This window comes from Sagittula salina, assembly GCF_017813235.1.
Lineage (GTDB): Bacteria > Pseudomonadota > Alphaproteobacteria > Rhodobacterales > Rhodobacteraceae > Sagittula > Sagittula salina.
Genome location: NZ_JAGISH010000015.1, coordinates 1 through 53,833 on the forward strand (window position 1 = coordinate 1; position 53,833 = coordinate 53,833).

65 protein-coding genes and 1 tRNA gene (1 of these 66 cut by a window edge) are annotated in these 53,833 nt (G+C 64.8%); 38 read left to right on the plus strand and 28 right to left on the minus strand.

Annotated features, from left to right (window positions below; genetic code table 11):
* Nucleotides 1–200: 200 nt before the first annotated feature.
* From J5474_RS19235 to J5474_RS19255, 5 genes are all read right to left on the minus strand, one after another.
* A complete protein-coding gene (locus J5474_RS19235; RefSeq protein ID WP_209363121.1) occupies nt 201–956 on the minus strand; it encodes an ABC transporter ATP-binding protein in 756 nt (251 codons plus the stop codon).
* A gap of 87 nt (nt 957–1,043) precedes the next feature.
* The gene (locus J5474_RS19240; RefSeq protein ID WP_209363122.1) at nt 1,044–1,805 is read right to left on the minus strand and encodes an ABC transporter ATP-binding protein; all 762 of its coding nucleotides are present in this window, start codon (nt 1,803–1,805) and stop codon (nt 1,044–1,046) included.
* 12 nt (nt 1,806–1,817) lie between these two features.
* Entirely contained in the window at nt 1,818–3,020 is a 1,203-nt protein-coding gene (locus J5474_RS19245) for a branched-chain amino acid ABC transporter permease (protein ID WP_209363123.1), read from the minus strand.
* A 4-nt stretch (nt 3,021–3,024) separates the two neighbouring features.
* Complete coding sequence (locus tag J5474_RS19250) at nt 3,025–4,032, minus strand: branched-chain amino acid ABC transporter permease (protein WP_209363125.1); 1,008 nt, start codon at nt 4,030–4,032, stop codon at nt 3,025–3,027.
* Nucleotides 4,033–4,173: 141 nt separating this feature from the next.
* On the minus strand, nt 4,174–5,520 hold the full coding sequence (locus tag J5474_RS19255) for a substrate-binding protein (protein WP_209363127.1): 1,347 nt from the start codon (nt 5,518–5,520) through the stop codon (nt 4,174–4,176).
* 234 nt (nt 5,521–5,754) lie between these two features.
* Between J5474_RS19255 and J5474_RS19260 the strand changes: the two genes are divergently transcribed.
* The 5 genes from J5474_RS19260 to J5474_RS19280 all read left to right on the plus strand — a co-directional run bounded on the left by J5474_RS19260 (nt 5,755) and on the right by J5474_RS19280 (nt 11,949).
* Nucleotides 5,755–7,065 carry a helix-turn-helix domain-containing protein gene (locus J5474_RS19260; RefSeq protein ID WP_209363129.1) on the plus strand — a complete coding sequence of 437 codons (1,311 nt, stop codon included), beginning with the start codon at nt 5,755–5,757 and terminating at the stop codon, nt 7,063–7,065.
* A 145-nt stretch (nt 7,066–7,210) separates the two neighbouring features.
* Nucleotides 7,211–7,579: a response regulator transcription factor gene (locus J5474_RS19265; protein ID WP_209363131.1), complete on the plus strand. Its 369-nt coding sequence runs from the start codon at nt 7,211–7,213 to the stop codon at nt 7,577–7,579.
* Nucleotides 7,576–7,911 carry a hypothetical protein gene (locus J5474_RS19270; protein WP_209363133.1) on the plus strand — a complete coding sequence of 112 codons (336 nt, stop codon included), beginning with the start codon at nt 7,576–7,578 and terminating at the stop codon, nt 7,909–7,911. The genes J5474_RS19265 and J5474_RS19270 overlap by 4 nt, the downstream gene beginning before the upstream one ends.
* Nucleotides 7,908–10,589, plus strand: coding sequence for an ATP-binding protein (locus J5474_RS19275; protein WP_209363135.1), 2,682 nt, complete (start codon nt 7,908–7,910; stop codon nt 10,587–10,589). Before J5474_RS19270 ends, J5474_RS19275 begins: the two co-directional genes overlap by 4 nt.
* Nucleotides 10,590–10,743: 154 nt before the next feature.
* Nucleotides 10,744–11,949 carry a FliM/FliN family flagellar motor switch protein gene (locus J5474_RS19280; protein ID WP_245216595.1) on the plus strand — a complete coding sequence of 402 codons (1,206 nt, stop codon included), beginning with the start codon at nt 10,744–10,746 and terminating at the stop codon, nt 11,947–11,949.
* Between the two features lie 423 nt (nt 11,950–12,372).
* Here the strand turns inward: J5474_RS19280 and J5474_RS19285 are convergent, their stop codons facing one another.
* The 4 genes from J5474_RS19285 to J5474_RS19300 all read right to left on the minus strand — a co-directional run bounded on the left by J5474_RS19285 (nt 12,373) and on the right by J5474_RS19300 (nt 14,634).
* Nucleotides 12,373–12,798: a protein tyrosine phosphatase family protein gene (locus J5474_RS19285; RefSeq protein ID WP_209363137.1), complete on the minus strand. Its 426-nt coding sequence runs from the start codon at nt 12,796–12,798 to the stop codon at nt 12,373–12,375.
* Between the two features lie 10 nt (nt 12,799–12,808).
* Nucleotides 12,809–13,246: a DUF6691 family protein gene (locus J5474_RS19290; protein WP_209363139.1), complete on the minus strand. Its 438-nt coding sequence runs from the start codon at nt 13,244–13,246 to the stop codon at nt 12,809–12,811.
* Between the two features lies 1 nt (nt 13,247).
* Nucleotides 13,248–13,673, minus strand: coding sequence for a YeeE/YedE family protein (locus J5474_RS19295; RefSeq protein WP_209363140.1), 426 nt, complete (start codon nt 13,671–13,673; stop codon nt 13,248–13,250).
* A 91-nt stretch (nt 13,674–13,764) separates the two neighbouring features.
* Nucleotides 13,765–14,634, minus strand: coding sequence for an MBL fold metallo-hydrolase (locus tag J5474_RS19300; RefSeq protein ID WP_209363272.1), 870 nt, complete (start codon nt 14,632–14,634; stop codon nt 13,765–13,767).
* A gap of 166 nt (nt 14,635–14,800) precedes the next feature.
* On the opposite strand from J5474_RS19300, the gene J5474_RS19305 reads away from it, so the two are divergent.
* From J5474_RS19305 to J5474_RS23015, 3 genes are all read left to right on the plus strand, one after another.
* Nucleotides 14,801–15,121: a TraR/DksA family transcriptional regulator gene (locus J5474_RS19305; protein ID WP_209363141.1), complete on the plus strand. Its 321-nt coding sequence runs from the start codon at nt 14,801–14,803 to the stop codon at nt 15,119–15,121.
* Nucleotides 15,122–15,176: 55 nt separating this feature from the next.
* On the plus strand, nt 15,177–15,389 hold the full coding sequence (locus tag J5474_RS19310; RefSeq protein ID WP_209363142.1) for a hypothetical protein: 213 nt from the start codon (nt 15,177–15,179) through the stop codon (nt 15,387–15,389).
* A 297-nt stretch (nt 15,390–15,686) separates the two neighbouring features.
* Entirely contained in the window at nt 15,687–17,660 is a 1,974-nt protein-coding gene (locus J5474_RS23015) for an enoyl-CoA hydratase-related protein (RefSeq protein ID WP_209363143.1), read from the plus strand.
* 42 nt (nt 17,661–17,702) lie between these two features.
* Here the strand turns inward: J5474_RS23015 and J5474_RS19320 are convergent, their stop codons facing one another.
* Nucleotides 17,703–17,918: a hypothetical protein gene (locus tag J5474_RS19320; RefSeq protein WP_209363144.1), complete on the minus strand. Its 216-nt coding sequence runs from the start codon at nt 17,916–17,918 to the stop codon at nt 17,703–17,705.
* A gap of 132 nt (nt 17,919–18,050) precedes the next feature.
* Here J5474_RS19320 and J5474_RS19325 point away from each other — a divergent pair, with 132 nt between their 5' ends.
* The 5 genes from J5474_RS19325 to J5474_RS19345 all read left to right on the plus strand — a co-directional run bounded on the left by J5474_RS19325 (nt 18,051) and on the right by J5474_RS19345 (nt 22,596).
* On the plus strand, nt 18,051–18,308 hold the full coding sequence (locus J5474_RS19325) for a DUF2312 domain-containing protein (protein ID WP_209363145.1): 258 nt from the start codon (nt 18,051–18,053) through the stop codon (nt 18,306–18,308).
* A gap of 247 nt (nt 18,309–18,555) precedes the next feature.
* Nucleotides 18,556–19,980, plus strand: coding sequence for a circularly permuted type 2 ATP-grasp protein (locus J5474_RS19330; RefSeq protein WP_209363146.1), 1,425 nt, complete (start codon nt 18,556–18,558; stop codon nt 19,978–19,980).
* Entirely contained in the window at nt 19,980–20,924 is a 945-nt protein-coding gene (locus J5474_RS19335; protein ID WP_209363147.1) for an alpha-E domain-containing protein, read from the plus strand. The genes J5474_RS19330 and J5474_RS19335 overlap by 1 nt, the downstream gene beginning before the upstream one ends.
* 4 nt (nt 20,925–20,928) lie before the next feature.
* Nucleotides 20,929–21,726, plus strand: coding sequence for a transglutaminase family protein (locus tag J5474_RS19340; RefSeq protein ID WP_209363148.1), 798 nt, complete (start codon nt 20,929–20,931; stop codon nt 21,724–21,726).
* A gap of 132 nt (nt 21,727–21,858) precedes the next feature.
* Nucleotides 21,859–22,596, plus strand: coding sequence for a proteasome-type protease (locus J5474_RS19345; protein ID WP_209363150.1), 738 nt, complete (start codon nt 21,859–21,861; stop codon nt 22,594–22,596).
* A gap of 106 nt (nt 22,597–22,702) precedes the next feature.
* Here J5474_RS19345 and J5474_RS19350 read toward each other — a convergent pair whose 3' ends face one another.
* Together J5474_RS19350 and efp are read right to left on the minus strand one after the other, a co-directional pair.
* The gene (locus tag J5474_RS19350; RefSeq protein ID WP_209363152.1) at nt 22,703–23,617 is read right to left on the minus strand and encodes a cation diffusion facilitator family transporter; all 915 of its coding nucleotides are present in this window, start codon (nt 23,615–23,617) and stop codon (nt 22,703–22,705) included.
* 183 nt (nt 23,618–23,800) lie between these two features.
* A complete protein-coding gene (gene efp, locus J5474_RS19355) occupies nt 23,801–24,367 on the minus strand; it encodes an elongation factor P (protein ID WP_209363154.1) in 567 nt (188 codons plus the stop codon).
* A 99-nt stretch (nt 24,368–24,466) separates the two neighbouring features.
* On the opposite strand from efp, the gene epmA reads away from it, so the two are divergent.
* Complete coding sequence (gene epmA, locus J5474_RS19360; protein WP_209363156.1) at nt 24,467–25,495, plus strand: EF-P lysine aminoacylase EpmA; 1,029 nt, start codon at nt 24,467–24,469, stop codon at nt 25,493–25,495.
* Nucleotides 25,496–25,507: 12 nt separating this feature from the next.
* Here the strand turns inward: epmA and J5474_RS19365 are convergent, their stop codons facing one another.
* Nucleotides 25,508–26,389 carry a hypothetical protein gene (locus tag J5474_RS19365; RefSeq protein WP_209363158.1) on the minus strand — a complete coding sequence of 294 codons (882 nt, stop codon included), beginning with the start codon at nt 26,387–26,389 and terminating at the stop codon, nt 25,508–25,510.
* Nucleotides 26,390–26,473: 84 nt separating this feature from the next.
* On the opposite strand from J5474_RS19365, the gene J5474_RS19370 reads away from it, so the two are divergent.
* On the plus strand, nt 26,474–28,120 hold the full coding sequence (locus J5474_RS19370) for an ABC transporter permease (protein ID WP_209363160.1): 1,647 nt from the start codon (nt 26,474–26,476) through the stop codon (nt 28,118–28,120).
* 46 nt (nt 28,121–28,166) lie between these two features.
* Nucleotides 28,167–28,242, plus strand: a tRNA-Thr gene (locus J5474_RS19375).
* A 74-nt stretch (nt 28,243–28,316) separates the two neighbouring features.
* Here J5474_RS19375 and J5474_RS19380 read toward each other — a convergent pair.
* From J5474_RS19380 to J5474_RS19430, 11 genes are all read right to left on the minus strand, one after another.
* Nucleotides 28,317–29,408 (minus strand): tyrosine-type recombinase/integrase, encoded by a 1,092-nt coding sequence (locus J5474_RS19380; RefSeq protein ID WP_209363162.1) that lies wholly within the window; start codon nt 29,406–29,408, stop codon nt 28,317–28,319.
* A complete protein-coding gene (locus tag J5474_RS19385) occupies nt 29,405–29,593 on the minus strand; it encodes a hypothetical protein (RefSeq protein ID WP_209363165.1) in 189 nt (62 codons plus the stop codon). Before J5474_RS19385 ends, J5474_RS19380 begins: the two co-directional genes overlap by 4 nt.
* Nucleotides 29,594–29,623: 30 nt before the next feature.
* Complete coding sequence (locus J5474_RS19390; RefSeq protein WP_209363167.1) at nt 29,624–30,076, minus strand: hypothetical protein; 453 nt, start codon at nt 30,074–30,076, stop codon at nt 29,624–29,626.
* Nucleotides 30,073–30,612: a hypothetical protein gene (locus J5474_RS19395; RefSeq protein ID WP_209363169.1), complete on the minus strand. Its 540-nt coding sequence runs from the start codon at nt 30,610–30,612 to the stop codon at nt 30,073–30,075. The genes J5474_RS19390 and J5474_RS19395 overlap by 4 nt, the downstream gene beginning before the upstream one ends.
* Before the next feature lies 1 nt (nt 30,613).
* Nucleotides 30,614–30,877, minus strand: a complete 264-nt coding sequence (locus tag J5474_RS19400; protein ID WP_209363171.1) for a DUF2312 domain-containing protein — start codon at nt 30,875–30,877, stop codon at nt 30,614–30,616.
* A gap of 1 nt (nt 30,878) precedes the next feature.
* Nucleotides 30,879–31,043, minus strand: a complete 165-nt coding sequence (locus J5474_RS19405) for a hypothetical protein (RefSeq protein ID WP_209363173.1) — start codon at nt 31,041–31,043, stop codon at nt 30,879–30,881.
* A 47-nt stretch (nt 31,044–31,090) separates the two neighbouring features.
* Nucleotides 31,091–32,212, minus strand: coding sequence for a recombinase family protein (locus J5474_RS19410; RefSeq protein WP_209363175.1), 1,122 nt, complete (start codon nt 32,210–32,212; stop codon nt 31,091–31,093).
* Entirely contained in the window at nt 32,209–32,412 is a 204-nt protein-coding gene (locus J5474_RS19415) for a hypothetical protein (protein ID WP_209363177.1), read from the minus strand. Before J5474_RS19415 ends, J5474_RS19410 begins: the two co-directional genes overlap by 4 nt.
* Nucleotides 32,409–33,413, minus strand: coding sequence for a PD-(D/E)XK nuclease-like domain-containing protein (locus tag J5474_RS19420; protein ID WP_209363179.1), 1,005 nt, complete (start codon nt 33,411–33,413; stop codon nt 32,409–32,411). Before J5474_RS19420 ends, J5474_RS19415 begins: the two co-directional genes overlap by 4 nt.
* Entirely contained in the window at nt 33,410–33,661 is a 252-nt protein-coding gene (locus J5474_RS19425; RefSeq protein ID WP_209363181.1) for a hypothetical protein, read from the minus strand. Before J5474_RS19425 ends, J5474_RS19420 begins: the two co-directional genes overlap by 4 nt.
* Nucleotides 33,662–33,896: 235 nt before the next feature.
* Nucleotides 33,897–34,211 (minus strand): helix-turn-helix domain-containing protein, encoded by a 315-nt coding sequence (locus tag J5474_RS19430; protein WP_209363183.1) that lies wholly within the window; start codon nt 34,209–34,211, stop codon nt 33,897–33,899.
* A gap of 194 nt (nt 34,212–34,405) precedes the next feature.
* On the opposite strand from J5474_RS19430, the gene J5474_RS19435 reads away from it, so the two are divergent.
* The 6 genes from J5474_RS19435 to J5474_RS19460 are packed head-to-tail and all read left to right on the plus strand — an operon-like array spanning nt 34,406 to nt 37,284.
* A complete protein-coding gene (locus J5474_RS19435) occupies nt 34,406–34,627 on the plus strand; it encodes a helix-turn-helix domain-containing protein (protein ID WP_209363185.1) in 222 nt (73 codons plus the stop codon).
* Nucleotides 34,611–34,997, plus strand: coding sequence for a DUF1064 domain-containing protein (locus tag J5474_RS19440; RefSeq protein ID WP_209363187.1), 387 nt, complete (start codon nt 34,611–34,613; stop codon nt 34,995–34,997). Before J5474_RS19435 ends, J5474_RS19440 begins: the two co-directional genes overlap by 17 nt.
* A 1-nt stretch (nt 34,998) precedes the next feature.
* Nucleotides 34,999–35,799 carry a DUF1376 domain-containing protein gene (locus J5474_RS19445; RefSeq protein ID WP_209363190.1) on the plus strand — a complete coding sequence of 267 codons (801 nt, stop codon included), beginning with the start codon at nt 34,999–35,001 and terminating at the stop codon, nt 35,797–35,799.
* Nucleotides 35,717–36,280: a hypothetical protein gene (locus J5474_RS19450; RefSeq protein WP_209363192.1), complete on the plus strand. Its 564-nt coding sequence runs from the start codon at nt 35,717–35,719 to the stop codon at nt 36,278–36,280. The genes J5474_RS19445 and J5474_RS19450 overlap by 83 nt, the downstream gene beginning before the upstream one ends.
* Nucleotides 36,277–36,885 carry an MT-A70 family methyltransferase gene (locus tag J5474_RS19455; protein ID WP_209363194.1) on the plus strand — a complete coding sequence of 203 codons (609 nt, stop codon included), beginning with the start codon at nt 36,277–36,279 and terminating at the stop codon, nt 36,883–36,885. Before J5474_RS19450 ends, J5474_RS19455 begins: the two co-directional genes overlap by 4 nt.
* A gap of 9 nt (nt 36,886–36,894) precedes the next feature.
* A complete protein-coding gene (locus J5474_RS19460) occupies nt 36,895–37,284 on the plus strand; it encodes a hypothetical protein (RefSeq protein WP_209363196.1) in 390 nt (129 codons plus the stop codon).
* On the opposite strand, the gene J5474_RS19465 is transcribed toward J5474_RS19460, so the two are convergent.
* From J5474_RS19465 to J5474_RS19480, 4 genes are all read right to left on the minus strand, one after another.
* The gene (locus J5474_RS19465) at nt 37,268–38,086 is read right to left on the minus strand and encodes a hypothetical protein (RefSeq protein ID WP_209363198.1); all 819 of its coding nucleotides are present in this window, start codon (nt 38,084–38,086) and stop codon (nt 37,268–37,270) included. The genes J5474_RS19460 and J5474_RS19465 overlap by 17 nt on opposite strands.
* A 100-nt stretch (nt 38,087–38,186) precedes the next feature.
* Nucleotides 38,187–38,564 carry a hypothetical protein gene (locus tag J5474_RS19470; RefSeq protein ID WP_209363200.1) on the minus strand — a complete coding sequence of 126 codons (378 nt, stop codon included), beginning with the start codon at nt 38,562–38,564 and terminating at the stop codon, nt 38,187–38,189.
* A gap of 55 nt (nt 38,565–38,619) precedes the next feature.
* Entirely contained in the window at nt 38,620–38,871 is a 252-nt protein-coding gene (locus J5474_RS19475; protein WP_209363202.1) for a hypothetical protein, read from the minus strand.
* Nucleotides 38,872–38,882: 11 nt separating this feature from the next.
* The gene (locus J5474_RS19480) at nt 38,883–39,332 is read right to left on the minus strand and encodes a hypothetical protein (RefSeq protein ID WP_209363204.1); all 450 of its coding nucleotides are present in this window, start codon (nt 39,330–39,332) and stop codon (nt 38,883–38,885) included.
* A 401-nt stretch (nt 39,333–39,733) separates the two neighbouring features.
* Between J5474_RS19480 and J5474_RS19485 the strand changes: the two genes are divergently transcribed.
* From J5474_RS19485 to J5474_RS19560, 16 genes are all read left to right on the plus strand, one after another.
* On the plus strand, nt 39,734–40,309 hold the full coding sequence (locus tag J5474_RS19485; RefSeq protein WP_209363206.1) for a terminase small subunit: 576 nt from the start codon (nt 39,734–39,736) through the stop codon (nt 40,307–40,309).
* Entirely contained in the window at nt 40,299–40,808 is a 510-nt protein-coding gene (locus J5474_RS19490) for a hypothetical protein (RefSeq protein ID WP_209363209.1), read from the plus strand. The genes J5474_RS19485 and J5474_RS19490 overlap by 11 nt, the downstream gene beginning before the upstream one ends.
* The gene (locus J5474_RS19495; RefSeq protein ID WP_209363211.1) at nt 40,805–41,059 is read left to right on the plus strand and encodes a hypothetical protein; all 255 of its coding nucleotides are present in this window, start codon (nt 40,805–40,807) and stop codon (nt 41,057–41,059) included. The genes J5474_RS19490 and J5474_RS19495 overlap by 4 nt, the downstream gene beginning before the upstream one ends.
* A gap of 154 nt (nt 41,060–41,213) precedes the next feature.
* Nucleotides 41,214–42,848 carry a terminase large subunit gene (locus J5474_RS19500; protein WP_209363213.1) on the plus strand — a complete coding sequence of 545 codons (1,635 nt, stop codon included), beginning with the start codon at nt 41,214–41,216 and terminating at the stop codon, nt 42,846–42,848.
* Nucleotides 42,845–43,294, plus strand: a complete 450-nt coding sequence (locus tag J5474_RS19505; RefSeq protein ID WP_209363215.1) for a hypothetical protein — start codon at nt 42,845–42,847, stop codon at nt 43,292–43,294. The genes J5474_RS19500 and J5474_RS19505 overlap by 4 nt, the downstream gene beginning before the upstream one ends.
* A complete protein-coding gene (locus tag J5474_RS19510; RefSeq protein ID WP_209363217.1) occupies nt 43,284–45,608 on the plus strand; it encodes a portal protein in 2,325 nt (774 codons plus the stop codon). The genes J5474_RS19505 and J5474_RS19510 overlap by 11 nt, the downstream gene beginning before the upstream one ends.
* Entirely contained in the window at nt 45,592–46,491 is a 900-nt protein-coding gene (locus J5474_RS19515; RefSeq protein ID WP_209363220.1) for a hypothetical protein, read from the plus strand. The genes J5474_RS19510 and J5474_RS19515 overlap by 17 nt, the downstream gene beginning before the upstream one ends.
* A gap of 22 nt (nt 46,492–46,513) precedes the next feature.
* Nucleotides 46,514–46,711 (plus strand): carbon storage regulator, encoded by a 198-nt coding sequence (locus J5474_RS19520; protein WP_209363222.1) that lies wholly within the window; start codon nt 46,514–46,516, stop codon nt 46,709–46,711.
* A 123-nt stretch (nt 46,712–46,834) separates the two neighbouring features.
* A complete protein-coding gene (locus tag J5474_RS19525; RefSeq protein WP_245216597.1) occupies nt 46,835–47,935 on the plus strand; it encodes a N4-gp56 family major capsid protein in 1,101 nt (366 codons plus the stop codon).
* Nucleotides 47,936–48,014: 79 nt separating this feature from the next.
* Entirely contained in the window at nt 48,015–48,458 is a 444-nt protein-coding gene (locus J5474_RS19530) for a hypothetical protein (protein WP_209363224.1), read from the plus strand.
* Nucleotides 48,459–48,510: 52 nt separating this feature from the next.
* Entirely contained in the window at nt 48,511–49,017 is a 507-nt protein-coding gene (locus tag J5474_RS19535; protein WP_209363226.1) for a hypothetical protein, read from the plus strand.
* 38 nt (nt 49,018–49,055) lie between these two features.
* Nucleotides 49,056–49,736, plus strand: a complete 681-nt coding sequence (locus J5474_RS19540) for a phage adaptor protein (RefSeq protein ID WP_209363228.1) — start codon at nt 49,056–49,058, stop codon at nt 49,734–49,736.
* Between the two features lie 7 nt (nt 49,737–49,743).
* Nucleotides 49,744–50,403, plus strand: coding sequence for a hypothetical protein (locus J5474_RS19545; RefSeq protein ID WP_209363230.1), 660 nt, complete (start codon nt 49,744–49,746; stop codon nt 50,401–50,403).
* 11 nt (nt 50,404–50,414) lie between these two features.
* Entirely contained in the window at nt 50,415–52,073 is a 1,659-nt protein-coding gene (locus J5474_RS19550) for a hypothetical protein (RefSeq protein WP_209363232.1), read from the plus strand.
* Nucleotides 52,070–53,752, plus strand: coding sequence for a glycine-rich domain-containing protein (locus J5474_RS19555; protein WP_209363234.1), 1,683 nt, complete (start codon nt 52,070–52,072; stop codon nt 53,750–53,752). The genes J5474_RS19550 and J5474_RS19555 overlap by 4 nt, the downstream gene beginning before the upstream one ends.
* Nucleotides 53,749–53,833, plus strand: partial view of a hypothetical protein gene (locus tag J5474_RS19560; protein ID WP_209363236.1) — the 5' portion only. 464 nt of this gene lie beyond the right edge of the window; 85 of the gene's 549 nt are visible here — the first part of the coding sequence; the start codon lies at nt 53,749–53,751; its stop codon lies beyond the right edge, outside the window. The genes J5474_RS19555 and J5474_RS19560 overlap by 4 nt, the downstream gene beginning before the upstream one ends.

Below are 53,833 nucleotides of genomic sequence, written 5' to 3' on the forward strand. Positions count from 1 at the left end.
AGAAACCCGCCGGATCCGCGATCGACGCCGAATACAGCGCGTCATACTGCGCCGCGTCCACGTGCGCGGTGTTTACCATCTCCTCGGACGGCGCGTAGGTCTTGCTCATGGGTTCTCCTCCAGAAAAACTTGGGGCCAAGGAACGTGCCCTGGCCCCGGAAGACAAGTGGTTCTTTGGTCCCGTGGGCCGTGGGACGCGGTCAGATCGCCAGATATTCTGCCCGAAGGCTTTCATTTTCAAGCACTTCCGCCGCCGAGCCGTCAAAGACGATAGAGCCGGTGTCGAGGATCACGGCCCGGTCGGCCAGTTGCAGCGCACGAACTGCGTTCTGCTCGACGATGACGGTGGTCATGCCCTGTTCCTTGATGTGGCGCAGGGTCTTCTCGATCTCGTCGACGATGACGGGGGCGAGGCCCTCATAGGGTTCGTCCAGAAGCAGCACCTTGATATCCCGCGCCAACGCCCGTGCGATGGCCAGCATTTGTTGTTCGCCCCCCGAAAGCGTCACGCCCTCCTGGCTGCGGCGCTCGCCCAGACGGGGGAAAAGCTCGTAGAGCCGGTCGATGGACCAGCCAATGGGCGGAGCGATCTGCGCCAGTTGCAGGTTCTCCTCCACCGTCAGGCCGGGGATGATGCGGCGATCTTCGGGCACGAGGCCAAGACCGGCCACCGCTGCCTGATGCGACCGCATCAGATGCAACGGTTGGTGATCGAGCCAGATCTCACCCTTGTTCACCTGCGGGTCGTCGAGCCGCGCGATGGAACGCAGGGTCGTGGTCTTGCCCGCGCCATTGCGGCCCAGGAGCGCGAGGATCTCGCCCTCGTGCACGTTGAAGGAGATGCCCTGCACGATGTAGCTCTCGCCGTAGTAGGAATGCATATCCCAGACGGAGAGAAAGGCGGGGGCGGTTTCTGCCTGGTTGGCGTGTTTGGAGAAATCCGGGCGAACGTTCATGTCGGTGTCCTTTCGGAGGCGGTCGGGATGACCCCCGACCTAAGGTATGTCGCAACAGGGTGCAGGGCAGGGATTCCCCGCCCCGCGTCAGGCGTGCGCGGTTTCGCCGAGGTAGGCTTCCTTCACCTTCGGGTGGCCCTTGATGCGCTCCGGCACATCCTCGACCAGCGGGGTGCCCTGCGCCAGCACGGTAATACGGTCCGCGAGGCTGAAAACCACGTGCATGTCATGCTCGATGATGGCGATGGTGATGTCGCGCGAATCCTTGATCTGGCGAAGCAGGTCGATGGTGTTGTTGGTATCGGCCCGCGCCATGCCGGCGGTGGGCTCGTCCAGCAGCAACAGCTTCGGTTCCTGGATCAGGCACATGGCCATTTCCAGCCGCCGCTTGTCACCGCGCGACATCGAGGCCGCGTGCATGTGCCTTTTGTCGGCCATGTTCACGTCCTCGAGCATCTGCAGCGCCCTGCTCACCAGTTCCTTTTCGGAGGCCACCGATTCGTAGGCATGCATCCGGTAGGCCCCGTCGCGGCGGGCAAAGAGCGGGATCATCATGTTTTCGAAGACCGAGAGATCCCCGAAGATTTCCGGCGTCTGGAAAACGCGGGAAATGCCCATCTGGTTGATCTCGTGCGGGCTGCGTCCCAGCACCGACTGGCCGTCGAACATGACGGAGCCGGTGTCCGGGATCAGCTTGCCCACGAGGCAGTTCAGCAGCGTGGACTTGCCCGCGCCATTGGGGCCGATGATGGCGTGGCAGGTGTTCTGTGCCACGCTCAGGTTCACATCGGAGAGCGCCTTCAGCCCGCCGAAGCGTTTGGACACGTCCTTGACTTCAAGAATACCCATCTGTCGCGCTCCTTATTCCGCAGGCTTCGTGGCGGCGGACTCGTCGTCCTTGGCCGCCTTGGTGCGGTTGAAAAGCCGCCCGATCCTCTGACCGCCTTCGACGAGGCCGCCCGGCAGGAAGGTCACAACCAGCATGAAGATCACGCCCAGCGTCAGGTGCCAGCCCGCGCCGACGAAGTGTTCCAGCACCCAGACGAGACCGTTTTCCATCGGGTCGGGCAGGACATCGAACCAGCTGTGCAGGGTGGCTTCGTTGATCTTGGAGAAAATGTTCTCGAAATACTTGATCATGCCTGCGCCCAGTACCGGACCGATCAGCGTGCCGGCGCCGCCAAGGATCGTCATCAGCACCACCTCGCCGGAGGCGGTCCACTGCATCCGCTCCGCGCCTGCCAGCGGGTCCATGCAGGCCAGCAGTCCACCGGCGAGCCCCGCGTACATGCCGGAGATTACGAAGGCCGCCAGCGTGTAGGGCTTTGGGTTCAGGCCGGTGTAGTTCATCCGCGTCTGGTTCGACTTGATCGCGCGCAGCATCATGCCAAAGGGCGAGCGGAAAATGCGGATCGACAGATAGAAGGCCACCAGCATCACCAGCGCGCACAGGTAGTAACCGACCGAGAATGTGAAGGACCATGGCCCGATCACGAGGTCGGTGGCAGCCCGCATTTCCAGCCCGAAGATGTTCGTCACCGGTATGGAGCCGTCGGCGGTGGCGGACATGCCGAGGATACGAGGATCGTCCAGCGTGATCTGCAGGCCTGTTTCGCCGTTGGTGATCGGCGTCAACACCGAGTAGGCCAGCGCGAAGGACATCTGCGCGAAAGCCAGCGTCAGGATGGAGAAGTAGATCCCCGTACGCCGCAGCGAGATGAAGCCGATGAGCCAGGAGAACGCGCCCGCGATGATGACCGACAGGACGAGCGCGGGCAGGACATTCATTGACAGAAGCTTGAACATCCACACGGCGGAGTAGGAGCCGACGCCCAGAAAGGCCGCGTGGCCGAAGCTGAGGTAGCCGGTCAGGCCAAACAGGATGTTGAAGCCGATGGCGAAGATTCCGTAGATCACGAAACGCTGCATCAGGTCCGGGTAGCCCGCGTTGAACTGTGCCAGTGCGCTGTCCGTCGGGAAGGGATTCAGGATGAACGGTGCCAGCATCGTCAGGAGGGCGACGATGATGAGCAGGTTCAGGTCTTTCTTTTCGAGTCCGAACATGGGGTTACTCCATCACGCCCTTGCGACCCATCAGGCCGCGGGGGCGGACCAGAAGGATGACGATGGCGACGAGGTAGATGATGATCTGGTTGATGCCGGGGATCAGGGTGATGATCTCGCGCATGGAGGCGAAACTTTCTAGGATGCCGAGCAGGAACCCCGCCAGCACCGCGCCGGGAAGCGAGCCCATGCCGCCGACGACGACCACGACAAAGCTGAGCACGAGGAAGTCCATCCCCATGTGGTAGTTGGGCGCATTGATCGGCCCGTACATCACGCCAGCAAGCCCCGCCACCGAAGCGGCTATACCGAACATAAGGGTGAAGCGGCGGTCGATGTCGATGCCCAGAAGCCCCACCGTTTCGCGGTCTGCCATGCCGGCGCGGACCACCATGCCGAAGGTGGTGAACTGCAAGAAGGCGAAGACGCCACCGATAATGGCCAGCGAGAAGCAGAAGTAGACCACGCGCCAGGCCGGGTAGACCACGCCGGGCAGGATCTGCATGACGCCGGAGAGGGCGTCGGGGGCAGGGGTCTGGATCGGGTTCGCGCCGTAGTAGTGCTTCACCAGTTCCTGCAGCACGATGGCAAGGCCGAAGGTCACGAGGATCTGGTCGGCATGCGGGCGCTTGTAGAAATGCTTGATGAGGCCGCGTTCCATCACGTAGCCGATGGCCAGCATGATCGGGATGGCGAAGAGGATCGCCAGCGGCACCGACCAGTCGATGATGGTATTGCCCGCGTCGGCCCCGAACCACTCGACGATGTAGGGCGTCTTGATCTTTGACGGGTTGCCGAGGAAGTCGAGTTTCGTCGGGTCTAAGGTCTCATGCGAGAGTGTCAGCAGGCGTTGCAGCGTGACGGAGCAGAAGGCGCCGATCATGAAAAGCGCGCCATGCGCAAAGTTCACCACGCCCAGCGTGCCGAAGATCAGCGTCAGGCCGAGCGCGATCAGCGCATAAGCCGAGCCCTTGTCGAGCCCGTTGAATATTTGAAGCAGGATTGCGTCCATTGCCCCCACCTGTGGGTTGAGTGTGGCGAAGCCCTCCGTCGCAGGCGACGGGGGCGGGAGAAGTCGGTGACAAAGTCGAAGGTCGCGCACGGGCAGGACGCCCGCGAAGGTCGGGGGCGCGTTTCCACGCCCCCACCATGATCACGCGCCCGGGTTGCAGGTGCCCAGGTTTCCGCCAGCGAACATCGGGTGATCGGCCGGATAGGTGACCTGCGCCGCCGGGGTAACTTCGACGACCTCGAGAAGGTCGAACTCCGAAGTCGGGTTCTCCTTGCCCTTCACGACCAGCACGTCCTTGAAGCACTGGTGATCCTCGGCGCGGTAAAGCGTCGGGCCGTTGCCCATCCCGTCGAACTCGAAGCCCTCGAGTGCCGCGACCACGTCGCAGGGGTTGAAGGACTTTGCGCGGGTGACCGCGTCGGCATAGAGCAGCGTCTGCACGTAGCAAGTGTGGGCCGCCTGCGACGGCGGGAAGCCGTACTTCGTACCGAAGGATTTGACAAAGGCCTTGGAGCCCTCGTCCTGCAGCGACCAGTGCCAGTTGGTCGACCCGACGATGCCCTTGATGTTCTCGCCCGCGCCGCGTGCCATGAGGCGCGAGAAGAGCGGAACGACAATCTCGAAGTTCTTGCCGTTCACCTGCTTGTTGCGCAGGCCGAACTGAACCGCGTTCGTCAGCGAGTTCACCATGTTCCCGCCGTAGTGGTTCAGAACCAGCACGTCGGCACCGGAATCCAGAACCGGGGCGATGTAGGACGAGAAGTCGGTCTGAGCCAGCGGCGTCAGCACGTTGTTGACGGTCTCCCAGCCCATAGCCTCGGTTGCGGCTGCGATGGATTCCTGCTGCGTCCAGCCCCAGGTGTAGTCGGCCGTCAGGTGGTAGGCCTTGCGGTCGTCGCCGTAGAGGTTCTTCAGCACCGGCGCGAGCGCTGCAGCCGACATGTAGGCGTTGAAGAAGTGACGGAAACCGTTCGCCTTCTTGTCCTTGCCCGTGGTGTCGTTGGAGTGGGTAAGACCCGCCATGAAGATGACGCCCGCCTCCTGGCAGAGGCCCTGCACGGCGACCGCAACACCGGACGACGAACCGCCGGTGATCATGATGGCGCCGTCCTTCTGGATCATCGACTGCGCCGAGGCCCGCGCGGCGTCGGACTTGGTCTGGGTGTCGCCGGTCACGTATTCGACCTTCTTGCCCAGGATGCCGGTACCGTCGAGCACCTTGGAGGAGAAAGTGTTCAGCATGCCGCCGTCACCGCCCCCGTTGAGGTGTTCGACCGCCAGTTCGTAGGCACGCAGTTCGTCCGCGCCCTCGTCGGCGTAGGGGCCGGACTGCGGCACGTTGAAGCCGAGCGTCACGGTGTTGCCGGTGGGTTCGTTGGTGAAAGCGCCCGCAGAAGACGCGGTAAAGATGGTCGGCAGCGCAACACCTGCGCCAATGCCGGCACCGCTCTTGAGCACGCCGCGGCGGGTGAGGTTGTTCTTGGACATACATATCCTCCCAATGTTGTCTGAAAGGCGTCGCCCTGGCTCCTCAACAAGGGGACGCGCGCACCATTGTGCAAACATACTATGGTTCAGGGTTGGAAAATTGCGCAACAACCGGCTTTTAAACAATGGTTTTTTTGTCAAGTTTTGCAAAGTACACTGTGATAGACTGTAAAGACGTTTATGTCGCGGTGCAGAAAGCCGTTGATATAGCAGGGGAATGGGGGAAGTCGGGGAATGCCACGGGACACATTGACAGGCTCGCGCATCCGCGAAAGGCGCATCGCGCAGGAGATGAAGCAGGCCGACCTTGCCCGCGCGGCCGGAATTTCCGCGTCCTACCTCAACCTGATCGAACACAACAAGCGCAGAATCGGCGGGAAGTTGCTGCTCGATCTCGCGGAGGCGCTGGGGGTCGAACCCACGCATCTGAGCGAAGGTGCGGGCGCGGCCCTGATCGCGGGGCTGAGAGAGGCGGCCTCCGACCTTCCCGAGAGCGGCGCGGAACTGGACCGCACCGACGAATTCGCCGGGCGCTTCCCCGGCTGGGCGGCCGTACTGGTCGCGACGCGGGCGCGGGTAACCCAGCTGGAACGATCGGTTGAGGTGCTGTCAGACCGTATGACCCACGACCCGAACCTGGCGGCCTCTCTCCATGAAATGCTGTCGACCGTAACGGCGATCCGCTCGGCCGCCTCCATCCTTGCGGAGCCGGGAGAGATCGACCCCGACTGGCAGGCGCGTTTTCACCGCAACATCTACGAGGATTCGGCGCGGTTGGCAGAGACCGCGCGCGGGTTGGTCACCTATCTCGAAGCCGACAACGCGCAGGCCACAGAGACAGGCACCCCGCAGGAGGAGATGGACAGCGCGCTGGAGAAGGCGGCTCACCACGTACCTGAACTGGAGACCGAACTTCAGGCGGGGGAGGCGGTCAGCGCCGCCCTGGCTCGGTTGGGGCGGGGGCTTTCTTCGTCGGCGCGCGCGCTCTTGCGCGGCTGGCTGGAGCGCTATGCGCAAGATGCGGCGGCCCTTCCCATGGCCGTCCTCCGCGAAGCCCTCGGGCGCGCCGGACCCGACCCGCTGGCTCTGTCGGGGCTCACCGGAGCGGAACCGGTACGCGTCATGCGCCGCCTCGCCGCCATGCCACCCGAGGTGCTGCCCGACCCGGTGGGGCTGGCAATTTGCGATGGTTCGGGGGTGCTGTCCTATCGCAAGCCGCTGCCGGATTTTCCCATGCCGCGTTTTGGCGCGGCCTGCCCCCTTTGGCCGCTGTACAAGGCTTTGAACCGGCCGCATGTCTATCTCGCGGGCGATCTGGTGCAGTTGGGACGGTCCGGCACCGCGATCCGGGCAGAGGCACAGGCCCTCCCGGTGGGTCCTTTGGTCGCGAATGCGGAACCGCTGTACGAAGCGCATATGCTGGTGCGCCCGGCGCCCGGCCACGGGGCGGACAAGGCCCCGCAGGAGGTCGGCCTGACCTGCAGGGTCTGCCCCCGCGATGCTTGTCCCGGCAGGCGGGAACCGTCGATCCTGTCATCGCGCTGAGGGGGGCGCGCTCCGCGCCGCCGCGAAAGATTGTTGCCGAGGCGTCAAAGGCGTTTTGACACCACCTCTGCAAAGGTCCTACACTCGGCTGGCTTGCGGGGGGAGGAGACCCTGTAATCAGGGGCCGGCAGGTGAGGGGGAGCACATGACGGGACAGGTTCTTCTGATCGAGGACGAACCCAATATCATCGAGGCGATCAAGTTCATCCTGTCGCGCGAAGGCTGGCAGGTGTTTTCGCATTCCAACGGAGATACGGCGGTGCAGACTGTGCGTGAACGCGCACCGGATGTGGTGATCCTTGACGCGATGCTGCCGGGGCGTTCGGGTTACGACATCCTGCGGGAATTGCGCGAAAGCACGGAAACGGCGGCGCTGCCGATCCTGATGCTGACCGCGCGCGGACAGACCAAGGACCGGGAGATGGCCGAACGCGCGGGCGCCAGCCGTTTCATGACGAAGCCTTTCTCGAACGCCGAGGTGCTGGACGCGGTACGCGCCCTCAAGGGCGCATGACCGCGCCCGGACAGGACACGGAAGCGGCGCTCGCCGGGCGTCCCTCGCGGCGCGCGCGCCCGGTCCCACTCCTACCCGAAGAGCAGGACCGCCAGGGTTTCCGCCGCCGCAGGCTGGTGGATGCGGCCTGCGCTATGCCGTTTTTCGGGATGCTCCTGTGGTGGCTGCCGCTGCTCTGGCGTGGCACGGATGCGGGCGGCGAGGGCATCACGACGGCGCAGGCACTGATCTATATCTTTGCCGTCTGGCTGGCGCTGCCGCTGGCGACGGGGCTTCTGATCCGGGCGATCCGCCGCGCCTCCGCTCCCGATCGGCCCGAGGTGCGGCCGTGAATACGCTCAACGCGCTCGCGGCGATCTCGCTGGGGTACGTAGCGCTGCTCTTCGCAGTGGCCTTCTTTGCCGAGCGTGCCGCGCAGCGCGGCCGGGTGAAATGGCTGCGCGCCCCGCTGGTCTACACGCTGTCGCTGTCGATCTACTGCACCGGCTGGACGTTTTACGGCGCAGTGGGCAGCGCGGCGCGCTCGGGCGTCGAATACCTGACGATCTACCTCGGGCCCTCGCTGGTCATGATCGGCTGGTGGTGGATCCTGCGCCGCCTCGTCAGGATCGGGCGGGCGCAGAGGATCACTTCCGTGGCGGATCTGATTTCTTCCCGGTATGGGAAGTCGAACCTGCTGGGAGTCGCGGTCACAATCCTCGCGGTGGTCGGGACCACACCCTATATTGCGTTGCAACTGCAGTCGGTGACGCTCTCGGTGGACGTCTTCGCCAATATCGACTCCGAAGGCGCGGGGGCGAGCAGTACCGCATTCTGGGTGGCGGTTGGACTGGCGGTCTTTACCGTGATCTTCGGGACCCGCACGCTGGACTCGAACGAGCGTCACCATGGCGTGGTCATGGCCATTGCGCTTGAGGCGGTGGTGAAACTCGCCGCGCTGTTGGCGGTGGGCGGTTTCGTCGTCTGGGGACTGGCGGGCGGCGTGATGGAGGTGCTGGCCCGCATCGACGCCTCCCCCATGGCGCGCTGGCAGGTGGATGCCGGACGGTGGACCGGGCTGATGTTGCTGTCGGCGGCGGCCTTTCTCTGCCTCCCGCGCATGTTCCAGGTGCTGGTGGTGGAGAACGACAACGACCGGCAGCTACGCATGGCTGCATGGGCCTTTCCGCTGTACCTGATGCTCATGAGCCTTTTTGTCGTGCCGATCGCTGTGGTCGGCATGGACCTGCTGCCCGAAGGCGCGAACCCCGATCTGTTCGTGCTGACCCTGCCGCTGAGCCAAGGCCGCGAGGGGCTGGCGCTGCTGACGTTCCTCGGTGGATTTTCGTCGGCCACCTCCATGGTGATCGTCGCGGCCATCGCGCTGTCGACCATGGTGTCGAACCATATTGTCATGCCGATCTGGTTGGAACTGCGGCGCGGCGCGGCGTCGGTGTCGGGCGATGTGCGGCAGGTCGTGCTGCTGTCGCGGCGGCTGTCGATTGGCGGCGTTCTGCTGCTGGGCTATCTGTATTACGCGCTATCGGGCGGCGGCGCTGCGCTCGCGGCCATCGGTTTCGTCGCCTTCACCGGCGTGGCCCAGGTGCTGCCGGTGATGCTGGGCGGCATTTTCTGGCGCGGCGCGACACGGGCGGGGGCGTTGGCAGGGCTGACCTTCGGTTTCGTCACATGGCTTTACACGCTTTATATCCCCTCGCTCGGCGGCGGCGCCCTTTTCCCCGAGGTCTGGTTCACACATGGACCGCTGGGCATCGGCTGGCTGCGGCCGGAGGCCCTGTTCGGCGTAACCCGGCTGGACCCTCTGCTGCACGCGGTGTTCTGGTCGCTGACACTGAACACAGTGGGTTTCCTGGCTGTGTCGATGTTCACCTTCCCCTCGCCGCTGGAGCGGTTGCAGGCTGTGCAGTTTACTACCGTTCAGGGGGCGCCGGGAGGGGCACGGTCGTGGCTGCCGGGGGCGGCCCAGACCGAGGACCTGATGATCATGGCGCAGCGAATCCTCGGCGCGCGCGATGCGCAGGCGCTGTTCCGCCGCGAGGCGGAGCGGCAGGGCGGGGAGGATATGATCCCGACGCCGACGCCGGAGTTCCTGCAACGGCTTGAACGGGAGCTTGCAGGTTCCGTCGGGGCGGCAACGGCTCATGCCATGGTCGGGCAAATTGTGGGCGGGCTGACCGTCTCGGTCGAGGATCTGATGGCAGTGGCCGACGAGTCTGCGCAGATGATGGAGTATTCCGCCCGTCTCGAGACGCAATCGCGCGAACTGACTCGCACCGCAGCCGAACTGCGCGCCGCCAACGAAAAGCTCACCCGGCTTTCGGTGCAGAAGGATGCCTTTCTCAGCCAGATCAGTCACGAGTTGCGCACGCCGATGACTTCGATTCGCGCGTTTTCGGAAATCCTTCGCGACACCGACGGGTTGGCGAAGACAGACCGCAACCGCTACGCCTCGATCATCCATGACGAGGCGATCCGCCTGACACGGCTGCTGGACGATCTGCTGGATCTGTCAGTGCTGGAAAGCGGGCAGGTGAGCCTGAACCTCGCGCGCGGAAAACTGTCGGATGTGATAGACCGCGCGGTGGCCGCAGCGCTGGCGGAAGACGGCGACCGTCTGCGCATCCGGCGGCGCAGCCTGAACGAACAGATCTGGCTGCATACCGACCTTGAGCGGCTGAGCCAAGTCTTCATCAACCTGATCGCGAACGCGCGAAAATACTGTGACGCGGCGGAGCCGGAACTGGAAATTCGCGTCCTGACGCAGCGCGACCAGATGCTGATCGACTTCATCGACAATGGGTCCGGCGTCGCGGCAGAGGCGCGGGACGTGATCTTTGAAAAGTTCGCCCGCGTGTCGAGCGACCAGAAGGCTGGCGGCGCCGGGCTGGGTTTGGCGATCTGTCGGCAGATCGTTACCCGGCTGGGCGGCGACATCTCTTACGTGGGCGAACACGGCGGCGCGGCTTTCCGTGTGGTGCTGCCCATCCGGCAGGAAATGGCGGCCCAATAGCGGCCGAGAAGCGGCGGGGCGGCCGTCTTTTGGTGGGGGTTTTCCCCAGCTTTTCGGGTAAGGATTTTACTAAAAGGCGTCTCGTTAAAGCGCTTGGTAACCAAATCCGCCGATAAGGAAAGCCGGAGGCAGTTGGATATGGGCGTGAATCTGCATGGCTGACGGGGCACGAGACGACGTATTGGGCCAAAAGGCGCAAGCGGCTCAGCGTGCCTACGAGGCACGCGGGATGTCGCCTGCGAAGGCGCTCAGGCGGAGTCTGTCCAAGACGGCGGACCTGCTTTGGGGATTGGCGCTGGTCACGCAGAATGTCAGCTCCGAAGGGCTCGACCAGGATGGTGTGGTCGAGGGACTGGTGCCCAGCGACCTCCTGATCCTGCTCGACGGACCCGAGGGCGAAGTGGGGCTGGCCTCCGTCGACCGGCAGGTTTTGACCGGCGTTATCGAGGTTCAGACCATTCTGCAGGTCACCCAGATGCCGGTAGAGGAAGACCGCCCTCTGACCCAGACCGACGCCGCCATGGTTGCGCCCCTGCTGGATGGCGCACTCACCCGCATGGCCGCCGCGCTTGCGGACAGTCCGGTGGGGCAGATGCTTGAGGGCTATCGTTTCGGTGCCATGCTGGAGGATGCCCGCTCCGCCAGCCTGCTGCTGGACGCTGCCTCTTACCGCGTGTTCCGCGCCGATGTTGACCTCGCGCTGGGTCGACGGAAGGGGCGGCTGTCCTTCATCCTTCCGGAGAAAAAACCGAACCGCGGGCCTTCGGTCGCCTCCGGGGAGGGGGCGCCGGGTCCTCATGCGGAAGTGCTGGGCCGCGTGTCAGCGCGGCTTGACGCCGTACTTTCGCGCATCCGACTGCCGTTGTCGAAGGCGCAGGCGCTGAAGCCCGGCGACACGCTGCGCCTGTCTGCAGACGCACTCGACCGGGTGGAGATCCACGCCGGGGCGGGGCGGCTGGTAGCGAAGGGACGCATGGGGCAGATGAATGGTTACCGTGCGGTGCGGCTGACATGGCCGGTTCTGGGACCGCTGGGCATATCCGCCCCACCACCTGCTGCGGCGGAGGGAGGCGGCGAGGATTTTGGCGGGGGCTTTGGGGGCGATGCGCCGGCCCTGCCCGGCGGGGGCATGGAGGAGGATTTCCCCGCTGCAGGCGACGGCATGGCTGAGGACTTCCCCGACCTCGACTTCGGCACTGAAGGCGGCGATTTTGGCGGGGACTTCAACGCTGAGGCAGGGGATTTCAGCGCGGAAGCCGGCGATTTTGACGCGGGCTCCTTCAACACGGACGACGCCCCGGCTGAGGATTTTGAAATGGATTTCGGCAACGCGCCGATGGAGATCGATTTCAAGGACTAGAATTTGGGACCGAGTTTACGGAGGCAACCGGGGGGCTAGTGGAGCGCGCGCCTGCGGAGGGAGTGCTCCCTGTGCAAAGTCGCTGTGGCGATCAATCCGGGAGCTATTTGCCAGGGAAAGGTCGCGATTGGCAGGGCTGTGCCTGCGACCGGTTACCATCCTTGGGCAGGGAATTCCGTGAGTAGCGATGTGGGCACAGCCCCTGCCGACCAGCGCGGGGTCGGTATATTGGTGGTGCGGACGCGGTACCCCGACGTGGGCACGCGGAGATACGCGTGAAACCTGAGGAGAACGGCCGAGCGTCGGCGCCCCTCGAATAAATCCAGAGGACCCGGCGGCCTCGGCCCGAGAAGCTGACCAGACGGATCGGGGCTGGAGAGAAAAGGACGGCAGCCGGGGATGATCGGCTACCGTCCTTGCGCCTCAAGAGGCGGCGAGTGCTTCCAGCGTAGGGCGCAGGCCGGAGAGGTCGTAGCCCGCTTCGCGTGCTGTCTCCAAAACGACGTCGGCACCCTTGGTGGAGGCCTGTCCCAGCGCCCAGACGACCGTGCTGCGGGTGCCGGAGGCGCAGTAGGCCAGGACCGGTCCGCCCGCGCCCTCGATCAGTTCCTGCTGCTTGAGGATATTCTCGGCGGTCATGGTCTGGTGGGTGAGCGGCAGCACGGCAAAGCGCAGCCCCTCCGACTCGATGGCGCGTCGCATGGCTTCGGATTGCAGCTCGGGCGGGTTTTCCTCGTCCGGGCGGTTGCAGATCACGAGGGTATAGCCAGCCTCGCGCGCGGCCGCCGCGTCCTCCGGAGAGATCTGCGGCGACACGTGATAGGTGGGGGTGATGATACGGGGTGTCATGATCAATGGCTTATTCCGCAGGAACCGCCCTGTCCAGCCGGGCCCGCACGAAGGGTGCGATGGCCATGCCCGTCACCATGGCGGCGACAAAGACGTAAAGTCCCGGGCCACCGTAGGACAACGCGGCGATGGACGGACCCGGGCAGAGCCCGGCCAGACCCCAGCCGATGCCGAAAAGGACGGAGCCGACGATCAGCTTCGTGTCGATTTCCTTCGAAGGCGCGGGCGGCAGCGGCTCGCCGGTCAGCGCGGTAACGCGCTTCGAGCGCATCCACCATGCCAGTGCCATCGGGATCATGGCGCCACCCATGACGAAGGCCAGTGTCGGGTCCCAGTCGCCGAAGACATCGAGCCAGCCCTGCACCTTTGCGGTGTCGGTCATGCCGGAGATGAACAGGCCGGAGCCAAACAGCCCCCCGGAAAGCAGTGCGATTGCGTGGCGAAGCATGTCAGATCACCCCCAGGATGTGGCGGAACAGGATTACACCCAGGCCCCCGGCCAGGATGTAGCAGCAGGTGGCGACGATGCCGCGGACCGAAAGGCGCGACATGCCGCAGACGCCGTGCCCGGAGGTGCATCCGTTGGCGATGCGCGTGCCGATGCCCACCAGCAGGCCGGCGGCGATCAACACCCAGTAGTTGTCGGTGATATGCGTGTCCACGTCGCGGTAGAGCGGGTAGAGCACAACCGGCATGACGGCGACACCCAGCAGGAACAGGATGCGTTCCCACTTGGTGTTCAGGCCGGATCCATCGACGAGACCGCCGATGATCCCGCTGGCGCCCATGATCTTTCCGTTTCCAAGCAGGTACACGGCTCCGCCGGTCCCGATCAGCAGGCCGCCGATCAGGCCCCAGATCCAGTCGATTGGCATTCTTGCGTTTCCTTGTTGTCCAGCGTGCCCCGGTTCGCCACGGGGCCTCGCGTTGGTCCCCGCCCCGGTGCAGGAGGCGGGGGATGGAGGGTTATTTGCCCAGCTTGTTGACGGGCACTTTCAGGTAGACATTGCCCTGTGGGTCCGGCGGCGGCATCTGGCCGGCGCGCATGTTCACCTGCAGCGAAGGGATGATGAGCTTCGGCATGGCCAGCGTGGCGTCGCGGCTGTCGCGCATCGATACGAACTCTTCGCGCGATTTGCCCGCGCCGACGTGGATGTTCATCGCTTTCTGTGCGCCCACGGTGGTTTCCCATGCGTAGTCCTCGCGACCCGGCGCCTTGTAGTCGTGGCCCACGAAGATGCGGGTTTCGTCCGGCAGGGCGAGGATCTTTTGCACCGAGTCGAACAGCGTCTCGGAGGAGCCGCCGGGGAAATCGCAGCGCGCGGTGCCGAAGTCCGGCATGAATAGCGTGTCGCCGACAAAGGCCGTGTCGCCAATGACATAAGTCAGGCAGGCGGGCGTGTGGCCGGGCGTGTGCAGGATGTCGGCGCGCATCTGGCCGATGTGGATGGCATCACCCTCGACGAAAAGCTGGTCGAACTGCGAACCGTCGCGCTGGAACTCCGTGCCTTCGTTGAAGACCTTGCCGAATACGTCCTGCACGATGCGGATGCGGTCACCAATTCCGATCTTGCCGCCCAGTTTTTCCTGGATATAGGGCGCGGCCGAAAGGTGGTCGGCGTGTACGTGGGTTTCCAGCAGCCACTGGCATTCGTAACCCTTCTCCTGCACGAAGGCGATGATCGCGTCGGCAGACCGGGTGTCAGTGTGGCCGGAGGCATAGTCGAAGTCCAGCACGCTGTCGATCACGGCACAGGCGGTCCCGTTGGGGTCGCGCACAACGTAGGAAATCGTGTTGGTGGCCTCGTCGAAGAAGGCCGTGACTTCGGGTTTGATCTGGCTGGTGGTGATACTGGTAGACATGGCGGATATCTCCTCATTTCGAGCAAACATATACGCAAAATAGAATGTGTTTCAAGTGGCAAGTTGCGCTTGATTTGCATCAATGCGTCTGCCGCGTGCTCATGGCAGCCTGATGACATGCCAAAGGAGGCCCATCTTCATGTCCCATCATGCGGAAAAACTGAAACTTCTCGGAAGACTGCGCGAACTCGGCGGGCGTCTGGACGACATCGAAGACGCGCTGGAATCCGAGCATTCGCGAGACTGGGAGGAGCAGGCCGTCGAACGCGAGGGTGAAGAAGTGCTCGAACGTCTGGGCGAGGCGGGACAGGCCGAGGTAGCGCGCATCCGAGCCGCTTTGCAGCGGATGGCGGACGGCTCCTACGGGGTATGCGTCCGTTGCGGGGGGCAGATTGTCCCGGCGCGGCTGATGGCTCTGCCGGAGACGGCCCTTTGCGCGGGCTGCGCTTCGGGCGGTTGAAGTCCGAGCGCGTTCAACCAGCGTCGACAGGGCGCGACCGGCAGGAGGAAATGCCATGATCGAAGCACTGAACCAGAGACTGGAAGCCTTATGCCAGGAATTGCGCACGTCGCGGGGCAAGGCCCGGACGGAGGCTCTGGACCATCTCGCGGAGGTGCTGGCGCAACTTGACTTGCACGGCCATCCGGCGCCGGCATGGGCGCGCGAAGCGCTGGCCACGGCGGTGGACGAAAACGTCGAGGACGGGTTCGACAACATGCCGGTCTAGCGGGCCAGTTTGAACGAGCTGCTTCATTGAAACGGGCCGGTGGGCCAGTCTAACACTCCGCCCCGGAAGCGGGCCCCGAAGGTGCGCTCTGTCAAAGGCCAGCGTTTCTCCGCCCGGCGGGGGGATGTTTGGGGTTTGCGGAACTGCCCGGGGGGCAGAGACTTGCTTGCGGGCCATGATCGGGGAATTTTCCGGCAGTTGCCCAGCCTTGGAAATTGCCTTGAGCCGTCAATTCGACTCTAATCCCGTGAAACAAGCGCGAAAATGCGCTGCGGGACACGGCGGGACGACGGGCACATGGCAGAAGGCATCCATTACTCCATCGAGGACGGCGTGGCCGTGCTGAGTGTCGACCATCCGCCGGTCAACGCGCTCAGTCACGCGGTGCGAGTTGGGATGGCTGCGGCGCTCGACCGGGCGGAGGCGGACCCCATGGTGAAGGCTGTGGTGCTGATAGGCTCGGGGCCGACTTTTCCGGCGGGTGCGGATCTGACCGAGTATGAAAGCGGGCTGAAGGCGCCATACCTGCGGGAAATCTGCGCCCGCTTCGAAGACAGCCCCCATCCGTTCGTAGCAGCATTGCACGGCACGGTCTATGGCGGCGGGCTGGAACTGGCGCTGGCGGCGCATTACCGCGTGGCCCAGGCAGGCGCGCGTGCCAGCTTGCCCGAAGTGCGCATGGGGCTGACGCCCTCGGCCGGGGCGACGCAGCGCTTGCCGCGCCTTGTCGGCACGCCGCTGGCGCTGGACATGATGATAACTGGTGGCACGCTGGCGCTGGATAGTGGAGCGGGGCGCGCACTGGTGGATGACATATGCGAGCGGGACCTGCGCGCCCATGCGGTGGCCTTTGCGCGGACCCTTATCGAGGCCGGGCGGGGACCGCGTCCGACCCGTGAAATGCGCGGGATGTTCGAGGACTATGCCGCCCACGCCGACGCGCTGACTGGCAAGCGGGCAAAGCTTGGAGCGGAGGAGGGGGCCGAGGCGCAGGTGCTGCATCTCGCGGAGGCCGCGGCGCTGCTGCCCTTCGAGACGGGTGTCGCCATGGAGCAGGACGCTTTCGAGATCTGCCTCGCCTCGGACGCGGCACGGGCCTTGCGCCATGCATTCACCGCTGAACGCCTGGCACGCCGCTTTGCCCTGCCCAAAGGTACCGTCGGGCCTGAGATTCGCCGCATCGCGGTGCTGGGGCCGGGCCCGCTGGCCATGCAGATCACCATTGCGGCGCTGAACGCCGGCGTCGGCGTGCACTGGGGCGCGTCGGATCCGGAAAAGCTGTGCGAAGGGGTGGAGCAATTGCGCGACGTCTTTGCCGCCGGTGTGAAGGGCGGTGGCCTATCGGCGGAGCAGGGCCGCGCGCGGATGCAATTGCTGCAGTGGGGAGAGAGCGCCGAGATGATCGGCGGCACGGATATGGTTTTGCTTGCAGCGCGCGGGCAGGGCGAAGTGCCCGCACCGCGCGGGACGATCCGGGCGGTGGCCATGTCGGGCCGGGTCGACGACCTTGGCCTGCGTTTTGCGCCGCCGGTGTTCTCCACCCGGCTGATGGAGGTGGTGCAGGGCCCGCAGGGGACGGCGGAGCAGGCGGCCTACGGTCTTGCGCTGGCAGAGCGGATGCACCGGGTGCCGGTGCACGTGCGATCCACCGGGGCAAGTATCGCGGGGCGGCTGTCCGCTGCGCTGCATCGGGCGGCGGATGCTTTGCTGGACCTCGGCGCCGATCCCTATGCGGTCGACGCGGCGGTCGAAGGCTGGGGCTGGGCACGCCCCCCCTTCCGCATGCGGGACATGGGAGGACTCGATGACCTGGCGCTGGCGGAGCGGGACGAAGCGGCGGAAAACTGGTCGGCGCTGATGATCGATGTCGGGCGCCGTGGCTGGGTGACGGGCAAGGGGTTCTACGACTGGAAGGATGACGGACCGGAACCTTCGGGGGCCGTGAAGCGGCTTCTGAACGGCTTGCGCGCGCCGCGCGCGATCCCGCCGGAAGACATGGTGCAGTTGCTGGTCGGCGCGATGGCCAACGAAGGCGCGCGGATGCTGGCGGAGGGCATGGCGCTGAAGGCCTCAGATATCGACGCGGTGGCGATCCTGGCGCAGGACTTTCCACGTGCGAAAGGTGGACCGATGATGGCGGCGGAGCAGTGGGGAATGCTGAAGGTGATGAAGCGGCTGGAGAGGCTGGCGCATCCCGACCGCGCCTTTTGGACGCCGGAGGCCGCATGGGCGGAGCACATAAAGTACGGCCGAACCTTCCTGTCGCGGTAACCCGCCGGGCGCGTCTTGCTCCGTCCGGGTCAGCGAACAGGGCTACTTCAGGAAAATGCCGAGGATCACAATCATCAGGCCGATGGTGGACAGGAACAGCGCCCCCATATTCAACGCCACCACACTGCGCACCACGGCGCGCAATTCTTCCTCCGGCAGGCCCGCCTTGCGTGCGCGCCAGACCTTGATGATGCACCACGTCAGTCCGGCGAGCCCTACCAGCGATACCGCCGCCCCGATCCAGATCAGCCAGCCCATGGCGCATACCCCTCTTGCAGATGCGGACCCCGCCTAATGCAGCCCCTTGCGCCGCGCAACCCCTTGATGCTCACGGCGCCCGCCTGTATTCCGTGCCGCAATTCCCCCGGACATCCTCTCAGGAGACGACAGATGCAGGATACGCCCAGTGACAGCTATGGCATCGCGGCCGGTGAGCTGACGCAGTTCATCGAGCGCGTCGAACGGCTCGAAGAAGAAAAGAAGGAGGTCGCCGAGCAGATCAAGGAAGTCATGGCGGAGGCAAAGGGCCGCGGCTATGATACCAAGGTCATGCGCAAGGTGATTTCCCTGCGCAAGCGCAGTGCCGACGACATCGCCGAGGAAGAGGCGGTGCTGGAGATGTACAAGGCCGCGCTGGGCATGGCCTGAGGCGCCGGACGGACTTTGCGGGGCGGGCGATCATCGTCTGAAGGTCCCCGCAAAGGTCTGGACAGGTGCCAGCTGAAAATGTACGGAAGGGCGCCCCCCCGGAGGCGCTCTTTTTTTATGCTGTGCACGGCTTTGTCGCAAAAAGCCCCGGGAGGTGATTGATCCGGGGGAAAGCGCAGTCTAGCCTCGTAACACGGACAAGGAGAGGGGCGCGCGGCGGAATCCGCGGCGCCAGAGCGGGGGCTGAATGGCTGACAGGCCGATCTTCGACGAGATGACTGGACTGGGCGACGAGGTTCGCCAGCCTTACGCGAATTTCCACGGCTGGTTCGAGGGTGAGGATCCGAGACACCTGCGCGCCAAACAGCGCGAGGCGGAGGAACTCTTTCGCCTGACGGGGATCACGTTCAACGTCTACGGCCGCGCCGAGGCGGAGGAACGGCTCATTCCCTTCGACATCATCCCGCGCATCATCGCCGGGCGGGAATGGCAGCGCCTCAGCCGCGGGATCGAACAGCGGGTGCGCGCGCTCAACGCGTTCCTGTACGACATCTACCATGGGCAGGAGATCATCAAGGCGGGCCGCATCCCGCAAGACATGATCTCTCGCAATGACGCCTTCGAGCCGCAGATGATCGGGGTCACCCCACCGGGCCGCGTCTACACCCACATCGTGGGTATCGACCTCGTGCGTACCGGGCCGGACCAGTTCTATGTGCTGGAGGACAACGGTCGCACGCCCTCCGGTGTCAGCTACATGCTGGAAAACCGCGAGACCATGCTGCAGATGTTCCCGGAGCTTTTCACGCGCAACCGCGTGCAGCCGGTGCAAACCTATCCGACGGACCTGCTGAATTCGCTGTCGGCCTGCGCGCCCGACTGCGCCGAGGGCAAGCCCTGTGTGGCGGTGATGACGCCGGGCATCTACAACTCCGCCTATTTCGAACACGCATTCCTTGCCGATCAGATGGGCGTGGAGCTGGTCGAGGGCAACGACATGCGCGTCATGGACGGGCGGCTCTGCATGCGAACGACGCAGGGCTACAAGCCCATCGACGTGATCTACCGCCGCATCGACGACGCCTTCCTCGATCCGCTGAACTTCAATCCCGAAAGCGCGCTGGGCGTGCCGGGAATCATGGACGTCTATCGCGCTGGCAGGCTGACCATCGCGAACGCGCCGGGCACCGGCATCTGCGACGACAAGGCAATCTACAGCTACATGCCGGAAATCGTCGAGTTCTACACCGGCGAGCGGCCTTTGCTGGAAAACGTCCCCACCTGGCGCTGTGCCGAACCCGCCGCGCTCGCCTATGTTCTCGACAACCTCAAGGAACTGGTGGTCAAGGAGGTGCACGGTTCCGGCGGCTATGGCATGCTGATCGGCCCGACATCATCGAAAAAGGAACTGAGCGATTTCCGCAAGAAACTGATGGCGCGGCCCTCCAACTACATCGCGCAACCGACGCTGGCGCTGTCCACGGTGCCGATCTTCACCAAGGCGGGGCTCAGTCCGCGCCACGTGGATCTGCGTCCCTATGTGCTGGTCAGTCCGCAGGGGATCAACATCACGCCGGGCGGCCTGACCCGCGTGGCGCTGAAGAAGGGTTCGCTCGTGGTGAATTCCAGCCAGGGCGGCGGAACCAAGGACACCTGGGTGCTGGAAGACTGATGCTGGGAAAAACCGCCAACGGCCTGTTCTGGATGTACCGCCAGCTCGAGCGGGCAGAGAACATCGCGCGCCTGATCGAAACCGGTCAGCGCATCGCGCTCACCCGTCTCGGCAGTACGGAGGAAGAGTGGAAATCCGTGCTTCAGACCTCCGGCTCGCTCGCAGGCTACTACGAGCACCTCGGAGACGAGATCACCCGCGACCACGCCGTCGACTGGTTGTTGCGGTCGAAGGACAATCCCGGTTCGGTGATGTCCTGCATCGCGCAGGCGCGGCATAACGCCCGTCTGGTGCGCACGGCAATCACCACGGAGGTCTGGGAGGCCACGAATACCGCCTACATGACGGCAAAAGACCAGTTGGCGCGAAAGGTGGCCGATCGTGATCTGCCTGGCGTTCTGCGGATGTTGCGCCAGCGGACCGGCATGGTACGGGGCACGACGCATGGCACGATGCTGCGCAACGAGATCTACGACTTTGCCCGCATCGGTACCTTTCTGGAACGCGCCGACAATACCGCGCGCATCATCGATGTGAAATATTACGTGCTGTTGCCGTCGGTGATGTCGGTGGGGTCCTCGATAGACAACGTGCAGTGGGAAATCCTGCTGCGCTCCGTATCCGGGCGCGGCGGCTTTCGGATGGCCTACGGGGCCCAGACCGACCCGCACGATATCGCGCAGTTCCTGATCCTCGACCGGCGGATGCCGCGTAGCCTCGCCTTCTGCATCGGCAAGATCATCGACAACATGGCGTATCTGTCGGCGGATTACGGCGGCCAACTGCCATGCTGCGTAATGGCGGAGGAGGTGCAGCAGAAGTATCTGCGCCTGTCGATCGACGAGGTGTTCGAATACGGGCTCCACGAATACATCCAGAAGATGCTGGGTGAAATGGCCGCTCTCGGGCGGCAGATCGAAATCGACTACCGGTTCTACGAGTGATGACATGCGGCTGAAGATTTCCCACACCACACGCTATCGCTTCGAGGTTCCGGTGACCTTCGGGCTGCAACAGCTGCGCCTGCGCCCACGCTCGCGCCGGGATCAGCAGGTCATCCGCTGGGACATGACACTGGAGGGGGCGACTCATCAACTCTCCTACGAGGATCACCATGGCAACTACGTGGACCTCATCGGCTTCGATCGCGACTGCACCGAATTATCCGTCCGTTGCGAGGGCGAAGTGGAGATCGGCGAGGCGCATGGTGTCATCGGGCGCCACGTCGGGTTGGTGCCTCTCTGGCTTTACCAACGGGTAACGCCCCGGACAAAGGCCGGCCCGGCGGTGAAGGCGCTGCTGAAGTCGGTGGAAGGGGGCACCGTTCTGGGCCGCTGCCACGCACTGATGCCCGCCATCGCGGAGGCTGTCGCCTACGAGACCGGCAGTTCCGAAAGCCACTGGACCGCGGAGGAGGCGCTGACCGAGGGCCGTGGCGTCTGTCAGGACCACGCCCATGTGTTGATCGCCTGCGCGCGCGAAGCGGGCTGGCCCGCGCGCTACGTGTCAGGGTATCTGATGATGGATGACCGCACCGCACAGGATGCCATGCACGCCTGGGCAGAGGTTCACGTCCCCGACCTTGGCTGGGTGGGGTTCGACCCGGCGAACGCCATGTCGCCGGACGAACATTACGTGCGTGTGGCGCTGGGGCTGGACTATGGCGATGCCGCTCCGGTCAACGGCCGCCGCGTCGGGGGGGAGGGCGAGAGCCTCGAAGTCGCCATAGAGATCGCGCAGCAGTGACGGCGGCCCTGGTCACGGGCCACCGTATGGCGCCCCCGCGTCGCCAAGTCGCGAAGGTTGACTCCACATGGTGCTTGATTGCCCGCCTCGGCGTACCCTAAACGGGACTGCGGCGAGTCAAAGGGACCGACAATGACCTATTGCGTGGGCATGATGCTGAACCGTGGACTGGTGTTCATGTCCGATACCCGCACCAATGCGGGGCTCGACAACATTTCCACGTTCCGCAAGATGACGATCTGGGAAGACGAGGGCGAGCGCTGCATCACGCTGATGAGCGCCGGTAACCTCGCCACCACGCAGGCCGTGGTCTCCGAACTTGACGAACGGCTGAAGGCGCCTTCGGAGCGGTCGCCCTCGCTTCTGGCGGTTCCGTCCATGTTTCAGGCCGCGCGGCTGGTGGGGGAAACCCTGCGCGAGATCATCGACCGGCAGGCGCAATCCGGCCAGCGCGCCGACACTGCCTTCAATGCGACGCTGCTGCTGGGGGGGCAGATCGGGGATAACCCGCCGCGCCTCTTCCTGATCTATCCGGAGGGCAATTTCATCGAGGCTGGCGAGGACACGCCGTTTTTTCAAACCGGCGAGATCAAGTACGGTCGACCGATCCTCGTGCGCGCCTATGAACCCGACATGAGCTTCGAGGACGCGATGAAGCTGCTGCTCGTCAGTTTCGATTCGACGATAAAGGCCAATCTGACCGTAGGCCTGCCCTTCGATTTCCACTGCTACGAGACCGACAGCCTGAAGACGGGCCGCATCGGGCGCGTCACTGCCGAAGATCCCTACTTCCAGACCATCAGTCAGGGCTGGGGACAGGCGCTGAAAGAGACACTCGACAGTCTGGAAACCTTCACGTTCGAGGACTGACGCAGACGCTTCCGTCAAAGCGGTGCCCTCTTGCTTCTTCTTGGCAGCAATACTCAGGGCGCTGGGGCGCTGGGGCAGGGCTTCGCAGCGCGGATCGCGCGCTGTCTCAGTCCAGCACCACGATTCCGGAATGCTTCGATTTGTGTTCCGGCTCGACGTGGATCGTCACCCGGCTTTCGGGGACGGCGTCGTGCATCGCGTGCTCCACCCGGTCGCAGATCTCATGGGCGTCGAAGACGGTCATTTCACCGGGTACGACAAGGTGGAATTCCACGAAGGTGGCAGATCCCGCGTGCCGTGTCCGCAGGTCGTGCGCCTCTACTGCGCCGATTGCATTTTCCGCGATGACCTCGCGAATGCGGGAAAGATCGGCTTCCGGGACAGCTTCGTCCAGCAAGCCGCTGAGCGAGGCGCTCATGACGTGCCAGCCGGACCAGAGAATGTTGACCGCCACCAGCGCCGCCATCGCCGCATCCAGCGCCCACCATCCGGTCACCAGCGCCAGCCCGACGCCCACCGCGACCCCGAAGGAAGTCACGACATCCGTCCACAGATGTTTGCCGTCCGCCACCAGTGCGGGTGACTTCAGCGCACGCCCGCGCCGCATGAGAACAAAGGCCCATGCCCCATTCAGCACCGTGGCAAAACCATTGATCGCGAGGCCCGAAAAAGGCGCCTGCATGGCGCGGGGAGCCTGCGCCGCGCCCCAGGCTTCATGAAGGATGAAAAGCGCGGCAACGATAATCATGACACCTTCGAGCACGGCAGAGAAATATTCTGCCTTGTGATGGCCAAAGGGATGCTGCTGGTCCGCCGGGCGGGAGGCCACGTTGATCGCCACCAGCGCGGCAAAGGCGGTGGCGAGGTTCACCGTGCTTTCCAGCGCGTCCGAGAGCAGTGCCACGGAGCCGGTCAGCGACCACGCCAGCGTCTTCAGCGCCAACACGATACATCCCAGAACGAGGCTGCCCACCGCCAACCGCAGCTTTCCGTTCGGCGGGCTGTTGTCTGTGCTGGCCATGGCGATCCTCTTTCCGGATGCGGTCGGGATACAGGGCGTGAAGGGGCGGCTCAACCACCTGATGTCGCGAATACGCCGCGCGCTGCATTTGCCGATGAAATGCGCGGTGCGCATTGGGCAGATGGCTGGAAAACAAAGAGGGCGGCCCCGGCCGCCCCCGATCCGGTCAGGCGTGGCGGGACCTCAGTCCTTGGCGCGCTCGACGTAAGAATTGTCGGCCGTGTTGATGACCACGCGGGTGCCGACGGCGATATGCGGCGGCACCATGATGCGCACGCCCACGTTGGTGATGGCGGGCTTGTAGGACGAAGAGGCGGTCTGGCCCTTCACCACCGGCTCGGTCTCCGTGACTTCGACAGTGACACGCTGCGGCAGTTCGAGAGAGATCGGGTTTCCTTCGAAGGTCAACAACATCACGCGGGTGCCCGGCTCGAGAAAGGCCGCCGAATCGCCGATCACGTCGGGGGTGGCGGCGACCTGTTCGTAGGTCTCGGGGTTCATGAAGTGGTAGCCTTCGGCATCGTCATAGAGGAAATCCCACTCGCGCTCGTCCACGGTGGCCTTCTCGACCTGTTCCGTGGTCTTCCAGCGTTCGCTGGTCTTCACCCCGTCGGAAATGCGGCGCATGTCGACCGAGGTCGTCGGCGTGCCCTTGCCGGGGTGGAAGTTCTCGGCCTTTAGCACGACGTAGAGCTGACCGTCCTTGTCGACGACGTTGCCCTTGCGGAGAGAGGAAGCGATGACTTTCACGGACTGTTCCTTGCCAATGACGGGTGCGCCGACTAAGCGCCGGATTGATGGCGGACCTACCCGATTGCCGGGCGGATTTCCAGTTCGGAGGTGAGGAGAATGAACGAAACACCCTGGTGGCACCCTTCGCGGCACGCCGACCGGCGGCCGATGCTGCTGGCGCGCAACCGGGCGCAGGCGGCGATTCGCGGCTATCTGGCCACAGAAGGCTTTACCGAAGTCGATCCGCCTGCGCTGGTGCCCTCTCCGGGGAACGAGGCGCACCTGCACGCCTTCCGCACCACCGCTATCGGCAACGACGGGCAGGGGCGGGAGATGTACCTGCACACCTCGCCCGAGTTCGCCATGAAAAAGCTGCTGGCGGCAGGAGAGACGCGCATCGCGGCCTTCGCCCATGTCTGGCGCAACCGCGAGCAGGGGCCGCGACACAGCCCGGAATTCACCATGCTGGAATGGTACCGCGCGGGCGAGGACTATGCCGTGCTGATGGAGGACATGGCCCGCATGGCGCAGCTGGCGGTGCAGGCGGCGGGGGCGGAGGCGCTGCGCTTTCGCGATCAGACCTGCGATCCCTTCGCGCCGTATGAGCGGCTCTCCGTGGCGGAAGCCTTTTTGCGATACGCCGGCGTCGATCTGCTGGCTACGCTGGGAGTGGGGGCAGACAGGCATGGGTTGGCCCGCCAGGCAGAGGCCGTGGGTACGCGAGTGGCAGGCGACGATACATGGTCCGACATCTTCTCGCGCCTTTTGTCCGAAAAAGTGGAGCCGCACCTCGGCCACGGTCGCCTGACCGTGTTGGACCGCTATCCGGCGGTCGAGGCGGCATTGGCGCGGACCTGCGCTGACGACCCGCGCGAGGCGGAGCGTTTCGAGGTCTATGCGTGCGGGGTCGAGCTGGCCAACGGTTTTGGCGAGCTGACCGACGCCGCCGAGCAGCGCCGTCGGTTCGTGGCGGAGATGGACGAAAAGGAACGCGTCTACGGCGAGCGTTATCCGCTGGACGAGGAGTTCCTCGCGGCGCTGGAGCATATGCCGGACGCCTCGGGCATTGCGCTGGGTTTTGACCGGCTCGTGATGCTGGCCACGGCGGCGCCGAAGATCGAGGATATCCTCTGGGTTCCGGTCTGAGGGCCGATTGCCTTATGGGGTGATGAGCGACACCCCGTGCATCTCGGCAATGGTGCCTAGATCGGCTTCGTAGCGCTCCGTCAGTCTGTCGATATAGGCAGCGTCCCAGCCGGGCAGGTCGACGTCTTCCTCGATTTCTTCATCCATGGCGTATTTGTCGAGGAAGGCCGCCATGACCCGCCGTTTCTGCATTTCATTGATATGGGGATTCTCCGCAAGGAAGGCGCGGAAACGTTTCATGCCCTCGCGGTCGATGATCCGGCTGAAGAGGTCGAAGGCGCCGGTGATCTTGCGCGTCATCTCGATCCCGGCCATCCCGCGGATGACCTCACCCCAGATGATGGGCGTGTCTTCGTTGCACCAGACGGTGACGGGCACCTGCGGCACCGCCTCGCGGATACGGCGGATCAGATCGGACCAGCGCAGGTGCATCGGGTCCATCCCGTTGAGAAAGCTTCCGAATTCCTCGTGCGGGGTGGCACCAAAGGTCGCCGGCAAGAAGGTCGCCGGGTTGCGCAGGCCCATGAAGATCTCGACGTCGTCCCCGGCAAAGATGTCAGCGAATGTCTGCAGGCGGCTTTCGGCCTTCAGATACAACCGCCTCTCGTCCAGCGCCAGTTTAGGCACGGAGAAGAAGTTGTCGTTGGACAGTACCAGCCGGTCGATCTGGTGCGGATCCTCGGTCAGGATCGCATCCAGCAGCACCTCGCGCACGTCCTCCCCGGGCGTTGTGCCCTTCAGCTTGGTGATGGCGTCCCCCAGGAGGCGACGGTACTTCGACGGGCCGGGAATGGCCACGCCTTCGTGCCGCCATGTATCGGCATTGCGCAGCAGGCACTTGAGGATCCGGTCCTCGTCCGTGCAGTGCACGCCCACGTGAAGGATCACCTGCATCTCAACCGCCTCGAAGGGTTCCTGTTTCCCTGTCCTACTCTTATAGTCGGACATTGCACAAGGAACCGCGGAAAGGGCACCGCCATGGCCATGGCCGAGACAACACAAAAGCGGATGCTATGGCCTTCCCGGTGGTCACTGGGGGCGGCGCTGATCGCGCTGATCGTGGTGGCACCGATCGTGGCGGTGTTCGGCATCGCTTTCTTCCCGAAGGAAAATATCTGGCCGCACCTGATCTCCACCACGCTGCCGCGATACCTGATGACCACGGCAAAGCTGATGTTCGGCGTCGGGCTGCTGGCGGCCATGGCGGGCACTGGCGCGGCATGGCTGGTGGCGCGCTACGATTTCCCCGGACGGCGCTGGCTGGAATGGCTGTTGCTGCTGCCGCTGGCGATACCGGCCTACGTGGGGGCCTATGCGCTGGTGGACTTTCTCGAATACGCGGGGCCGGTGCAGACTTGGATGCGGGCGCTCTTTGGCTGGAGTTCTGCGCGGGATTATTGGTTCCCGGAGATCCGGTCACTGGGTGCCGCCATCCTCGTGCTTGCGGCGGCGATGTATCCGTATGTCTACCTGCTGGCGCGCGCTGCCTTCCGGGAGCAATCGGCCGCGGCGGAGGAGGTGGCCCGTTCGCTCGGCGCCGGACCTTTCGCCCGGTTCTGGCGGGTGGGGCTGCCGCTGGCTCGCCCGGCCATCGCCGCCGGTGTCGCCATTGTCATGATGGAAAGCGTAAATGATTTCGGCACCGTGGATTACTTCGCCGTGCAGACCCTGACGACAGGAATCTTCTCCGTCTGGCTGGAGGGCAACAATGCGGGTGGTGCGGCGCAGATCGCGGCCGTGGTGCTGGTGTTGGTGGTCTTGCTGGTGACCCTGGAGAAGGTTTCGCGCCGGCGGATGAAGTTCTTCAACCTTTCCACACGGCACCGACCGGTCGAACGGCGCCCGATGACCGGCTGGGCAGGGTGGGTGGCCACACTTGCCTGCGCGATTCCGTTGGTGGCGGGCTTCGTCTTTCCCGCCGGGGTGATCCTGTCACATGCGCTTGAAAACGCCGAGCACTGGGCAAAGCCCGGCCTTTGGCGGGCGGGGCTGAACACGCTGGTCGTTTGCGGCGCGGCGGCAGGGATCACGGTGGCGGCCGGGGTCTTTCTCGTCTACGGAGTGCGGCTCTCGGGGCAACGCCTGCCGAGACTGCTGCTGCCTGTGACGACCATCGGCTACGCCGCGCCGGGGGCGGTGCTGGGGGTTGGCATCCTGATCCCGCTCGCCTGGCTCGACAATCGGGTGGCGGATGCGATCTGGGAGACGACAGGCTGGGATCCGGGACTGGTCCTGACCGGCACGGCCTTCGCGCTGGTACTGGCCTATTCGGTGCGTTTTTTTGCCATTGCGCAGGGGGCGGCGGATGCGGCCATGGGGCGCGTTTCGCCGAACCTGCCGCTGGCGGCGCGGTCCTTGGGGCGGACACAGGGGCAGGTTCTGGGTGCGGTATACTATCCGCTGATGCGGGCCTCCATCGCCTCCGCGCTGTTGCTGGTTTTTGTCGACTGCGTGAAGGAACTGCCCGCGACCCTGCTGCTGCGTCCGTTCAACTACGAAACACTGGCCACGCGCGTGCACGAACAAGCGTCGCTGGAAAACCTCGGCGACGCGAGCCCGGCAGCGATGCTGGTTATTCTCTTCGGTCTTCTGGCGGTAGCGCTATTGGCGCGGGCGAACCGCTGAAAAGGGACTTTTCAACGCCGGAAAACCCGGCTAAACGGTGCGCTGTGCCCCTATAGCTCAGCTGGTAGAGCAACTGATTTGTAATCAGTAGGTCCGCGGTTCGAGTCCGTGTGGGGGCACCATAACAAAAATTCCGCATTGTTTTCATTGGATTTTTCGGGGAAAGTGCCCCACGAAAAACGGGTCGTGGGGCACCTTAGCCCCAATCGAAGCCAGAAAGCGCGGTCAAAGCCTGTTCGGAAAGCAGCCGCCTCTGGGCCGTCTGGGTGTAAACCCGAGTCGTCGAAGGCTGCGTGTGGGCCAGCACCGCGCCGATCTGCTGCTCATTTATTCCGGCCTCCGCCAGCAGCGTTGCCATACCCTTGCGCACCCCGTGCGAGGACCGATCCGGAAGGCCTGCCGCATCGCACCAGCGCCGAACGCGCGTTCTCAGCGTCTCCACATTCTTGAACGGCTTCCCCCGCTCAGAAAGGAGGTAGGCCGGGCCGACAACCGGCATGGCGCGCATGGTGCGCAGGAGCGGGGGCAGGATGGGCATCGACACGAACGCGCTGCCCTTCTTGCCCGGTTGCCATTCGAGCCACACCGCGCCGTTGTGCGTCACCTCGTGTTCACGGCCCAGCAGGGCCAAGTCTCCGATGCGCGCGCCGGTGAACATTGCCAGCGTCAGCCACAGGAACGCCATCGAGCCGGGCCGGTGCGTCTTGGCAAACTTGCGCATGTCCGCCGCGCTCCACGGGGTCGCGCCGCCCTTGCTCTTGTGGATCTTCCGAATACCCTCCGCCGGGTTGGCGTCGAGGTCTCCGGCCTCCACCGCGAAGCGATACATGGCCTTCGTCGCCTTCATCATGTTGTCGGCTTCTGCCGGGGTCTCTGCGCGGGCGTTCCGCACCCGGATCAGCGCGGGCTGGGGAAGGTCAAGGTGCAGATCGCCGTATCGGTCGCCGTCGTCGTCGAGGTGATCGCAGAGCCGGGTCAACAGGCTACGCCGCTGCTTGAGCGTGGATGGGCTGGCGTTGCCGCCCTTCACCATGCGTTCGAGGTGGTCAAGGTACTTCTCCCTGAGCCAATCTAGAGATTGGCGCGGGGCCTGCGGTTTCACTGCCTCTCCGTGCCACTTCTCACCGGCACGGGCCGCGCGGTAATGCTCCAGAAACTCCGGATGCTCCGGGCCTACGGGTACGGTTGTCTTCTTCCGCTTGTCGCCCTGCTTCCGCACGACATGGCGGACGTTGCCAGAGGGCAGCGTCTCGCTATACCAGCCGGGGAAAGGGTTTGGCGGGGTCACTTTTCACCGTAGCGTTTCGGGCCATTCTGACGCTTGGCCGTCAACTCGTCTACGGCATAGTCAAATTTGACGCCATCCGGACCCACGGCCACAATCCGGGCCATGGGGTTGATCTCCCGCACCGCTTCCCAGGCGTCCTTGATCTGGTTCGGCGTTGGCATGGATGGTGCTGGGGCTTTAGCCATGGCATCCTCCTTTCTGGGTCCGGGGCGCTGTCATTCTGCGCCTTCGGGGTGGCGGCCGGGGGCCTGCGCAGGGGAAGACAGCGCGCGTCCGGCGTCCGCGATCCACGCCTCAATTTCCTCAATGGCCGCGACCGTATGGGCATCCTCAGGAGCGGTGGACAGATCGCCGTCCTCTCCGATACGGATGCCGCTTTTCAGCCCCTCGCTTTCGACGCTGAGAAGGTCAGCGCCGGCGCGGAGAAGGGCCTCTAAGGCGGCGATGCGGGGTGCCTCGGAGGCTTTTCCGACCTTTACGCCGACCCGGTATCCATGCCGGTTCGGGGCGCATATCGCGGACGCGATCTCGTGGGCTATCACCCCCGGATTGTCGCAGCCGATCAACAAAAGTCGGCCAATGCTGACCCCAAACCCGTCCCGCAGCATGATCTGCTGTCCGGCAGTGGAAAAATAAGGAGCGCCGCTGTGGATTTTCGCTTCGGTCATGCCGCTTCCCCCCGAACCTTCGCCTGGGCGGCGCGCATCACGTCGTAGATCGGCTGCCGCTGTTCCGCGGGCAGAGTCTTGAGATGCACCTGGAGCGCCTGAAGAACGGCTTCCGCCTCGGACTTCTGGCGCTCCAGGTGCTTCGCATGCCGCGCGGCCGCCTGCTCCTTAGCGGCCAGACGCGCGGCGGTGGCCTCGAGGTCCAGTTTGTGCCGAAGCGCGGCCCGGGCAGCTCGTTTGGCCGCAGCCTCGCGCTGCTCCCGTTCCACCTGGTGGGCGTGGCGGATATAGGCGTAAACCTTCAGCTGCCTTCGCAGGAAGCGGATCTTGGCCCGGGCACGGTGCGGCCAGGTGGGGTCGCGCTGTGACACTGAAATCTGCCCATCGGCGTCCTGCTGGAGCTGGAGCAGGATGTCTGCGATTTCCCCGTCTGCCTCGTCCACGGCTGCGGCTGCGGTTTCCTCACAGCCGGGCAGGTCGTCCTGTTCGAGGCGGGCGGCGGCCATCATCGCCTCAGGAACCGTAATCGCACTCATCTCACGCCATCCCGAGCGCGGACTTATACATCTCCAGCACCGCTTCCTCCTCCGCGATGTCGTCGGCGCTGCGCTTGCGGAGCAAGATCACCTTGCGCATCACGGTCGTGTCGTAGCCGCGGCCCTTGGCCTCGGCCATGACCTCCTTGATCTGCTCGGCCACCTCCTTCTTCTCCTCCTCCAGCCGCTCGATGCGCTCGATGAACTGCGTCAGTTCACCGGCCGCGATGCCGTGGCTTCCGGCGGTTTCCGTGTTCTCGGTCATGTCACACCTTTTGTTTTAGGCCGATGCGCGCGTACAGCTTGGCCAATTTGTCCTGCATGTAGGTTCGGTCCGTGTCCGCCAGGATGCGGGCAGCGGCAGCGCGGAGATCCGCGTCGTCGTAATCGAGAGGGGCGGCGAGTATCGCCAGGGCTCGGTCGAGATCCATCGCTTGGCGCCTGTGGTGGCCGGGGCGCGCGACGGCGCCCCGGTAACTCAGACGAGTTCGTTGCGAACGCGCTTGTCCACGGTCTCGTAGATGTCGGGGGCCTCCTCACGCATCTGGGACAGATCCTCGTGGTAGAAGCCCGCGACGCCGGCGGCGTCCCCATCGTCGTCGTCACCAGCCTTCGACATCTCGAGTTCCTTCGCGATGCGCGCCGCAAATGCCTTCCAGTCCTTCGACCAAGTCGCAGGGTCGGTGGGCTGCGAAGTGGGCGCGAGATCAAGCTCGGCTTCCGGTTCGGGCGCGGTATCCTCCTCGGCGGGTTCCGGTTCCGGTTCCGGTTCCGGCTCGGGCTTAGGCTCCGGCTTCGGTTCGGGCCTCTTCTTCGCGGGCTTGGGCTTCTCCTCGGGGGCCTCGTCCTCGACCTCTGCCGGGGCTGGCGGCGTGCGGTTCACCTTCGGCGCCGGGGCCTGATCCTCGACGGTTTCAGCGTCCTCGACCGCCGGGTTTGCCGGGGCTGCCGGAGCCCGCAGCTCGTGCGCGGGTTCGGGCTGGGGCGACACGTCGCGCATGGCGGCCTGCTCGTCCTCGACCTCGGTCGCCGCAGGCATGCCGATCATGACCTCGGGGCAGTAGAGGCGGATCAGTGCCGCCGCCGTCCGGTACTGGAGCATGGTCTCGGGGATCGACTTGTATTTGGCGTTGCGGGTCCAGCCATCGGCCTCTGCCTGGGCGAAGGTGATGGTCTTCTCCACCTTGTTGCCGGTCGAGGCGAGCGTGGCGTAGGCGGTGACTTCGATATCCTTGCCCGCGCCCTGCGTCTTCCACTCAATAGTGCCCTTGAACACGCCGCTCATGTTCGCCTTGGCGATCATGTAAGTGGCGTTCCACCCGGCGCGGCCCCCGACGAAGAAGATGTTCTGCGCCACCGTCAGGGCGTCCTCGTTGAGGCGTTCCGCGATGTTGAGGCACAGCACGGCATTGGCAACCGCCGCCTGATGGTCGCCCTTGCGCAGATGCTCTGGGAACAGCGGCGAAGAAGCGTACATCGCCGCCACGCGCTGGATGTGATTGAATGCGTGCGGGTCCATCAGGTCGAACTTGATCCGGCCCGAGGCCGCCATGGTGGGCTGGTAGGCCGGGGCCTGTCCCTGCGTGGTCATCTGGTTCATTTGCTCTGATCTCCTTTGTCGAGAGCGGATTTGATCTTGATGTTCAGATCGCGGACTTTGTGGCGATTGAACGGAAGGTCGTCGGCCGTGTCCGTTCCGGCGCGGGCGGCGCAGAACCCGGACATCCAGCAGAGAACGTCAGAGAGGGCGTGGGAGAAGGCCTCCGCCTCCTCCCGGGTCATGTCGATGTCGAATTTCATGCTGCGAACCCCGTCCAGTCGGGCACGCTTTTCGCGAGCTGCGCCTCGATCTCGCGCTGGCGGAAGCTGGGCGGGATCATGTCGGCGGCGGGGCCGTCCCAGACGGAGGGCCAGCGGCCGGTTTCCCAGCAGATGGCGAAGCGGTTGAGCGCGGTGCGGATGTCGAGGCGGGCAGCGGCCAGCAGGTCCTGCCCGATGGTGCTCTGGCGCGCGATGCGGCGCAGTGCGATGCGGGAGGGCTTCTTCTTCGACTGCACGATGTAGACCACGCCCAGCGGTTCGATCCCGAGGCACTCGTTGGCGCCCCAAAGTTGCAGCGCGGTCTGGATGTCGAGGCGGAAGTCGCAGAGGCTCTTGCGCGACCAGTCGTCCGGGGTCGCCGCGTCGGTCGTCTTGTAATCGACGATCCAGTGGCCCGATTCCGGCGGGGTCAGGTCCGGGCGTGACTTGATGAACACGCCGGTTTGCGGATCTTGCCAGATGTGTGACTGCTCGATGCGGCACCCTGCCATAAGCGCGCGCGCCTCGCGGTGCGACGCCAGGGCGTCGGCCATGTCGCAGATGCCGTCCCATTCCTCGGGTTTCAGCACCGAGCGTCCGGCGGCAGCCTGTTGCGCGGCCCAAGTCTTTGCCGCCTTTGTCGACAGCGCGCCGTTGGAGCCGAGGATGTCGGCAGGGATCACCGCCACGCTCTCGCCGATGCGCTGCGGTTCCAGCAGCATCAGGTGAGCGGACTTGCCGATGTCAAAATGGCGCTTCTGCGGCGCGATGCCCTGCGCAATCGCTTCTTCCTGCGCGCGCTTGCGCACCTCCGCGACCACCGGGTTAAGCGCGGAGCCCTCCCAATAGTCGGCGGGGTCGTTCAACATCTGGCGCAGGCCGGTGCTGGAAATCGAGGGGCCGGCGCAGCAGTCTCCGTGGTAGAACTCATCGGGCAGGTCGTCGTAGACGCCCGGGCCGAGCTTGATGGACGTGATCTCGATTGGCGTGACCTGGTTCATGCCCGCGCCTCCGCCCGGCGGGGCAGGGGGCCGGTCATCGGGACGCGCCGCTCGGGAGAGCAGATATTATTCCACTGCTCGCGCCGGAACGTGTCGGCCTTCTTCATGGCGGCCATGGGCGTCGGGGCTTTGAAAACCCAGCCGAAACCGGAGATGATGGCGATTGCGTCGCCGTCGCCGCGCGCCGGAACGTAGGTCTCGATCTCGCGGTCGAGGATCGTGATGGGGACTTTTTTGGTCTTGGACATGCTGAAACCCTCATGAGGATGTCAGCTAAAATTAGCGCACTGCAAACGATTTGCAAAGAGCAAAAAATTTGTTAACGAGGCGGCACTTTTCAGGCAGTGTCTGCAACGCAGACTCCGAGGTGAAATTGTATGAATACGAATAGTGAACATAGCAAAGCAAAACCCGCAGAAAAGGAGGATCTGCGGGTCATGAATTCGCTACTGATTCTAATGGGGCGCACTGAGTTCGACGAGTTCAGTGCTTGGATCGGGAATACCTATCCAGAACTGCTCGGGCCATCGTGAGCATCATCTCGCGTTGGCCAGGGTCTGCGTTCTCGAATGCCCGGGTGATCTGCTCGATCTCGTTCTCGCTTGGCGCTGAGAAGTCCACGAGTTCGGACGGGTTCACCCGCAACGCATTGGCGATGGCGTTCTGCATTTCTACGCTGAGTTTACGCGTGCCGCTCTCGATCTGGCTCATGTAACCCTTACTGATGCCGATGGCTTCAGCCAGCGCCGTCTGGCTGACTTTCTTCCGTCGTCTGACCTGCTTGATCTGTAGCTTCATGGCCCCTGCTGCGACTAAAGTCCGGTAGGGGAGAGAATACCTGTACTTAGTTGCAATGTGCAAATTACTCCTAAGCGCCATTTGCGTTGACCTCGTTGTAAAAAGTTAGCAATATGCAAACTACCTAAGGTACTGGCGCGAGGCTTTCAAGTATGGGTTGCACAAATAGGGACTGCTCATCCGACGGTGGGAGCATGACCATCGCGGAGTATGTCGCGTTCCGAAAGGACATGGGCGACACGCAGGCCAAGATCGCTGATGATCTGGCTATTGCCGACTGCTATCTCAGCCAAATCCTCAACGGTGTCCGCACGCCTGGCAGTGATGTGATGCGTCGCATCTCCATGGCCACTGGCGGAGTGGTCGATATGAATAGCTGGCTCCGTCACGGCATCCATGATGGCGAGACTCAGTAAGTCGGAGGCCGCTGCACTCGGCCTTGCAGGATTCGATACGCCCAAACGGCACAAGTACGGCGCCCGTGCGACCGTTGTTGACGGGATCAAGTTTCCGAGTGTGAAGGAAGCGGAGCGCTGGTGCGACCTGCTGAACCTCCAGCGATCAGGCCACATCCGCGACCTGCGCCGACAGGTGAAATTCCAGCTCGTCGGGGCCTCCGGGCCCCTGCTCGATGACCGCGGGCAGCAGATCGTCTACATCGCGGATTTCGTCTACGTCGAGGCGGGACAGGCGATCATCGAGGACTCCAAGGGATTCCTCACGCCCGCCTATCGCCTGAAAAAGGCAATCATGCGCGGCATGGGCTACGAGATCAGGGAGACCTGACGTGGCAAGACAGTCCTACGATCCAGCGCGCGCCCGAACGAAATACGCAGTCCCGATCTGGGCCGACGCATTCCTGCGCGACACCATGGGGCTGGATGCGACCGACATCGGCGCATGGCATCTGCTGATATATGCGATGTGGGCCAATCGTGACCTGCGACTGCCGAACAAGGACAAGCCGCTCGCCACGATCTGTCGCGTGTCCCGCACGATCTGGGTTCGGCGCCTCCGTCCGACGCTGGAGCCCCTGTTCATTGTCGATGAAACCTGCTGGCGCAGCCACAGGCTCGAAAAGGAGGCGCGCAAGACAGAAGCGTTCCTGCTGCGTCAGCACATGAGGGCTCTGGGGCAGGTGCCAGATCAGGAGGAAATGGACTTCGAACCCACGCAGTTGGTGCCGCAGGACGAGGCGGGGCAGGACACTTTCAGGGGCCGCCTGCTGGCCGCCGCTGGGGTCGATCCCGTCTCTGGCCTAACGGGTCGGGGCGGTTCGCGTCTGGGGGACGAGGCGCAGATGATCGAGGCACGGCGGTGGATTTCCGACCTCGACCTTTCGGAATCTCAGGTACTCGACGCGATACGGAACGTGATGCGCGGCAAGCGCGGCGGCCCCCCGAAAACTCTCACCTATTTCACCCCGGTCATGGAACGGTGCGCAGGCGATCTGCGTGCCGCCCAGACCAAGACCATGGAGGCGCAAGATGTCCCCCCGAGAACTCGTGAAAACCCCTCTGGCACCACGGGACGTGCTGGAGGCTCTGGCCTCGCAAGCCTCGTCGCACGGCGTCAGCTGGAACCTTGACCTCCAGCCGGTCAAGCCGAAGAAATTCCCCCACAGCTTCCTTGTTCCGGGCCGCTGGCATCTGACCGGCAGCGCCGAGGGGCGTGCTACGATCGCCAGCCTCGTTGAGCGCAGCATGTCGCCCGCTTCCGACTGGCAGATCGAGCAGTGGCTGGCCGAGCTGGACGTGATCTCTGCCCACCGGGCCGAAGACGATTTCACGGCTGCTCTGAAGCTTCGGGCCTATGTCGATCGGTTGAACCGGTTCCCGGCGGACGCGGTTCACCACGCTCTGCTGGGCCTGCCGTGGGCGTTTTTCCCGAGCTGGGACGAGCTTCAGAAGGCGCTGGACCTGCTCTGCGCCCCGCGCCGCACGTTGTTGCGAGCGCTGCGCGAGCCGCCGGAGGATGGTGCGCGACCGCGCAACAAGCCCGATGCCGCGCGCCGTGCCGAGATCCTGCGCGAGAACGGATTCGGCCACCTCGTGGGGCCGCGCGGATGACCCGCGACCTCGGGGAGATCGCAAAGGCATGGCTGCAGGATCGGCCATATGGCGGCTTCAACCTGATGATGGTGGACCCGCCGTGGAAATTCGAGAACTACGGCGAGCCGGGCAAGAAGTCGCCCGAGGCGCACTACACCTGTGAGGACATCGAGTGGGTACGCGGCCTGCCGGTGGGTGACCTCGCCGGGCCGAACTGCCTGCTCCTGCTCTGGGCCACCGGGCCGATGGTTCCGCAGCAGTTGACCTGCCTCAACGCTTGGGGGTTCCAGTATTGCACGATGGCCTGGTGGTCCAAGAAGACCGTCCACGGGAAGCAGTCCTTCGGCCAGGGCCACGTCCTGCGCAACGCGGGAGAGCCCATCCTCGTCGGCAAGCGCGGCCGCGTGAAGACCACGCGCAGCACCCGCAACACCTGGGAAGGCCTCGCGCGCGGCCACTCGCGCAAGCCCGAGGAGGCTTACGCCGCGGCGCATGCGCTCATGCCGGAGGGGCGCGAGGGCGAGGGGTTCATGACCCCGATCCGTGCGGACGTGTTCGCGCGCCAGCGCCGCCCCGGCTGGACCGCCTTCGGCAACGAAATCGACAAATTCGCAGCAGCATAGGAGATTGCAATGCTGAAATTCATTCGCAGGGCCTTCAGCATCAAGCGCCTGATCCGCGAGTTGGAGGAGAAGGAGGCGAAGATCGCCACGCTGGAAACCGAGCTGCGGGTCTTGCGCAACGCGCCGACGTTCCAATCCGTCGCCACGCCCATCGACGTGGGCAATCTGCCCGAGAGTATCCGCCAGAAGGTGATTGGTGATCTCGCCACCATCCTGCGCCGCGACGCCGTCGATTGCCTCGTGCAGGGGTTCCACGGGATCGAGCGGCAGGGGCTCTACCGCGTCTCCGGCATGGCGGCACTGGACGCGCGGGCTGCGATGGTGACGATGGAGTTCCGCATCAATTCGGCCGGAACCAGGATCGAGGTCTATGAACACGCGATCAAGCTTCGGCGGTGAAGCCGACAGGACCGGCAAACGGCAAAGCGCCCGGGGTAGGGATACCGCCTGGCGCTTTGCGGATCTGAGGCACCCATGTGGTGCCGTCGCTTACCCACGTGGGCATCTGCAACTTCCTGACCTGCCACGGGGGCGGGAAGCCGTTCGGATCGAAGCCGCGCTCGTGCATGTAGCGCAGCGCCTCGGCCTGCTGTGCGTCGTGCGCGGCCCAGGACGCGGCGTGCTTCTCCGGCCCCCATTGCGCCCATGTCGTCGCGCGATCCGAGCGCAAAGCAAATCCGAGCGATCCGTGCCACTGGCTGACGGTTGTGCTCCACCAGCGCTCGAGCTTTCCGCCCAGGCCGCCGGTGCCGTCGCCCTTTACCTTGTTGTCGATGTAGCGCTCGATGATCTCGGCGCAGAGTTCCGGGGTATCGGTCGACGCGCCGCAGCCCGTCCAACTGCGAAACCCGGTGCTAGAGAAGCACGGGCTTCCCTCGGGAGACGTGGTGTAGGCGCAGAATCCGGGGTTCATGATGCAGGACGGCGCCAGAATGACGGTCATGCCGCGCACCTCGACTTCGACAACGGGGAGGTGCGCCTCTCCGGGCGATACCGTGATGATGTGCTCTGCCTCGCCGTAGGCGCGCGTTGGAACCATGTACCGGCCATGCTCGTCGCGGGGCAGTTTGGCATACATCGGATGGATTTTCTGGGCATCGGGATCAACCGGATCGTGAGCGACCTTGGCCGGAGGCGGTGGAGCCGCCTCGAACAGGTCGAAGAAGGACATTTGCCGATTGTCTTTGTGCCGCTTGGCCATGGGTCTTCCCTTTTGTTGGCGCGCGGACCGGGCAGGGAGGAGGAGAGCCCGGTCCGCGCTGTACGCCCTACCGAGGGGAGGAGGGGCAGGGCGTATTTCGTCAGGCGAGGTTCCCGCCCATGTGCAGGCGCGCGAAGCGCCCGGAGTTCATGTGCTCATCGATTTTCTGTGAGGTGGCAGCCAGCGCGCGTGCGGCCTTCCAAGCCTCGTAAATCTCGGGGATGTCGTTCGGCTGGAGCGGAGGGTCGCCCAGCTTGCGCTGCGGCCAGCCCATCTCGGCCAGCATGTCGAGGGTTTTCAAGGGCACGCACATGACCCAGCCCGAGAGATTCACCGTGCGGTTCTCGCCGGTGGCGTCGTTGATTGCGAACCAGCTTGTGCGTCCATCATCCATCCGCTCGCTGAACACCGTCCAGCCGCGTACACGCGCTTCCTGATCCGCGAAGCGTCTGCGGTTCATTTCCCTGAAATCTCGCATGGTCTCTCTCCTGTCTGCTCGGGATCGGGCCGCGCATGGGGCGGCCCTCACCGGATCAGACAGCCCGAACGGGCTGGTGCAGGTTGGCGTCGATGTCTTCGATGGTCGGCGCAGGGCGTCCGCGCAGGGCCCGGATGGTATCCGAGACGGAACTGGCGCAGGCGAGCGTGGTGCTGTCGAAGCAGTGCACAATGGTACTGCGCGTCGCTCGGTCGAAAGTCACCGCCATCACGCCGCTGGGCCGCACGTACTGCCACCCGGTGCCGGTCGCGTCGGGCAGGGGCACGAAATCGTCTTTGGTCGTCATCGCCGCCCCCATCAGTCCAGCCGGATGAAGATGTTGCCCTCGGCGGAGCGATAGTTGGCCCCGTCTCTGAGGCGCGCGGCCATCACCCGCTCGTCGACGTAGGGATTGGCAGGCAGGCGGCGCATCGTGGCCCGCGTCGTCACCGTCAGAGCATCGCCGGAGGCGGAAATCACCGCGATGCGGCTGTGGGCGAGGAGCGGTCCCTCGACCGGCGTCAGACCGGCGAGGACGTTCAGCACGTCGCGTTCGTCCTGGGTCAGGTCGCTGGCCTCCAGCGCGGCATCCTCCACCGTCAGGTAGCAGCCGCCCAGCCGGGCCAGCATCGCCGCGCAGGCCTCGTCTTCCACGATCTCGGCAGCCCACGCGGCCCTCGGATCACAATCCTCCAGCATCATCAGGGCCTCAAACCCTGTCACGCCGTCGTCCAGAACGCTCTCGCGCGCATGAAAATGATAGCTCATTCCGGTCTCCCTCGGCCCGACGAGGCGAAATTGCCTCCTGCAAATCGCTGTGGGCCATCCAAGCCACAAAGCCCGCGCGTCTTGCGCGTCTCCGGCTAAAATTAACGCTATGCTAAAAGTTTGCAGCGCGCAAGCGGGACGTGCCGACCATGCCCAAAATCAGGTTTCGCGCTTATTCGTGCGTTTTTCTGCACCGTGTTTTGCGATAAAAAAACGCAGGTATTTGCAAGGTAAGTGCCTGTAATATCTATAGGCGGCTTTAGCCATGGCTCTGCCGTGGTATTGCCGGGGCGAAGCCAATCCAAGACACCAAGATATGGTATTGGTGGTGACGCGCGAGGGCTTCCGTGGATGTGGAATGAGTGCTAAAGTTTGCTGAGGGCAGACTTTAGCAGGCAGGCATGGGCATCCTCCCGAAAGAGCGGCACGAAGTATTCGCGCAACGGCTTGCAGCTGGTGCATCCCAGGTCGATGCCTACGAGGCCGCCGGGTACAAGCGCCATGCTGCTAATGCTGCACGCCTTGCAGCCAACCCCGACGTGCAAGCTCGCGTGGCTGAGTTGCAGGAGATCGCTGCCCAGGGCGCCGTCGTCGATGCTGCCCGCGTGCTGCGCGAGATCGGCGCCATTGCCACCTCCGACATCCGCCGGATTTTCGACGCGACGGGCGCCCTGCGCCGCATCGAGGATCTGGACGACGACACCGCCGCCGCCATCCAGGCAATCAAGGTCGTGGTGCGTCCCGTACCCGGCACGAAAGGCCGTGAAGTCGAGCACGTCCACGAGGTCAAGCTTTGGGACAAGGGCCGCGCCCTCGACCAACTCGGCAAACACCACCGCCTCTTCGAGCGCGCAGGCGAGGACGAGAACCCGCTCGCCGCCTTCGCGCAGCATCTCATGGCCAAGGCCAAGCCCATCCCTGTCGCCGGGCAGCGCGACGATTCCGACGAAGACGAAGGAGACGACGATGACGATTGAACCCGGTGATCGGCTGGTACTGCAGAGCAACGCCAAGGGCGGCTGGACCACCATCCACTGCAACAACGGTGACTACTACAACTACAGCAGCGCGCGCGAGATGATCGACGCGCTGGCAAAGCTCACCGGTGCCACAGCGCCTACGCCTCTCGTCTACGGCATCGACCTCGCGTCCGGCCCCGAGGAGGTCCGCCGCGCCGAGCTCACGCCCGAGGAGATCGAGGCGGAGATCACGCAGCGCCTCGCAGCGGAGCGCGCGGAGGCCGCCGAGATCGACCACGCCGCCTGGTACATGGCCATGCTCGACGAGGTGCAGATCCTCGTCGACACGGCCATCCGCGCGCAGGTGGGGACCATCGAGGCCATCAAGCGGCGCATCGAGGAGGTAATCGCGGACGGCAAGGCCGAGCCGGAGGACCGCGCAGAGGACTTCATGCGCATCCAGGAAGAGCTTTTGCACGGCTCTGCACCCACCAACCCTGAGGATGATGGCGCATGAGCGGGCAGGCCCCACGCCTCAAATTCGTGCAGGGCAAGCGCATCAGCGTGGACGTGGGGCGGGGGATCGTCACGATCTCCGGCCGCCAGCACCACGACCGCATCCCCTTCGACCGCCTGCCGGGCCGTGTGGCGCTCTACAAGAGCCTCCACGAAGGTCGCCCGCAGTTCTATGGCGATGCCCTCGCCGCCTCGCAGGAGGCCACCAGAATGCTTGCCGCGATCCTCGATGAGACGAGGGCCGCAGCATGACGAGACGCCCCCCCAGCGCAATCCACGGCAGGCTGCTGCGCCTGTCGGAACAACCAGCCCTCGATGATCGTCAGGTGCAGGGGTCAGGCGCAGACGTGACGACCTGGCAATCGAGTGGAATGCAGCGTTCTTTGGCCCACGAGACGGGCCTGCAATGACGGCACTTCCGGCATATCGAGCCGACCTCGAAGAGGTGCCGGAGGATTTCGTCCCGTCCACGCCGGTCGAGTTTCTCTGGGCATGCTCCTCGTGGCGCTGGCGGATATGCGGGGGCTACCTCTACAAGATCCTGACCAAGGACGACGAGGAAACCGGCCAGCCCGGTGAAATCATCCCCTTCAAGCCTAATGGCGCGCAGCGCCTGTTCATGAATGCGCTGCACTATCGCAACATCATTCTAAAGGCGCGCCAGCTCGGCTTCACAACTCTGATCGCCATCATGTGGCTCGACCACGCGCTGTTCACCCCGAACCAGCGCGTCGGCATCATCGCCCACACTAGCGAGGACGCCGAGACGATATTCCGCGACAAGGTCGCCTTCGCCTATGACAACCTGCCCGAGGCTGTCAAATCCCTGTTCCCGGTCATAAAGCGCACCGAGCGCATGATGGGCTTCGCAAACGGTTCGACCATCCGCGTCGCCACATCCATGCGCTCCGGCACCATCCACCGGCTGCACGTCTCCGAGATGGGCAAGATCGGCGCGAAGTTCCCCGCCAAGGCAGTCGAGATCAAGACTGGCTCCCTGCAGGCCGTGCCGAAGACCGGAATCGCCATCATCGAATCCACCGCTGAAGGGCGCGATGGCGAGTTCTACGATATGGCCACACGCGCCGAGGCCCGCGCCGCAGATCCGCGCCCGCTCGGCATGGGCGAATATCGGTTCCACTTCTTTGCCTGGCACTTCATGCCCGAATACCGGGCACCAGCCAACGACAACACGCCGATCAGCGCCAAGCAGCACGAGGCATTCGACAAGGTCGAAGAGGAGATGGGCGTAGACCTGACGCTCGCACAGCGTCGCTGGTACGTCGCCAAGCTCGAAAACGACATGAGCGGCGACGCAGAAAAGATGTGGCGGGAATACCCTTCGACGCCAGCCGAGTGTTGGATGCGCTCCATCGAGGGCACCTACTACGCCGCCCAGATCGCCCGCATGAGGGCCGAGTCCCGTATTACCCGCGTGCCGTTCGTGTCCCATGTGCCCGTGCACACGTTCTGGGACATCGGCTCCGGCGACGGCACCGCGGTCTGGCTCATGCAGGATGTGGGCATGGCGCTGCGCTTCCCGCTGTTCATCGAGGGCTGGGGCGAGCCCTACGCCTATTTCGTCAACGCTCTCCGCGCCACCGGCCAGGTGTTCGGCTGGCACTTCCTGCCCCACGACGCGGCCCACGAGCGCCAGCTGGCCCACGAGGTCGGCAAACCGATCGACATGCTGCGCGGCCTCGCCCCCGACTGGAAATTCCAGATCGTGCCCCGCGTCTCCGACCTTCAGCACGGCATCCAGCTCACCCGGGAGCAATTCGCGGAATACTGGTTCGACGAGGCAGGATGCAAGGCGGGCATCGCCCACATTGAGGCCTACCGCAAGCGGTTCAACACGCGCACCTCGACCTTCGAGGACACGCCCGAAAAGCACACCGGCCACACCGAGGCCGCCGACGCCCTGCGCCAGTGCGCACAGGCCTACAGCCGCACCACCTACGGCCGCATCGAATCCGCCAACGCCAACGCCAACAAGAAAAAGGCGGACCCGCGCCGCCGCATGGGAGGCCTCATCATATGACCGAGCAGACCCGTACCGTCGAGATCGACCTGAATTTCGAGCACAAGAGCCACGTCTACGGCGACGTGACCGTGATCCAGACATGGACCATGTCCAACAAGCGCCCCTGCCTCGTCCTTGTTCCCTCGCTCATCAAGCGCCATTTCGAGCGCGTCACGCCCTACGTCGTCAGCATCGACAACGCGTGGATGTGGGACGAGACGGCCGGCGATCCGGAGGATTGCGTCTGGATGACCATGGAGGCCGTCAATGCGCTGGGACTGAGCGCCACGGACCCGGCGACCATGATCCGCATCACCTCCATCATCCGCGAGCACCTGGGCGACCTGCTGATGATGCCTCCCCTCGTGGAAGTCGCGCACAGCGCCGTCGTGGCCGATGCCATCATCACAGACGCCAACTCCGGGAAGACCCGAGACCGGGAGATTTCCGACCATGTTCACTGACCGCAACAACGTCGAGGGCACCGGCGACCAGTCGGGCGACCTGACGTTCCGTTCGCGCAAGGCGCAGGACCCCATCGACCGCCTCGACCTCGGGCAGGCCATCACCCCCAAGGTGCAATCAAGCAAGCTGGACGCCGATGCCATGGTCCAGCTCTGGCGCCGCCTTATGGGGCACTACGAGCGCGAGTTGCACCGCCAGGGCGAAAGCCGGGCCGAGCAGGCGCGCGACGAGGATTTCTACGACAACGAGCAGTGGACCGCCTTCGAGAAGCTGGTGCTGATGGAGCGCGGCCAGCAGCCGCTGACCTACAACGTCATCGCCACCACCATCAACTGGTTGCTCGGCACGGAGCGCCGCAGCCGGACGGACGCCCGAATCCTGCCCCGCCGCAAGGAGGGCTCGCAGGATGCCGAGCGCAAGTCCGAGTTGCTGAAGTACCTCGCGGACGTTAACCGGAGCGAGTTCAGCATATCCCGCATGTTCAAGGACGTGGTCGTGGCCGGAATTGGCTGGATCGAGAGCGGCGTGCAGGGCGAGGAGGAGGGCGAGCCCGTCTATGACCGCTACGAATCGTGGCGGAACATGGTCTACGACAGCCTCGCCACCGAGATGGACCTCGATGACGGGCGCTACATTTTCCGCAACAAGTGGGTGGATCTCGATACTGCCCAGGCGCTGTTCCCCATGCGCAAAGACATCCTCGCGCGGGCCGCGGACTCCACCTACGATTTCAGCCGCAGCCTGTTCGGCTCGGGCGACGAGACCATGGACGAGGCCGAGGACGACTACGCGCAGCAGGGAGGCATCTACGGCGACGGATCGACCTTCGATGCCCGCCGCCGCGTCCGCCTGATCGAGGCGTGGTTCCGAGTGTTCCAAGAAGACAGCTTCATCACCGGCGGGCAGTTCGCGGGGGAGCTGTTCGACCGCCGCTCCCCGGGCCACCTTGCGGACATCGAGCAGGGCCGCGCCACCGTGGTCCGCAAGGTCCGCGCCCGCATGCACATCGCGGTGATGTGCGAAAAGGGCCTGCTGTTCATGGCGCCGAGCCCCTATCGCCACAACCGCTACCCGTTCACGCCCATCTTCTGCTACCGCCGAGCCGCCACGGGCCTGCCCTATGGCGTGGTGCGCGGCATGCGCGATCCGCAGTCCGACGTGAACAAGCGCGCGTCCAAGGCGCTGCACATCCTCTCCACCCGCCGCATCATCATGGACAAGGGCGCGGTCGACGACATCAACGACCTGCGCGAGGAAGCCGCGCGACCGGATTCGATCATCGAGAAGAACCCGGGTCTGCACCTGGAGATCGCGGACGACCGGCAGCTGGCCCGGGAGCACATCGACCTCATGTCGCGCGGTCTCATGATGATCCAGCAGGTCGGCGGCGTCACCGACGAGAACATGGGCCGGACCACCAATGCCACCTCAGGCAAGGCAATCACGGCCCGGCAGGACCAGGGCGCGCTGGCGACCGCCGCGATCTTCGACAACTTGCGCTATGGCCGCCAGATCCACGGCGAGAAGATGATTTCGCTCTCCGAGCAGTTCATCTCGACCGAGAAGCAGATCCGCATCACCGACAAGCGCGGCAACCCCGCGTGGGTCTCGCTCAATGACGGAGACCCGGCGAACGACATCACCCGCTTCAAGGCCGATTTCGTCATCTCCGAGGACGACTGGAACGCCACTCTGCGCCAGGCGCAGGTGGAGGAGCTGCTGGAACTGATGGGCATGCTGGCAGGCACCGCGCCGCAGATCGTGCTCGCCACGCTCGACCTGCTGGTGGAGACGATGGACGTGCCGCAGCGCGAGGAACTGGTGAAGCGCATCCGCCAGATCACCGGCGCCGAGGACCCGGACGCGGATCCGAACAACCCCGACCCCGAGACCGTTGCCCGCAAGGAGCAGGAGGCCAAGCAGGCCGCCATGGCGGAGGAGGCGGCAGGTGCAGAGCTTGCCACGATCAAGGCCAAGGCCCGCGAGGCGGAGGCCAAGGCCGACAAGACCGAGGCCGAAACGCAGCAGCTTGTCGCCCAGATGGGCAAGCTCCTCGCGGACCTCGAGGGCGCCGACATCGACCAGAAGGTGCGCGCGATGGAGGCCGCAGCCGCGATCATGGCCAACCGCCACCTCTCCGGCGTGGCCGACTCCATCGTGGCCGACGCCGAAGCGAAGGCAGGCGCGCTCCTCACTGCGGGCGCACCCGCCGCGCAACCGGCCCCACAACCACCACAGCCGATGCCGATGCAGGCCCCGGCACAACCCCCCATGCCAGCACAAGGAGGCATCCCCAATGGCGTACAGCGATGAAGACCTCGCTCTCCTGACGGACGAAGAGCGCGAAGCCCTTATGGAGGACGACGACAGCGATGGCGAGCAACAAGGCGACGACGAGCCGGGTGGCGGCGACGAGACGGCTCCGGCAGCGGACGGCGAGGACACCATACCCGCCGACGACGATCCCGCCCCGGCCGCAGCAGCCGCCGCCGAGCCCGAACCGCAGCCGCAGGCAGCAGCACCCCAGCCGGAGCCGCAGCGCGAGCCCATGCCTGATCTGGCTGATCTGGATCGCCAACTGGCTGATTTCGGCACGCAACAGAAGGACACCATCTCCGCCTACGCGGACGGAGACCTGAGCGACGAGGAATACGAGCAGAAGCTCAACGACATCCAGACGGCCCGCGATGCCATCGTGGCGCAGCGCGCGCAGGTGGCATCGGCGCACGAGCAGGAAGTCACCGCGTGGCGCACGAGCGTGGAGACCCACCTCGCGCAGTATCCCGAACTGGCCAACACGCCAGAGAACATGGGGAATCTGCGGGCCTTCGACGCCCAGGTACGCGCGGTCTCTGCCAACCCGGCCTTCGCGGGCAAGCCCGACGCCGAGATCCTGCGCATCGCCCACAAGGCCGTGGCCGCCACCGCCGCCGACATGGGCCTGAGCAGCTTCCCGGCTCTCAAGGGCGCAGCGCCCGCGCCCAAGCCGAAAGCAGAGGTGCCGAAGGGCGCCGATGGCCTTGGCGACCCGATCCAGACGCTGGCCCGCGTGCCGGTCTCGGATGCGAGCCGCACCGGGGACAACCCGTTCCAGGCCCTCGATGAACTGGCCGCGACGGACACGGAAGCCTACGAGGCACATCTCGCAACCCTGCCAGAGGCGGACCGCGAGCGGTACCTGAAGTACAACTACTGACACCCGGAAAGGGGCAGGGGACATGAAGGACGACAGGACCACGCTGGTGCGACGCCTCAAGAACGGGGACAGCGTCAGCATCGGGGACGACATCATACTGGAGATCACCTCGGCCACCGAGGGCAAGCTTCGCGTTGAGATTTCGGCTCCCCGCAGCACGAACATCGTGCACAAGCGTAACACGGGGGTCCCCGTGCTTGTAGAGCAGCGCCGGTCCTGACGGCGCGGAGGGGGCGCTTGCGCGCCCCCTTCCATAACCACGCCTCATGTGGTATGAGGCAGGAATATACGGAGCGCATGATGTGCTCGTGTCGGTGCAATAACGCCAGCATGAGGACATCTGATGCAGACCATCATCCCCTGGGGCGACCCGAAAGCCCAGATGAAGTGGGGCTCCCAACTCGCCGTCGACACGAATACCGCGGGCTACTTCACCAAGAAGTTCGAGGGCAAGGGCGACAACAACATCATCGAGCAGAAGACCGAGCTGGAAGGCGACACGGGCGACCGTGTGTCCTTCGACCTCTCCGTGCAGCTGCGCGGCAAGCCCACCACGGGCGATGACCGCGTGACCGGCAAGGAAGAGAGCCTGCGCTTCTATACCGACCAGGTCATCATCGACCAGACCCGCAAGTCGGTCTCCGCCGGTGGCAAGATGTCCCGCAAGCGCACGGTCCACGACCTGCGCAAGGTCGCCAAGGCCCGCCTCGCGGAATATTGGGCGAAGTACATGGACGAGCTGAAGTTCATCTACCTCTCCGGCATGCGCGGCATCAACGAGGACTTCATCGAGCCCGAGGACTGGACCGGCCACGCGGGCAACGCGATCCAACCGCCGGACGCCCAGCACGTCTTCTACCCCGGCGCAGTCGCATCGAAGGCCACGCTCACCGCAGCCGATACGATGAACCGCGATGTCATCGAAGTGGTTTCCTCGGAATCCAAGATGATGCGCGCCCAGGACCCCAAGACGGCGAACATGAAGCCCGTCACGGTCGAAGGCGAGGATCACTACGTCGTCGTCATGTCGCCCTTCCAGGAGCGCGACATGCGCACCGCCGTGGGTGCCACCGGGTGGCTGGAAATCTCGAAGGCCGCCGCAGGGGCAGAGGGGCGCGCCTCGAAGATATTCAAGGGCGGTCTGGGGATGATCAACAACGTCATCCTGCACTGCCACGAGAGCGTGGTGCGGGCTCGCGACTACGGCGCGGGCTCCAACGTCCACGCCGCGCGGGCGCTGTTCCTCGGCCGTCAGGCTGGCGTGATCGCCTACGGCACCTCTGGCGGCGCCCGGTTCTCCTGGTTCGAGGACAAGATCGACGGGGACAACGAACCCATCGTCATCGCGGGCACCATCGTCGGCATGAAGGCGACCGTCTTCAACGGCAAGCGGTTCGGCACCATCGCCATCGACACCGCAGCCAAGAGCGCGCGCGCCGCATAAGGCGCGCGTCACCCACCTACAGCGCGCCGACTGAGGCGCGTGCCACTGCCACAGTGCGACGCGAAAGGACAGTCGAGGCATGCTGCACCAGACCCCCGCCATCACCTCGGGCCGCGAGACGCCGCCCAACCCGCGCAATGCGGGCATGATCGCCGCCGCGATCTACGAACACGCCTTCCTCGCCGCCTTTACCGCGGCGTCGGACATTCTCGAAATTGGCCCGCTGCCTTTCGGCGCGCGCATGATCGAAGCGGAACTCATCACCGGCGACCTTGGCGCCGGCGTGACCGCGACCCTCGTGACCCTGTCGGGCAACGAGGGTGAGGCCAATAACGCCCGCGTCGAGGCGCTCTCCATCCAGTCAGGCATCGCGGCGCACAACGCCTCCATCCGGCTGGCGACCGCCAATCTCCTAGCCGTGACGCCGGGCAAGGTCCATCGCGGTCTCGGGCTGAAGTTCAGCGCCAACATCGCGGCAGGCGGCACCAAGACCGTCAAGCTGCTGCTGAAGTACACGTTCTGATCCGGCACGGGGCCGGGAGACCGGCCCCGGCCACAGCCCCGGGAGACCACGCATGAAGATCGAATCCATCATCCAACGCGAGCATGGCACCCGCGTCACGCTCGACACCACCGCCTACCACTTCATGCCAGAGCGCCCGAACGGCCCTCATGTGGCAGAGGTCGAGGACGAGGACCACGTCGACACCTTCCTTGCCATCCGCGAGGGCTACCGCCCTGCCACCGAGACGGTGACCGCCATCCCGGAAGTCGCCGCACCCGTGACCCCGAAGCAGGAACCCGAGCCCGAGAAGGCCAAGGAACCGGAACCCGAGCCCGCACAGGCCCCGGAGAAAGAGCCGGAGAAGGCCGAGGAACCCGAGGCGGAGGCGGAACCCGCCAAGGAGCCCAAGAAGGACGCAGGCGGCCCGCCCTACAGCGAGGCCATGCTCAACGAGATGACCGAAGACGAGCTTGCCGAGGAGTTCAAGCGCCTGCGTGGCCGCAAGCCCCACGGCAACAGCGCACGCGATACCGTCATCGAGGTCATTCTCGAAAACTACGCCCCCTCTGGCGAGTAAGCATTCCCAACGAACGGCTGTCCTGAAGGATCGTACCCATGCCGCTGATTGCCAAGACCGTGCTGCAAGCCGCGACCACGATCCTACAGGACGGGGGCGCCGTTCGGTGGCCGCTCACGGAGCTTCTGGGGTGGCTCAACGAGGGCCTTGAGACCATTGCGATGATCTCCCCCGCCGTCTTCTCCGAAAACACAGTTCTCGTCCTCGTTCAGGGCACCAAACAGGCTCTGCCAGACACCGCCTCGCTGCTGCTGCGCGCAATCCGCAACGTCGATGGCCCCGTCATCACGCCGGTCCTGCGCGAAATCCTCGATACCCAGATACCCAACTGGCACAGCACGACTCGCGTGCCGTTCTCGCCTGTTGCCCGCCATATCGTCCAGGACAAGGCCGACCGCCGGACCTTCTATGTATTCCCGGGCAACGACGGAACCGGGCAGATCGAGGTGACGGTTGCCGCCAACCCGCCTGTGATTGCGGCGCCCGCTGACCCCTTCGACATCGACGCTTACACCGCCGAGATCGGGATCGACCCGCTTTATCGATCGGTGCTGGTCAACTACATCCTGCATCGCGCCTTCTCCAAGGACATGGACGTGGCTGGCAACCCGGAACGCGCAGCCTACCACCTCAACCTCTTCGAGAAGGCCATTGGCCTGCGCCAGCAGATCGAGATGGTTGCCAACGTCAACACCACCGGCTCCGCGCCCAACTCGTGAGGCCTAAATGGCCACGCCCACAATTCCCCTGAGCGACTTCGAGCGACTGGTGCAGCCGCACACGCCCGAGGCCCCCGTCACGCTCGTCGGCCAGGTCCTGCGCCTGGCCGCCATCGAGTTCTCCGAACGCACCAAGGCATGGCGCCAACTTGTCACCATCCAGCTGACCCGGCAGGGCCGCTTCATCGTGTCGCCGCCCTATGCCTCCATCATCGAGTTCGAGCACGCCACCTTCGACGATAGCGTGGCCCTGACACCCACGCAGTACACGGACTTCGACATCAGCGAGTTTGGGGAGATCGGCGTCCCGCGATACATCACGCAGGTTGGCCCGGACGAGGTCTCCGTCGTGCCTTTCCAGGAGGGCAAGCTCACGCTCTCCTGCTTCCTGCGCCCGCGCAATGAAAGCGAGTACGAGCTGGACGCGGCGGGCATCCCCCGCGACATCTTTGATACGGTCCCGGCCTTCTACCTGACGCAGTACGGCGAGATCATCGCCTCCGGCGCGCTGCACCGCCTGTTCATCATGCCGCGCCAGCCGTGGACCGATGGCGCGCTGGCGCAGTACCACCTCGTGCGGTTCGACGAGGGCATCAAGCGCCACGCTTCGTCCCACATGAAGGGCCAGGTGGCGGCCAAGGCTCGCGTCAAGCCGCAGTTCTTCTGAGGAGGTCCGCCATGCGTATCAGCATCGACACCTTCAAGGGCGCAATCCCGAAGCTCGACGACACCAAGCTGCCCCCGCAGGCCGCGACGCTGGCCCGCAACTGCGGCGTGGAGAGCGGTGCGCTGGCCCCCCTGCACGAAAGCATCCTCCTGCAGGCGGGCGCCGTGGCGGATTTCCACCTCCACAAGGGCGAGATCCTCACCTTTGCCGCGCGCACCAGCGTCGCACCAGGTCCCGTGGCCTCCGACAGGCTCTACATTATGGCCGAGGGCACCGACCCGGTGATGAAGGTCATGCCTGCGGGCACCGAGTACCCTCTCGCCGTGCCATACCCGAACGCGCCGCCAAGCGTCGGGATCGCCGTGGCCGCGCCCGAGCCCGAGCCTGAGTACCTGCGCGACGACAACAACGACATCGTCCTGAGCGAGAGCGGCGACCCGGTGATCCTCGTGGACGCGATCCCGCTTGAGGTCGAGACCATGGTGTTCGCCTACACCTGGGTCACGGTATTCGACGAGGAATCGCTCCCCTCGCCGCCTTCAGCCGACATCGACGTGACCGAGGGCAGCACCGTGGCAATCGGTTTCCCCGACGCGCCCCCCTCCGGCAGCCGCATCGACCGCCTGCGCGTCTACAGGGCCGTCACCGGCGCCTCCGGCACCACCGACTTCCTGTTCATCAAGGAACTGAACACAGGGGCCGCCAGCTACGTCTACGACGCGGAGGCGGACCCCACGCAGGAACCCATCCCCTCGACCTTCTACGACCCGCCCATCTCCGGGCTGCACGGCCTCACGGCGATGCAGAACGGCATGATGGCGGCCTTCAAGGGGCGGGAACTCTACTTCTGCGAACCTTTCCGCCCGCACGCATGGCCCGCAGGCTACATGCTCACGACCGACTACGACATCGTCGCCCTCGTCGCCATGGGCAGCACGCTCGGCGTCCTGACCGCCGGCACGCCCTACCGCATCAACGGCTCCGCGCCCGAGAACATGCAGATGGAGCGGTTGGAGATCAACGCGCCCTGCGTCAGCGCCGACAGCGTCGTGGACTTCGGTCACAGCGCCTTCTACGCCACCTGGGACGGGCTCGTGACCATCAGCCCCGGCGGCGCGGATGTCGTCTCCGCCGGGCTGTTCTCGCGTGAGACATGGCGTGCCATGGACCCCGCCACCATGCGCGCCGGGCGCTACGACGGGGCCTACGTCTTCACCTATACCGCAGGCGGGCAAGCCCGGACCGGCATTCTCGACCTCGCGGACGGTGCCGCTGGCTGGATCGAGACCGACACCGTGGCCGCCGTCCTGCGCCATGACATTGCCAGCGGCGCGCTGCACTACGCGGACGGAACCGGGATCCATGAGTTCGACCCGGCGACCGGCTCCCCCCGTGCGCTGGTCTGGCGCTCCGGGATCGCCGCGCTCACCATGCCCACCACCTTCGCCGCAGCACGCTTTGAGGGCGAGGCGCTGGGAGCGGACGAGGCCGATACCGGCTTTTCCGCGCGCATCTACCGCGACGGCGCGCTGCTGCATACCGTCACCGCCCTGAATACCTCTCTGCGCCTGCCCGATGGCAAGGGCACGCGCTGGCAGATCGAAATCGAGGGCAAGGTGAAGATCACCCGCGCGACCATCGCGGGCAGCATGCGGGAGTTGATTGGGTGACGGATCGCAACCGCGAGGACATCGAGCTTCTCGCCGGACGCCGCGGGCCGGAGGGCAAGCGCGCTGTGCGGCTGGAAGAGTTGCAGGCTCTGGCGAAGCGGGTGGAAACCACCGTCAAGGGCATCAACACCCTCGTCGCGCAGCAGAAGATCCCGCAGGTGCGCGAGGCGATCAACCAGATCAACCGCGACATCTACACCGCCAAGACATTCGTGATGGAAGAACTGACCCAGGCCAGCGCCATCCTGCGCGGCGAGTACCAGGACGCGGACACCGCCATAAACGCAGCCGTGCTGACCGAGATCGTCGAACGCGAGAGTGCGGACCAGGCGCTTGCGGGCGACATTTCCATCGTCATGGCCAACCTCAACGCGGCAGAGGCCAGCATCACCGCAATTTCCGGCGCCGTCGCCACCCTCAACAGCTACGCCGCAGCGACCTACGCGCTGCGCGCCAAGGCGGGCGGCGCGGTGGGCGAACTGGAACTGGTGGCCGCCTCCGACCCGATCAACGGCGACGTGTCATCCTTCCGCGTCTCCGCCGATCAGATCCTTCTCGATGGCTCCGTTTACGCCCGCATGATGTCGATAGACGAACTGCTGGTGATCGACGACGAGACGGGTGGTTTCTCGCTAGGTAAGACCAGCGCGAACGACTTCCTATCGGACGGCATGTATATCGGGCGCACGGCTCTGGCGGGTGGCGGCACTGGCTTCGGCTTTCTGTCCGGTCGAATCCGAACCGATGGGCTGCAGGAGTATATCCAGCATACCGACGAGACCGGCCTCAAGATCGCCAACGCCAACTTCCTCATCGAGGGGGGCGCTGGAACCATGGTTACTTCAACTTCCAACACCAGCTATTCGCTTCCGCCCGGCACCCAGAAAGTCAGCTTCCAGCTCTGTGGCGGGGGCGCAGGCGGCAACGGCTACAACAACCAGATCCAATTCCGGCAAGGCTCCCCAGGCGGTGCAAGTAAGGTGAAGATTTATGATGGTGCAACGCTGATCCAGGAGTGGACGGCAAGCGGTGGCACCCCGTCCGCCTCGCCCAGCTGGAACGGCCAGGACCTGCCCGGCTTCGGGGCGGGCGGTGCCGCAGGGATTTCCGACGCCAAGGTATCAGACACCCCCCCAGCCAGAGGCGTCAACGGGCAGAATGCCACCGGAAACGGCGCCGGCGGCGGATCATCGAGCACTCGGGCGCCCGGCACGGGCACAGGCGGCACTCCGACAAACGGAGGCGGTGCCGCACAGGCCGTCACGACCTCCGATTTCGACGTGTCCGGGCTGTCAGACCCGAACGTTGTCATCGAAGTCGGGGCGGCGGGACTTGGCAACGGCGGTGGTGGCGCAGACGAATCCCGCGGCGGCAATGGGGCGCCCGGAATCGTGCGCCTGACCACCTACCAGTACGACCTTCAGCCCGCAGGCGTGATCTCCCGAGAGGTGACGGCACAGGGCACAATCGTATTCCCGTCCGGGACATCGCCGTTCCCAGACATAGCACCGAACCGGGGTCTGTGGTGGATTTCAGGTGGATCTGGATCCGGGATAGAAATCGCCCCCGGCAAGACGCTCACCGCAGCAGCCAGCACCACCTTTGTCACCAACCAGCGCCCGGTCCTCACCACAAGCGGCTCCACCAGCGTCAGCTATGCCTTTTGGGCCATGGCATGAAGCTCTTTTACGACACATCGACAGGCATACCTCTCCACACCGTGGTCTCTGGCACCTATGACGGAAGGGACCGCGACGACT

Excerpts from the sequence above, each read along its gene's own strand:
- J5474_RS19235 (WP_209363121.1), bottom strand. The coding sequence starts at position 956 with ATGAACGTTCGCCCGGATTTCTCCAAACACGCCAACCAGGCAGAAACC.
- J5474_RS19240 (WP_209363122.1), bottom strand. The coding sequence starts at position 1,805 with ATGGGTATTCTTGAAGTCAAGGACGTGTCCAAACGCTTCGGCGGGCTG.
- J5474_RS19245 (WP_209363123.1), bottom strand. The coding sequence starts at position 3,020 with ATGTTCGGACTCGAAAAGAAAGACCTGAACCTGCTCATCATCGTCGCC.
- J5474_RS19250 (WP_209363125.1), bottom strand. The coding sequence starts at position 4,032 with ATGGACGCAATCCTGCTTCAAATATTCAACGGGCTCGACAAGGGCTCG.
- J5474_RS19255 (WP_209363127.1), bottom strand. The coding sequence starts at position 5,520 with ATGTCCAAGAACAACCTCACCCGCCGCGGCGTGCTCAAGAGCGGTGCC.
- J5474_RS19260 (WP_209363129.1), top strand. The coding sequence starts at position 5,755 with ATGCCACGGGACACATTGACAGGCTCGCGCATCCGCGAAAGGCGCATC.
- J5474_RS19265 (WP_209363131.1), top strand. The coding sequence starts at position 7,211 with ATGACGGGACAGGTTCTTCTGATCGAGGACGAACCCAATATCATCGAG.
- J5474_RS19270 (WP_209363133.1), top strand. The coding sequence starts at position 7,576 with ATGACCGCGCCCGGACAGGACACGGAAGCGGCGCTCGCCGGGCGTCCC.
- J5474_RS19280 (WP_245216595.1), top strand. The coding sequence starts at position 10,744 with ATGGCTGACGGGGCACGAGACGACGTATTGGGCCAAAAGGCGCAAGCG.
- J5474_RS19285 (WP_209363137.1), bottom strand. The coding sequence starts at position 12,798 with ATGACACCCCGTATCATCACCCCCACCTATCACGTGTCGCCGCAGATC.
- J5474_RS19290 (WP_209363139.1), bottom strand. The coding sequence starts at position 13,246 with ATGCTTCGCCACGCAATCGCACTGCTTTCCGGGGGGCTGTTTGGCTCC.
- J5474_RS19295 (WP_209363140.1), bottom strand. The coding sequence starts at position 13,673 with ATGCCAATCGACTGGATCTGGGGCCTGATCGGCGGCCTGCTGATCGGG.
- J5474_RS19305 (WP_209363141.1), top strand. The coding sequence starts at position 14,801 with ATGTCCCATCATGCGGAAAAACTGAAACTTCTCGGAAGACTGCGCGAA.
- J5474_RS19310 (WP_209363142.1), top strand. The coding sequence starts at position 15,177 with ATGATCGAAGCACTGAACCAGAGACTGGAAGCCTTATGCCAGGAATTG.
- J5474_RS23015 (WP_209363143.1), top strand. The coding sequence starts at position 15,687 with ATGGCAGAAGGCATCCATTACTCCATCGAGGACGGCGTGGCCGTGCTG.
- J5474_RS19320 (WP_209363144.1), bottom strand. The coding sequence starts at position 17,918 with ATGGGCTGGCTGATCTGGATCGGGGCGGCGGTATCGCTGGTAGGGCTC.
- J5474_RS19325 (WP_209363145.1), top strand. The coding sequence starts at position 18,051 with ATGCAGGATACGCCCAGTGACAGCTATGGCATCGCGGCCGGTGAGCTG.
- J5474_RS19330 (WP_209363146.1), top strand. The coding sequence starts at position 18,556 with ATGGCTGACAGGCCGATCTTCGACGAGATGACTGGACTGGGCGACGAG.
- J5474_RS19335 (WP_209363147.1), top strand. The coding sequence starts at position 19,980 with ATGCTGGGAAAAACCGCCAACGGCCTGTTCTGGATGTACCGCCAGCTC.
- J5474_RS19340 (WP_209363148.1), top strand. The coding sequence starts at position 20,929 with ATGCGGCTGAAGATTTCCCACACCACACGCTATCGCTTCGAGGTTCCG.
- J5474_RS19345 (WP_209363150.1), top strand. The coding sequence starts at position 21,859 with ATGACCTATTGCGTGGGCATGATGCTGAACCGTGGACTGGTGTTCATG.
- J5474_RS19350 (WP_209363152.1), bottom strand. The coding sequence starts at position 23,617 with ATGGCCAGCACAGACAACAGCCCGCCGAACGGAAAGCTGCGGTTGGCG.
- epmA (WP_209363156.1), top strand. The coding sequence starts at position 24,467 with ATGAACGAAACACCCTGGTGGCACCCTTCGCGGCACGCCGACCGGCGG.
- J5474_RS19365 (WP_209363158.1), bottom strand. The coding sequence starts at position 26,389 with ATGCAGGTGATCCTTCACGTGGGCGTGCACTGCACGGACGAGGACCGG.
- J5474_RS19370 (WP_209363160.1), top strand. The coding sequence starts at position 26,474 with ATGGCCATGGCCGAGACAACACAAAAGCGGATGCTATGGCCTTCCCGG.
- J5474_RS19385 (WP_209363165.1), bottom strand. The coding sequence starts at position 29,593 with ATGGCTAAAGCCCCAGCACCATCCATGCCAACGCCGAACCAGATCAAG.
- J5474_RS19390 (WP_209363167.1), bottom strand. The coding sequence starts at position 30,076 with ATGACCGAAGCGAAAATCCACAGCGGCGCTCCTTATTTTTCCACTGCC.
- J5474_RS19395 (WP_209363169.1), bottom strand. The coding sequence starts at position 30,612 with ATGAGTGCGATTACGGTTCCTGAGGCGATGATGGCCGCCGCCCGCCTC.
- J5474_RS19400 (WP_209363171.1), bottom strand. The coding sequence starts at position 30,877 with ATGACCGAGAACACGGAAACCGCCGGAAGCCACGGCATCGCGGCCGGT.
- J5474_RS19405 (WP_209363173.1), bottom strand. The coding sequence starts at position 31,043 with ATGGATCTCGACCGAGCCCTGGCGATACTCGCCGCCCCTCTCGATTAC.
- J5474_RS19410 (WP_209363175.1), bottom strand. The coding sequence starts at position 32,212 with ATGAACCAGATGACCACGCAGGGACAGGCCCCGGCCTACCAGCCCACC.
- J5474_RS19415 (WP_209363177.1), bottom strand. The coding sequence starts at position 32,412 with ATGAAATTCGACATCGACATGACCCGGGAGGAGGCGGAGGCCTTCTCC.
- J5474_RS19420 (WP_209363179.1), bottom strand. The coding sequence starts at position 33,413 with ATGAACCAGGTCACGCCAATCGAGATCACGTCCATCAAGCTCGGCCCG.
- J5474_RS19425 (WP_209363181.1), bottom strand. The coding sequence starts at position 33,661 with ATGTCCAAGACCAAAAAAGTCCCCATCACGATCCTCGACCGCGAGATC.
- J5474_RS19430 (WP_209363183.1), bottom strand. The coding sequence starts at position 34,211 with ATGAAGCTACAGATCAAGCAGGTCAGACGACGGAAGAAAGTCAGCCAG.
- J5474_RS19435 (WP_209363185.1), top strand. The coding sequence starts at position 34,406 with ATGACCATCGCGGAGTATGTCGCGTTCCGAAAGGACATGGGCGACACG.
- J5474_RS19440 (WP_209363187.1), top strand. The coding sequence starts at position 34,611 with ATGGCGAGACTCAGTAAGTCGGAGGCCGCTGCACTCGGCCTTGCAGGA.
- J5474_RS19455 (WP_209363194.1), top strand. The coding sequence starts at position 36,277 with ATGACCCGCGACCTCGGGGAGATCGCAAAGGCATGGCTGCAGGATCGG.
- J5474_RS19460 (WP_209363196.1), top strand. The coding sequence starts at position 36,895 with ATGCTGAAATTCATTCGCAGGGCCTTCAGCATCAAGCGCCTGATCCGC.
- J5474_RS19465 (WP_209363198.1), bottom strand. The coding sequence starts at position 38,086 with ATGGCCAAGCGGCACAAAGACAATCGGCAAATGTCCTTCTTCGACCTG.
- J5474_RS19470 (WP_209363200.1), bottom strand. The coding sequence starts at position 38,564 with ATGCGAGATTTCAGGGAAATGAACCGCAGACGCTTCGCGGATCAGGAA.
- J5474_RS19475 (WP_209363202.1), bottom strand. The coding sequence starts at position 38,871 with ATGACGACCAAAGACGATTTCGTGCCCCTGCCCGACGCGACCGGCACC.
- J5474_RS19480 (WP_209363204.1), bottom strand. The coding sequence starts at position 39,332 with ATGAGCTATCATTTTCATGCGCGCGAGAGCGTTCTGGACGACGGCGTG.
- J5474_RS19485 (WP_209363206.1), top strand. The coding sequence starts at position 39,734 with ATGGGCATCCTCCCGAAAGAGCGGCACGAAGTATTCGCGCAACGGCTT.
- J5474_RS19490 (WP_209363209.1), top strand. The coding sequence starts at position 40,299 with ATGACGATTGAACCCGGTGATCGGCTGGTACTGCAGAGCAACGCCAAG.
- J5474_RS19495 (WP_209363211.1), top strand. The coding sequence starts at position 40,805 with ATGAGCGGGCAGGCCCCACGCCTCAAATTCGTGCAGGGCAAGCGCATC.
- J5474_RS19500 (WP_209363213.1), top strand. The coding sequence starts at position 41,214 with ATGACGGCACTTCCGGCATATCGAGCCGACCTCGAAGAGGTGCCGGAG.
- J5474_RS19505 (WP_209363215.1), top strand. The coding sequence starts at position 42,845 with ATGACCGAGCAGACCCGTACCGTCGAGATCGACCTGAATTTCGAGCAC.
- J5474_RS19510 (WP_209363217.1), top strand. The coding sequence starts at position 43,284 with ATGTTCACTGACCGCAACAACGTCGAGGGCACCGGCGACCAGTCGGGC.
- J5474_RS19515 (WP_209363220.1), top strand. The coding sequence starts at position 45,592 with ATGGCGTACAGCGATGAAGACCTCGCTCTCCTGACGGACGAAGAGCGC.
- J5474_RS19520 (WP_209363222.1), top strand. The coding sequence starts at position 46,514 with ATGAAGGACGACAGGACCACGCTGGTGCGACGCCTCAAGAACGGGGAC.
- J5474_RS19525 (WP_245216597.1), top strand. The coding sequence starts at position 46,835 with ATGCAGACCATCATCCCCTGGGGCGACCCGAAAGCCCAGATGAAGTGG.
- J5474_RS19530 (WP_209363224.1), top strand. The coding sequence starts at position 48,015 with ATGCTGCACCAGACCCCCGCCATCACCTCGGGCCGCGAGACGCCGCCC.
- J5474_RS19535 (WP_209363226.1), top strand. The coding sequence starts at position 48,511 with ATGAAGATCGAATCCATCATCCAACGCGAGCATGGCACCCGCGTCACG.
- J5474_RS19540 (WP_209363228.1), top strand. The coding sequence starts at position 49,056 with ATGCCGCTGATTGCCAAGACCGTGCTGCAAGCCGCGACCACGATCCTA.
- J5474_RS19545 (WP_209363230.1), top strand. The coding sequence starts at position 49,744 with ATGGCCACGCCCACAATTCCCCTGAGCGACTTCGAGCGACTGGTGCAG.
- J5474_RS19550 (WP_209363232.1), top strand. The coding sequence starts at position 50,415 with ATGCGTATCAGCATCGACACCTTCAAGGGCGCAATCCCGAAGCTCGAC.